This is a genomic window from Staphylococcus pettenkoferi (assembly GCF_002902685.1).
Lineage (GTDB): Bacteria > Bacillota > Bacilli > Staphylococcales > Staphylococcaceae > Staphylococcus > Staphylococcus pettenkoferi.
Map to the genome: position 1 here is coordinate 1 of NZ_PPRN01000023.1, position 52,999 is coordinate 52,999.

Consider the following 52,999-nt stretch of genomic DNA (forward strand, 5'->3'; position numbering starts at 1 on the left):
AGATGTGTATAAGAGACAGAAATTATATGTTATAATGAACTTGTAGGTGAGAATCCTACAGGTATATGAACAGTTTTTGTGTGTGAAGGATATTATTCATGTTTACACACTTTCTAACCCGTCTCTTTATGAGGCGGGATTTTTTATGAGATTTTTGAAATTTGATTGGAGTCTGACATATTTTTAATAAAATGAATTTATAAAAATAATGTAATATAAAAACTTTAATTTCGATGGGAGTGGGATATAATAATATTAAACGATATACTGCACTTTGCCCTTTTATCAAACATGAAACAGACAATCAATGACTAGGGAGGGATGAGAATGAAACATCAAAGCATCTTAAAGAAGCATCACCAACGCTTAACTCGATTAGAAAAAGATACTCGTGAAATTAAATTAGAATTGATTGAAACGCAAGAATCTCAGAAAGCTATAAACGAAGATAATGAAAAATTCACAGTAACCCAGGAAGAAAGAATCGAGAGAATAGAAAAAAGTAATGAGTAATTTCAACAGATTAAAGAAGAGCAACTTGAGGTTCGAAAGGAATTGTTGGAGAGTAATGCTCAATTTAAAGAAGAAATACGAGAGCACTGTCAAAGATTGGAAGCGAATATCGGTAATTTAATAGATCAAAAGATGGAAGTTCATGTCAGTAACTTGAAATATTCTATGTTACGTTGGGGTGTTGGTATTAGTGTAGGTATCCTTGGATTAGCAGGAAGAGTTTTTGGTATATATTAATATAAGGAATGATTTTTGCTAGCGGTCGATACACGGACAACCATTGAACAACGTAAATTTAAAATCGCTAAAATGTTGTCCGGATTTTGGCCAAAAATTTTAAAACGTGTTTTTACGTATTTTCATAGACATAAGAAAAACCCCGTCGTAACAGGGTTTTTGACTTTCGTATAAAATACATTTTAACGTATTTTCACGCCTTAGCGTCCTGGGAGGGATTCGAACCCCCGACCGATGGCTTAGAAGGCCATTGCTCTATCCAGCTGAGCTACCAGGACATAACGTTTTTTAACACAACATTTATTATAACTAACTCGTTACAATAAAGCAATACATCAATCATTGAAATTTATGTAGATTTTTCACTTATGTAAGCGAATTGCATGGATTTACTAGTAATACCCATAAACTCATCGCAGTCTTCTTGTACTTCTAATTTTAATTTCACAATTCTAAATCGTTACTAACTTATTCTATTTGAAATTTTCATTACCCTCCACTTTCTTTCTCACAACTAATATATTATAGTTCAATAATGAGTAGTTTAATGAGAGAAAGGGATTTTATTATGAAACCGACCATGCTTATTGATTTTGACGATACGTTAGTAGACTTTATAGATGCTGAAATTCAAGCTTTTTACACAATAGCTCAAGATTATCTAAATGAAGCTACTGAATCTGATTTACAAACATTTATGCAAGTAAATCAGGCGCATTGGGAAGCTTTCCAACGTGGAGAGCTCAATAAGGAAGAAGTGTTGAACCAGCGTTTCCGAAACTTCTTTGCGAGATACGATATCGAGGTTGATGGTCCGAAAGTTGATCATGAATATCGCACTTCGTTATCGAAAGCGACAGTGAAGTATATGCCACACGTTCTAACTACTTTAGATATTCTTAAAAATCACTACGATCTCTATATTGTGACGAATGGTGTGCGCATCACGCAATTACGTCGTTTGAAACAAACACCTTTCGAAACGATCTTCAAAGGTATCTTTATCTCTGAAGATACAGGTTCTCAAAAACCTATGCCTGAATTCTTCGACTACGTGTTTAACCATATTGGTAACGAGAGAAGACAAGACGCTATCATTGTAGGAGACTCTTTAACTTCTGATATCCAAGGTGGCATCAACGCTGGAATTCGAACTTGTTGGTACAACGGTCGAGATAAGGTCAATGATTCTGGTATTCAACCTGACTACACAATACACAGCTTTGACCAACTTGTTCACTTAATGTAAGTTCTGATTAGAAAATCGATAAAAAAGAGTTGATGAAAGGTGAGTAAGTGCAAGTGTTAAGCAATTGACCTCATTCATCAACTCTGATTGTTATTATTTAGTTGGTGTCCATAATAGTACATCGTTACCTTCTTGGTTATGTTCACCTGTATCTTCGAAGCCATGTTTCAAGAAGAAATCTTTAGATTTATTACGTGCAATCACTTTGATTGGTAAGTTATGTGATTTGGCATAGTCGAGTAGTGCTTGACCATAGCCACGACCTTGAAATGCTTTGAGAACTTCAAGTTTCCATAATACTAAGTAATCATCATATTTAGGGAAATAGACTTCTTCCACTTCACCTTTACGATAAAGTGCCATACGAGCGCCAAGACGATCACCTACGTATATGCCGTAGAATGGAGAGTCTGAACTAGCATCAATCATTTCCCCACGTAGTTCATCAACCATAAATAGATCTTTGTTCCCGAAGTTCCTGAAATCTTCGAAAAGTTCGTCGGTCTTGTAATTAATATCGAGACGCTTTACGTCACTCATATTCTTTCCCCCTTGAATTGATTTAATACCATTATACCGTAAAGTGAATTATGATGACAAAATTTTATAATTTATCATCTTTGGATAACTTATGTGACCTCCACATATAGTACGCTTTACAATAGTAAAATCTTTCTTACTTTCTCCCTTATATCGCAAGCCGTATAATTGTCAAATATTACTATAATCTTTATACTGAAATAGAACAGAATGACTAAGGAGAATAGGTATGGACTGTAAGACGCTTAAACTTAAAGACGACAATCAATTTATCACTAGCATTGCACATAATGATGAACAAGTAACTCAATTTTTTAATTACAATGCTATGGCAGAGGAAAGTTATGCTACTCGACTTCAAAGTCCAAATAATGGTAGGGAAGAGGATTTAGCTGAAATAATTAAGCACTATATGAGCGATTTGTCGCTAACTGAGGCACAACAAGAACATATTTCTCAACTTGCTAGCGGAGCTAAAGTTGTTATTGGAGGCCAACAAGCAGGTTTTTTAGGCGGCGCACTCTATACTTTTCATAAAATATTATCCATCGTCACATTGACGCAATCTCTACGCGAAAAGTATGACCGATCAGTTGTACCTGTGTTCTGGATTGCTGGTGAAGACCATGACTTTGATGAAGTCAACCACACGTATGTCTTTAACCACAGCGATGCCCAATTACATAAGGTGAAATATCATACATTACAGCCGCCTGAAACATGTGTTTCTCACTATCTTCCTGATAAAGGTGAGCTTAAGCAAGCCGTGGACGATTTCTTTAAACAATTGAATGAAACGCAAGCTTCCCGACCACTCAGAGATATGTGCCACAAGATAATTGCTGATTTCGACAGTTGGTCAGATATCTTTAAAGCGCTTGTGCACGAGGTCTTCAAAGAATATGGTTTATTACTTATTGATGCGCATGATTCACAATTACGTCGTCTCGAACAGCCGATGTTTAAATATATCATCGATCAGCATCAGTCCGTCGATGCTGCTTTTAGACAAGGCCAGGCTAAGACGGTTGAAGCGGGTCTTGAGCAGATGATTCAAACAGAGACGAATGTACACCTGTTTCTTGAACACGAACAAACGCGAGAGTTACTCATTTATGAAGATGGTAAGTTTAAGCTGAATAAAAGTCAGGAAACACTATCTAAAGAAGAACTACTTAATATAGTAGAAACTGAACCAGAACGTTTATCGAACAATGTAGTGACACGTCCCGTAATGGAAGAGTGGTTATTTAATACAGTCACTTTCGTCGGCGGTCCAAGTGAAATTAAATACTGGGCTGAGCTCGCGCAAGTCTTTAAGACATTAGACGTAGAAATGCCAATTGTTCTTCCGCGTATGCGTATCAGTTATCTCAATCCGAGAGTGGAGAAATTGTTAAATCGCTACGATATTCCGATCGATGAGGTTATTGAAGAAGGTGCCACACGCCACAAAGATGATTTTGTGAGAGCGCAAGCTTCAGATGCGTTTATTAATAAAGTTGAAGAGATGAAAGTACAACAAGAAGCGCTTTACCAATCACTTCAACAAGAGTTAGATGATAATCACGATAATACAGTTCTACTTGATAAAAATAATGAGATTCACCAATTCCAATATGATTATCTCATCCAACGTTATTTACTTAATATTGAAAGAGAAAATCAAATTAGTATGACACATTTCAGAGAAATTGAATCAACACTCCACGCGATGGGTGGTTTACAAGAAAGAATTTGGAATCCACTCCAAATCATGAATGATTTTGGGATAGATGTGTTCAGTCCCTCCACCTATCCACCACTCCCTTACACATTCGACCATATTATCGTTAAACCTTAGAGTGAGTAAGGATTTACCCGATTTGCTATTACAGCAGATCGGGCTATTTTTATGCCTATTTGAAAGAATTCGGGTAAATTTTATATAAATAGTGGAGGATAGTGGGGAGATGTGGTAAATTATATATATGGAAGGTGAGGTGAGGTAGAATGTTCATGGGTGAATACGAGCATCAGCTTGATACGAAAGGCCGTATGATCGTGCCTTCGAAGTTTCGCTATGATCTCAATGAACGTTTTATCATCACACGAGGCCTTGATAAATGCTTATTCGGCTATACTTTGGAAGAATGGCAGACCATTGAAGAGAAGATGAGAACCTTACCTATGACCAAAAAAGATGCGCGTAAATTTATGCGTATGTTCTTCTCCGGCGCTGTCGAAGTAGAGTTAGATAAGCAAGGGCGTATTAACATTCCACAGAATTTAAGACAATACGCGAATTTATCGAAAGAATGTACAGTAATTGGGGTTTCAAATCGTATAGAGATTTGGGATCGTGAAACTTGGAATAACTTCTACGATGAGTCTGAAGAAAGTTTCGAGGATATTGCTGAAGATTTAATTGATTTTGATTTTTAAAATGGAGGAATTGAAGTGTTTCATCACGTCAGCGTCATGTTGAAAGAGACCATTGATTATTTAAATGTTAAAGCAGATGGTACGTATGTTGACTGTACTTTAGGTGGCGCGGGTCATGCCCTCTATTTGCTGAATCAATTAGGTGATCAAGGCAGATTGATTGCGATTGACCAAGATCAACATGCTTTGGACAACGCGCGAGAAGTTTTAAAAGATCACCTTGATAAAGTTACTTTTATACATAGTAATTTTCGGAATATAACAGAAATTTTAAATGATTTAAATATTGAAAAGGTCGATGGTATCTATTACGATCTTGGCGTTTCTAGTCCTCAATTAGATGTACCAGAACGTGGGTTTAGTTATCATCACGATGCGAAATTAGATATGCGCATGGATCAGACGCAAGACTTAACAGCATATGACGTAGTTAATACATGGTCCTTCCATGATTTAATGCGGATATTTAACCGTTACGGCGAAGAGAAATTTGCGAAACAAATTGCAAGACGCATTGAACAGCATCGAGAGAAAGAACCGATAGAGACGACGTTACAACTCGTCGATATCATTAAGGAAGGTATTCCTGCTAAAGCAAGACGTAAAGGTGGACATCCAGCGAAACGCGTCTTTCAAGCGATCCGTATAGCTGTCAATGATGAATTAGCAGCTTTCGAAGATTCGTTGGAGCAAGCCATAGCTCATACCGAGGTGAATGGCAGAATATCTGTTATTTCTTTCCATTCCCTCGAAGATAGGCTATGTAAACAAATGTTCCAAGAATACGAGAAAGGGCCTGATGTTCCGAGAGGCGTACCCGTCTTACCAGAGGAATACACACCTAAACTTAAACGTGTGAATCGCAAGCCAATTACCGCTACTGAAGAAGATTTAGAAGACAATAATCGTGCGCGTAGTGCGAAATTACGTGTCGCAGAGATACTTAAATAAGGAGTGAATCTTAATTATGGCTGTAGAAAAAATATATGAACCTTACAACGCTGCACCACAACATGCACCCGAAACACAACCTTCGGAACAGCCAAAGCAGTCTGTAAAGAAGAAAGTAGTCGTTAAACTTACTAAGTTCGAAAAAATGTTATACATAGGGTTGATAACCGTAATTGCCTTTATCAGTATATATATGCTATCTTTAAAAATGGATGCGTATGATACACACGGCAAGATTGCAGATTTAGACCATAAAATCGAACAACAAGCAAGTGAAAATAGTTCTATAGAATCTGAAATTAAGAAAAACTCTTCATATGAACGCATTTACGACAAGGCAAAAGAACAAGGAATGAGCCTTAAGAACGACAATGTAAAGGTAGTGCGTAATAATGGCGAAGCGAAAAATTAGACTTAAAAAACCCATTTTTAAACTAAAAAAAAATAAAATAGGGGCAGTCCTACTCACTATCGGATTCGGACTGCTCTTTTTTACGTTAGCGCTAAGATTCACTTATATCATGCTAACCGGTCACTCCTCGGGGCAGGATTTAATCATGAAAGCCAATCAGAAATATCTCGCTCAGAAGACCGAACAACCTGAAAGAGGTAAGATTTACGATCGCAATGGCAAGATATTAGCTGAAGACGTAGAACGGTACAAGATTGTAGCCGTCGTCGATAAGAAAGCAGACGAAGGTAGCGATAAGCCGAAACATGTGGTTGATAAAAAGAAGACCGCTAAGAAACTCGCTACTGTGTTAGATATGAAACCGAAAGAAATTGAAGACAAACTCAATAATAAGAAAGCGTTCCAAGTCGAATTTGGACAAAAAGGAACGAATATCAAATATAAAGAAAAAGAAAAAATTGAAAAAATGAATTTGCCGGGTATTGCACTTTATCCGGAAACAGAACGTTCTTACCCGAATGGTAACTTCGCTTCGCACTTAATTGGTATGGCACAGAAAGATCCTGATACTGGCGACTTGAAAGGTGCGATGGGTGTTGAAAAGATATTCGATAGCTATCTATCAGGTCGTAAAGGATCTCTTTCATATATCAGTGATATTTGGGGTTATATCGCTCCGAATAGTAAAGATGAGAAGATGCCGAAGCGCGGTGATGACGTTCATCTCACACTCGATTCTAATGTGCAAGTTTTTGTTGAACGCGCGCTCGATGAGATGGTCGATCACTTTGCACCTAAAGATCTCTTTGCAGTCGTAATGGATGCAAAGACGGGTGAAATTCTCGGTTACAGTCAACGACCTACTTTTAACCCGGAAACAGGTAAAGACTTCGGCAAGAAATGGGCGAACGACCTTTACCAGAACACCTATGAACCTGGGTCCACGTTCAAGACGTATGGACTTGCTGCGGCGATTCAAGAAGGTAAGTTCAAGCCGAATGAGAAATATAAATCAGGTCATAGAGATATCATGGGTTCTCGCATCTCAGACTGGAACAAAGTTGGTTGGGGTAAAATACCTATGACACTAGGGTTTACATACTCTTCCAACACATTGATGATGCACCTTCAAGATTTAGTTGGCCCGGATAAGATGAAAGATTGGTACAAGAAGTTTGGCTTCGGCGAGACAACGAATGGTCTCTTTGATGGCGAAGCTAAAGGTGGCATTGCTTGGGATAACGAGGCGCAACAGAAGACATCAGCGTTCGGTCAATCCACTACAGTGACACCAGTTCAAATGCTTCAAGCGCAATCGGCATTTTATCACGATGGCAATATGGTGCGTCCGTGGTTTGTGAACAGTATAGAGAATCCAGCCACACACGATACATTTTATAAAGGTAAAAAAGAATACAATGGTAAACCGATTACCAAAGATACAGCGAAGAAAGTCCGTACTGAGCTAGATAAGGTAGTCAACAGCGAGAAAAGTCATGCGCAGAACTATCGTCTGAAAGGCTATAGTATGGAAGGTAAGACAGGTACTGCACAAGTTGCGAGCAAGAATGGCGGATATGAAGAAGGGGACAATCCTTATTTCGTAAGCTTTATCGGTGCAGCGCCGAAGAAAGATCCGCAAATCATCGTCTACGCAGGTATGTCACTCGCTCAAAAGAACGACCAAGAAGCCTATGAAATGGGTGTAAGTCGTGCTTTCAAACCAATCATGGAGAATACGTTGAAATACTTGAACGTCGAGAACAGCAGTGGCAAAGATAAATCCGATGTGAAGTATAGTAAAGTGCCGGATGTAGAGGGCCAAGAATTAGACAAAGCCAAGACAAGTATTGAATCGAAATCGCTCAAAGCAGATGTGATTGGTAGCGGTAAGAAAGTAACGAAACAATCTGTGAAAGCAGATAAGTCATTATTACCACACAGTCGAGTGTTGTTACTCACTGATGGAGACATGACAATGCCTGATATGTCAGGTTGGTCGAAAGAAGATGTGGTCGCTTTCGAACAATTAACAAATATTAAAGTAGATATGAAAGGCAGTGGTTACGTTTCTGACCAATCCGTTAGTCAAGGTACTAAGGTAGGTAAGAAAGATAAAGTCACTGTATCATTATCTGCTGAAGATATTGATGGCACCGAAGATCATAAGAAACAAGATTTAGAGACGTCGAAAGATGATAAGAAAGATAAAGATAGCAAGAATAAGGATGAGGGTTCAAAAAAGAAAGACAAAGATAAGAAAGATCAATCTGATCAGCAAGACAACAAACAATCTGAGAAACAATCAGATGGTTAAGGGCTTGAGAAGATAGAATAGTAAGTGACGAGACGAGAGAGTAGTTGTACCACAGGTTGGAAGAAGAAGTGACTAAAGATCAACTCTCATGAGAGAGGAGCTTAGTCCTCTTCTCCTGTGCTACCTCATTCGTTCACTTACTATTCGATACATAATCCACCAAGTAACGTGTAACATTGACCCGAGAATTGAGGAGGAAACTATGGTTTATTTATTGGCAGTCATTGCATTTTTAATCACATTTATATTGGTGCCACTACTCATTCCAACTTTAAAACGAATGAAATTTGGGCAAAGTATTCGTGAGGAAGGACCTCAAAGTCACATGAAGAAGACCGGTACACCTACGATGGGAGGTTTAACATTTCTCATCAGTATTGTCGTGACAACGATCCTAGGTATCATCTTCACAGACTATACTGCAGAGTTAACTTTAATGCTCTTCGTCACGATCGGCTTTGGTCTTATTGGCTTTATCGATGATTACATTATTGTAATTAAGAAGAATAACCAAGGTTTAACAAGTCTACAGAAGTTTTTAGCACAAATCGCTATCGCAGTGATTTTCTTCTTCTTTAGTTATATTTTTAACTCTGGTGATATGTCAGTGGGTATTCATATCCCATTCACTGAAACTGAAATACCACTGTCATTCTTCTATGTCATCTTCTTAGTCTTCTGGCAAGTTGGCTTTTCAAATGCAGTCAACCTTACAGATGGCTTAGATGGCCTTGCGACTGGTTTATCTATCATCGGTTTCATTATGTATGCGATTATGGCCTTTATTCTAGATCAACCAGCAGTCGGTTTCTTCTGTATCATTATGATTTGCGCGTTAGCCGGTTTCTTACCATTTAACTTGAACCCGGCCAAAGTGTTCATGGGGGATACAGGAAGCTTAGCATTAGGTGGTATATTCGCTACCGTTTCTGTTCTTTTAAATGCTGAAATTTCTCTGCTCTTCGTTGGTTTCGTCTTCGTGATTGAGACGTTATCAGTGATGCTGCAGGTTGCATCTTACAAGTTGACAGGTAAGCGTATTTTTAAAATGTCACCATTACATCACCACTTTGAATTATGTGGCTGGAATGAGAAGAAAGTAACGACAGTATTCTGGACAGTCGGTTTAATTACCGGATTAATTGGTTTATGGATTGGAGTGCACTAATTTAAATGTTGAGTTATACAGGGTTAGAAGATCAAGACGTACTTGTACTTGGATTAGCGAAAAGCGGCTACGAAGCGGCGAAGTTGTTGAACAAACTCGGTGCGAAAGTCGTTGTTAACGATGGTAAAGATTTAAGTCAAGATTCTCATGCCAAAGATTTAGAACATATGGGTATTGAAGTCATTGGCGGACAACATCCATTGTCATTGTTAGATAAGAATCCCATCATCTTTAAGAACCCCGGCATCCCTTATTCTGTACCTATTCTACAAGAAGCACAGAAACGTAATTTGAAAATCTTAACAGAAGTAGAACTCAGTTATCTCGTATCTGAAGCGCCGATTATCGGTGTGACGGGTACAAATGGTAAAACGACAGTGACCTCGCTCATTGGAGATATGTTCCAAAAAAGCCGTGAAGTAGGGCGACTATCAGGGAATATCGGTTATGTAGCTTCTAAGGTAGCACAAGAAGCAGCGCCAGAAGATTACTTGATTACCGAATTATCTTCATTCCAACTCTTAGGAATTGATACGTATCGTCCGCATATCGCCATTATTACTAACATTTATTCAGCGCATCTCGACTATCATGAAACGCTTGAGAATTATCAAAATGCGAAGAAGAATATTTATAAAAACCAAACTGAGGATGACTACCTAATTTGTAATTATCACCAACGTCATCTCATTGAATCTGAATCGCTTAAAGCGCGTACATATTACTTCTCTACTCAACAAGAAGTCGATGGCATTTACATTGAAGATGACTACATCGTCTTCCAAGGATTTAGAATCATCCATGTTGATGATGTCGTCTTACCAGGCGAGCATAACTTAGAGAACGTCTTAGCAGCAGTGCTTGCTGCGTTGCTTGCAGGCGTGCCGGTACGTGCGATTATCGATAGTTTAATTACTTTTTCTGGTATTGAACATCGCTTGCAATACATTGGTGCGAATAAGACGAATAAATATTATAATGACTCTAAAGCAACGAATACATTAGCGACGCAATTTGCCTTGAACTCATTTGAGCAACCAATTATCTGGTTGTGTGGAGGTCTAGATCGAGGTAATGGTTTCGATGAACTCGCACCATATATGACAAACGTTCGCGTGATGATTGCTTTCGGAGAGACGCAAGAGAAATTTGTTAAATTAGGTTCTAGTCAAGGTAAATATGTCATTCGCGCTACAGATGTCGAGGATGCTGTAGATAAAGTGCAAGAGATTATAGAACCTAATGACATCGTGCTGCTCTCACCGGCTTGTGCAAGTTGGGATCAGTACAACACATTTGAAGAACGTGGTCAGAAATTTATTGATCGCTTCCGTGCGCACTTACCACAGTTTTAAAGGATGTGACTTAACATGTCAGAGAATGAGAACGTAAAGCAGTTTGATTCCAAATATCTGAAAGCAAAACGTATCGCAAGGCGACGGAAGCAAAGACGTATTCAATTTATCGTCTTCGGCATCCTGCTCCTCTTCATCATCTTGCTTCTACTTTACATGTTTACACCACTGAGCAAGATTAAAGAGGTGGAAGTTAAAGGGAACGATAACGTGAGTACGAGTGAGATTAAGAAGATAGTCAATGTGACGAACCATTCACGCATGTACACTTTTAGCACGAAGAAAGCTGCTAAGAAATTGGAAGATAAGACGCTCATCAAGCACGCAAATGTGCATAAACAACTGCCGAATAAGTTGATTGTGGATATCTCAGAGTACAACATCGTTGGTTTAGTGAAGAAGAAAGATGAGTATGTGCCAATCCTCGAGGATGGCAAAGAGCTTAAACACCTCTCTGGTTCTGCTAACAATGGTCCCGTATTAACTGGTTTTACTAAAGGGAAGAAGCAAGACATCATAGACGCGTTAAATAAGATGCCAAGCAATGTGCGAGCGGCTATTTCAGAAATTAGCTATGAACCGACTAAAGGAAGTGAGAATCAAATCAAGCTTTATACTTCCGATGATATTCAAGTGTTAGGCAACATTCGCACGATTGCTAAGAAGATGAAGTACTATCCGCAAATGACAGAGGCGCTCGACCGAGATGAAAGTGGAAATCTCAAGCGAAATGGTTATATTGACTTAACAGTCGGTGCCGCATTTGTTCCGTATAGTGAAAATGATGATGACCAATCTGATTCTGAGAAGAATGTCAAAGCTGGATCTGAGCATGAAGATAAAGCAAAAGATGAACTCCAAGAAACATTGAATAAAATTGATAAAAACAAAGATAAAAGTGATGATAAAAATAATTAAAAAATTTAGATGAACAGATGTGTTTATAGTTCACAAGCAATGCTACGTATTGTAAACTGAATGTAGTATGTACTTGAAATGTAATTGTCAGGAGGTGCCTATCTATGGAGGAACATTATTATGTAAGTATAGATATTGGTTCATCGAGTATAAAAACAATAGTAGGCGAAAAATTTCACAACGGAATTAATGTGATAGGTACAGGACAAACCTATACGAGCGGAATTAAAAATGGATTAATTGACGACTTTGATATCGCACAACAAGCGATTAAAGATACGATTAAAAAGGCATCTATTGCTTCAGGTGTAGATATTAAAGAAGTCTTCTTGAAACTACCTATTATCGGTACAGAAGTTTATGACGAAACAAATGAAATTGAATTTTACGAAGACACAGAACTCAACGGTACACACATAGAGGATGCGCTAGAAGGTATTCGCGATAAAAACGATGTTGAAGGTACTGAAGTTATCGATACTTTCCCTATCAAATTCTACGTGGATGGGGACAACGAAGTATCAGATCCGAAAGAACTTGTCGCACGTCATTCTTTACGTGTGGATGCAGGTGTTATCGCAATCGAACGCTCAATCTTAATCAACATGATCAAATGTGTTGAATCATGTGGCGTCGATGTCTTAGACGTTTATTCAGATGCGTATAACTATGGCTCAGTTCTTTCAGCTACTGAACGCGAATTAGGCGCGTGTATCATTGATATTGGCGAAGATTTAACTCAGCTCGCTTTCTATGAACGTGGTGAGCTTGTTGATGCAGACTCTATCGAGATGGGTGGACGCGATATTACGGACGATATCGCTCAAGGTCTTAACACGACACACGATACAGCTGAGAAGATTAAGCATCAATATGGTCATGCTTTCTATGACTCTGCTTCAGATCAAGATGTCTTTAGTGTCAACCAATTAGACAGTGAAGAGACAGCGCAGTATACACAGAAAGATCTCGCGGACATTATCGAAGCCCGTGTCGAAGAAATTTTCTTCAATGTATTTGACGTTCTGCAAGAGCTTGGTTTGACGAAAGTAAATGGCGGCTTTATTGTTACAGGTGGTTCAGCTAATTTACTCGGTGTCAAAGAGTTATTGCAAGATATGGTTAATGAAAAGGTTAGAATTCATACACCTTCACAAATGGGTATCAGAAAGCCAGAATTTTCTTCTGCTATCTCAACAATATCTAGTAGCATTACTTTCGATGAGTTATTAGATTATGTTACAATAAGTAATCATGATAGTGAAGAATTTGAAGAAGAAGAAATCGAACCAGACGAGAAAGACACTTCTTCTAAATCAGGTGGATTTGATTGGTTCAAGAAGAAGACCAACAAATCAGAAACAACACATCACGACGATGTGAAAGATACTGAAGGTGCAAGAGAGCCATATAGTGTTGAACATGGTGAACATGAACAGCAAGAAGCTCAACCTAAAGAAGAAAGTAAATTTAAAAAATTGATGAAATCTCTATTTGAATGATTGGCCATTAATACTAGGAGGAAATGCAATGTTAGAATTTGAACAAGGATTTAATCATTTAGCGACGTTGAAAGTCATCGGTGTAGGGGGCGGCGGTAACAACGCCGTAAACCGTATGATTGATCACGGAATGAATAACGTAGAATTTATTTCTATTAACACTGACGGACAAGCTTTAAACTTATCTAAAGCTGAGTCTAAGATCCAAATTGGTGAGAAATTAACACGTGGTTTAGGTGCAGGTGCTAACCCTGAAATTGGTAAGAAAGCAGCTGAAGAATCACGTGAACAAATCGAAGACGCAATCCAAGGTGCGGACATGGTATTCGTAACTGCTGGTATGGGTGGCGGTACTGGTACAGGTGCTGCGCCAGTCGTAGCGAAGATTGCTAAAGAAATGGGCGCTTTAACAGTAGGTGTCGTTACTCGTCCATTTAGCTTCGAAGGTCGCAAACGTCAAACTCAAGCAGCAGCTGGTGTTGAATCAATGAAAGCTGCAGTAGATACATTAATCGTTATTCCTAACGATCGCTTATTAGATATCGTTGATAAATCTACACCAATGATGGAAGCGTTTAAAGAAGCAGATAACGTATTACGTCAAGGTGTTCAAGGTATCTCTGACTTAATCGCTGTTTCAGGTGAAGTGAACCTTGACTTTGCCGACGTTAAGACAATCATGTCTAACCAAGGTTCTGCATTGATGGGTATCGGTGTTTCTTCTGGAGAAAACCGTGCAGTAGAAGCTGCTAAAAAAGCGATTTCTTCTCCATTACTTGAAACATCTATCGTGGGTGCCCAAGGTGTGTTAATGAACATCACAGGTGGAGAATCACTTTCATTATTCGAAGCTCAAGAAGCAGCAGACATCGTACAAGATGCAGCGGACGAAGATGTTAACATGATCTTCGGTACAGTAATCAATCCTGAGTTACAAGATGAAATCGTAGTAACAGTTATAGCTACTGGTTTCGAAGACAAACCAGCTTCTCAAGGACGTAAAGCGTCTAACACTGGTTTCGGTTCAAGTGCAACGAGCAGCTCAAGTTCACAAGAAACATCATTCTCTACACGTTCAACTGAAAGTGCAGGTGGCGTAGAGAATACGACTGAAAGCAGAAGTCATTCTACTAAAGAAGATGACATTCCAAGCTTTATCAGAAACCGTGAAGAAAGACGTTCAAGAAGATCTAGACGTTAATCATCACATGATAAAGCGCTATAGCTGAGTCTGGGTAACACTCAGTCATCAATTAAATGAATAACAATGTGGCTGGTTGAATTGCTTTACACAAAGTGTGCAAGCGACACCGCAATTCGACCGACCTATAAGAGTGGGACTGTGATTCAAATTTTTAATGAAATTTCGGATGCTGTCTCACTCTTTTTTAGAATATAAGCCACAAAGTATAAAAGAGATCACTAGAACGAGGAAAGTGAGTACGTATGTCAGAGAAGTTTATTAAATTATCGCATAGATTAGAATATCAAGATGCGTCATTATCCAACATCTTTCTAGGTATGACCACGAGAGAGGATGGTTTGAGTCCATATCCAGATCATGCCTTTAATATGGCGCGTTATACAGATGATGCAGCTGATCACGTTACACAACACCAAGCAACGCTCGCATCTATCATTCATATGCCGACCTCTCACTGGGTCTTTCCGATTCAGACGCATGGCAATCGTGTGACTGAGGTGACACAGCGAGATAGAGGAACGAACATCGATACGCTAACCGACGATTTACATGGTATTGATGGGCTTTATACCTATGATACAAACATTATGTTAACGATGTGTTATGCGGATTGCGTACCCATTTATTTTTATAGTGAGCGACATCACTATATTGGTTTAGCGCATGCAGGTTGGCGGGGTACAGTAGGCCAAATCGTCGTTAATATGATTGAGGAAATTGACTTCGATATCAAAGATTTACAAGTGGTTATTGGGCCGGCTACCTCAACCTCGTATGTAATTAATGACGATATTAAATCCCAATTTGAAGATTTAGCGATTGATACCTCTCGTTTTATTGAGACGAGAGGGCCTGACAGACATGGCATTGATTTGAAAGAAGCGAATGCTTTACTTTTAGAAAAAGCGGGATTATCCAGAGATCAAATTACAATCACGCAATATGAAACATCTGAAGACTTAGACTTATTCTTCTCTTATCGAGTGGAAAAAGGACAAACTGGACGGATGTTGGCGTACATCGGTCAACGCGAAACAAAGGAAGGGGAAGTGTGAGATGAGTGTACAAGAGCAATATCAAACGATTCAAAAGGAATTGAAAGCTGCGAGCGAAAAGGGAGGTTGGACGACACAACCTGACGTGATTGCTGTGACGAAATATGTTACAATAGACCGAGCTAAAGAAGCATATCAAGCTGGCGTACGACACTTTGGTGAGAACCGTGTCGAAGGCTTCTTAGAGAAGAAAGAAGCGTTACCAGATGACGTGACGATGCACTTTATCGGTCCTTTGCAATCGCGTAAAGTGAAGGAAGTCATCAATGAAGTTACATACTATCACGCACTTGATCGCTTAAAGATAGCTAAAGAAATTGATAAACGTGTCGATCATACTGTGAAATGCTTCGTACAAGTGAATGTGTCAGGTGAGTCTTCAAAGCATGGTCTTGAACTTAGTGAAGTGAAAGACTTTATCGAAACGCTTGCTGACTATGAACATATTGAAGTCATCGGCTTGATGACGATGGCGCCGTATACAGATGACGAAGCTTATATCAAACAATTATTTGAACAATTAAGAAAGCAACGCGATGAAATACAATCTCTCAATCTAGCGCATGCACCTTGTACCGAACTTTCTATGGGCATGAGCAATGACTATCAAATTGCTGCTGAAGCGGGTGCGTCATATGTGCGAATTGGGACGAAACTTGTAGGAAATGAGGAGTGAAGCTATTGGCTTTAAAGGATTTATTTAATGGATTTTTCACTGTAGAAGAGGAAGATGATGAGTTAGAGGCACCGCCAGAAAGAGAACCTCGTAGAGAACAACCTCAGAACCAAACAGCTGAGACATCACATATTGAGCCCAATGAACGTCAACGTTCTTTACAATCTGTGCCGAAAAAGCAATCTTCTAGATACCAATCATCCCAAGGTGAAAGGAAGTATCATATGAATCAATCACAGAAATCAAATACGCGCAATGTAGTGAATATGAACAACCAAGAACAATATGATTACGTTCAAGAAAGTTCTAAGATGTGTTTATTTGAGCCACGCGTCTTCTCAGATACGCAAGATATTGCTGATGAGTTGAAGAATCGCCGTGCTACATTAGTGAACCTTCAACGTATCGACAAGGTTTCAGCTAAGCGAATCATTGACTTCTTAAGCGGTACAGTCTATGCGATTGGTGGCGACATTCAACGTGTAGGTTCAGATATCTTTTTATGTACGCCTGACAACGTAGAAGTAGCTGGAACGATTACAGATCAAATTGAGAACGCTGATTTTCATGGCGAATAGAGGCTAAATTATGAGTTTAGAAATATTAGGCACGATTTTCAATATAATATTGATTCTCGTTAGAATTTATACTTTTGGAATGCTCTTTTACTTCTTAATGTCTTGGCTACCGGGTGCGCGTGAGAATGGATTAGGCCGATTCTTAGCTAAGATTTACGAGCCATTTTTAGAACCATTCCGACGCATCATTCCACCGATTGGAATTATAGATATTTCATCTATCGTCGCACTCTTTGTGCTGTTCTTGTTTAGAGAAGGTTTAGGAAGTCTCTTTAGCTTGATTATGCATTCATTATAATATGTGCTTTAACGGTAGGTAGAATGAGCTTCGAGCTACGTATATACACGATAAGATAATTAAAAGTCCCGCTCTGACGTTGTGAGGGTTGGGACTTTCTTTGTAGTGGATATAAATTATTTATATAAAAAGGAGCGTGAGCACGATAGATATTTATCAACACTTTCGAAGCGAAGAGCGTGAGATAATCGATCAATTAATCGATAAGTGTAAACAGGCGAATGATCATTACGCTCCGCAACTCACTAACTTTTTAGACCCTAGAGCACAGTATATTGCTGAAGTGGTAACGAATAGTTTCGAAGATTTACACATCCATTTCTTTGGGGGTTATCATGCTGAGCGTCAACGTGCGATTATTGCCCCCTCGTACTATGAACCGGACATAGAAGATTTCGAAGTCGTACTGATTGAGGTTACATATCCGAAGAAGTTTGTGACGATTCAACATCAACATGTACTAGGTACGATTATGTCCATGGGGATTGAACGTGAGCAACTAGGTGATATACTAGTGAATGAGACGATACAGTTCGTTTTGACAAAACAGTTAGAATCTTATATGATGGTGGAATTAACACGTATCAAAGGTGCAACAGTGAAACTTAATTCTATTCCGTTTAAAGATATGATACAATCTAAAGAGGACTGGAAATCATTTCATGCGACTGTCAGTGCATTGCGTTTAGACGTAGTGTTGAAAGAAATGATACGTAAATCGCGTTCCATCGCGAAACAATTGATAGAGAAGAAACGTGTGAAGGTGAACCACGTCATCGTCGACTCAGTCAACTTCCACTTAGACGTCGGTGATTTGTTGTCGATTCAAGGATTTGGTCGCGCACGTGTCACAGACGTCGGAGGCAAGACGAAGAAAGATAAGGTTCACATTCAGTTTGAAACTTTGTTTAAATAGAATCGAAGCGTAGGTAGAGATAGAGGAGGTCATTCAATGCCTTTTACACCTAGTGAAATTAAACATAAATCATTTTCACGTGTGAAAAATGGTTACGAAGCAACTGAAGTAGCAAACTATTTAGAACAATTAAGTAAAGAAATCGAACGATTGAAAGAAGATAAGAAACAACTTGAAAAAGTGATTGAAGATAAAGAAACAAATCTTAAATCATACAAAGATGTGCATCAATCTGTGAGCGACGCTTTAGTTCAAGCACAAAAAGCAGGTGAAGAAACGAAAGCTGCTGCTACGAAAGAGGCTGAAGCGACAAAAGAGACAGCGCAAGCGGAAGCTGACCGTATCGTTAACGATGCAGTGGAGAAAGCACGTCGCTTATCTTTCCAAACAGAAGATATGAAACGTCAATCTAAAATCTTTAGATCCCGTTTCCGCATGTTAGTGGAAGCGCAACTCGATCTTCTCAAGAACGACGATTGGGATTATCTTCTGAATTACGATTTAGATGCACAACAAGTGACTGAAGAGAATGTACAGCACTTAAATAATGAAGATTTAACGCCTGAAGAACAAGCGCTTAAAGAGAAACAAGAAGCAGGCGACAACGAACAAAGTAATGAACAGACAGAGAATACATCTAAAGATGATGACTTAAAGTCTAAATAATATGGTTAGATCGAACAGACGCGTAAGAAACAGTTTGCATATGATTAGCGAGCTAGGGATGGTGAAAGCCTAGTATATGTGTGTTTCTTATATCACTGTTCAACAAGTATAATAATGTAGTTGAGAGAACTCTAAGTTGAGTTAATCAGGGTGGTACCGCGATGATTCGAGTCGTCCCTGTTAATTGAACTTAGAGTTCTTTTTTAATAGTAAGAAGGAGTGAATGAAATGGACTATAAAGAAACCCTATTAATGCCAAAGACAGCTTTCCCAATGCGTGGAGGTTTACCCAACAAAGAACCTAAGATCCAAGAAGAATGGGATGAGAAAGAGATTTATCAAAAATCTTTAGAGAAAAACAAAGGTAATACATCATACATTCTTCACGATGGCCCTCCATATGCGAATGGTGGCTTACATATGGGTCATGCGTTGAATAAGATTCTTAAAGATATCATCACGCGCTATAAGACGATGCAAGGGTACTATACGCCATACGTACCAGGTTGGGATACACACGGTCTTCCAATCGAACAAGCATTGACTAAAAAAGGTGTTAAACGTAAAGAAATGTCAGTTTCTGAATTCAGAGAGAAATGTAAAGAATTTGCGTTAAACCAGATTGAATTACAGAAAAAAGATTTCAAACGTCTTGGTGTAAGTGGTGACTTCGACAATCCTTATATCACTTTAAAACCTGAATATGAAGCAGCGCAATTACGTTTATTCGGAGAAATGGCTGCGAAAGGTTTAATTTACAAAGGATTGAAGCCTGTCTACTGGTCTCCATCAAGTGAATCTTCACTTGCAGAAGCGGAAATCGAATATCACGACAAACGTTCTCCATCTATCTACGTTGCATTCGATGTGAAAGACGGTAAAGATGTCGTAGATGAAGATGCACAATTTATCATCTGGACAACTACACCATGGACACTTCCAGCTAACGTAGCAATCACAGTACACCCTGAATTAACTTACGGTGAATACCTCGTTGATGGTCATAAATACGTCGTAGGTAAAGACTTAGTTGACGATGTAGCTGAGAATTTAGGTTGGAATACGGATGACATCGAATTAGTGAAAGAATTCTCAGGTAAAGATTTAGAATATGTTGAAGCGCAACATCCATTCTTAGAAGATCGTACAGTCTTACTCATTAACGGTGATCACGTTACTACAGATGCAGGTACAGGATGCGTTCACACGGCACCTGGACACGGGGAGGATGACTATATCGTAGGTACGAAATATAATTTACCAGTCATCAGTCCGGTTGACTACAAAGGTGTGTTAACGGAAGAAGCAGGTCCGTTCGCTGGTGAATTCTACGACAAAGCCAATAAACCAATTACTGATTTACTTAAAGAGAACGGCTCATTATTGAAATTAGACTTCATTACACATAGTTACCCACATGATTGGCGTACGAAGAAACCAGTAATCTTTAGAGCGACACCACAATGGTTTGCTTCTATCGATAAAGTTCGTCAAGATATTTTAGATGCGATTGAAGAGACGCATTTTAAAGTTGACTGGGGTAAAACACGTATCTATAACATGATTCGTGACCGTGGCGAATGGGTGATCTCACGTCAACGTGTCTGGGGTGTACCGCTTCCAGTATTCTACGCTGAAAATGGCGACATCGTGATGACTGAAGAAACAGTGAATCATGTGGCAGACCTCGTAGAAGAATACGGTTCAAACGTGTGGTTCGACCGTGAAGCGAAAGATTTATTACCTGAAGGTTTCACACATCCTGGTAGCCCTAACGGTGAATTTACGAAAGAAACAGATATCATGGACGTATGGTTCGACTCTGGTTCATCTCATCGTGGTGTACTTGAACAACGCCCTGAGCTATCTTTCCCAGCTGACCTTTATCTTGAAGGTAGTGACCAATATCGTGGTTGGTTCAACTCATCTATCACAACATCAGTAGCGACGCGTAATCGTTCACCATACAAGATGTTGCTCTCTCACGGCTTCGTTATGGACGGCGAAGGTAAGAAGATGAGTAAATCATTAGGTAACGTTATCGTTCCTGAACAAATCGTGAAGCAGAAAGGTGCAGACATCGCACGTTTATGGGTAAGTAGTGTAGATTATCTTGCCGATGCGCGTATTTCAGACGAAATCATTAAACAAACTGCGGACGTGTATCGTAAAATTCGTAACACATTGCGCTTCATGCTAGGTAACGTCAACGACTTTAATCCTGAAACAGATGCTATTGCTGAAGCTGATTTATTAGAAGTCGATCGTTACATCTTAAATCGCTTCCGCGAATTTACAGCAAGCACAATTAAAAACTACGATAACTTCGATTACTTAAATATCTATCAAGAAGTTCAAAACTTCATCAACGTAGAACTCAGTAACTTCTACTTAGATTATGGTAAAGATATTCTTTACATCGAAGAACGCAGTGCACATAAACGTCGTAGCATGCAAACGGTGCTTTACCAAATCGTTGTTGATATGACGAAATTACTTGCGCCAATTCTTGCTCATACTGCTGACGAAGTTTGGAGTTACATTCCACATGTTCAAGAAGAAAGTGTTCACCTCACTGATATGCCAAAAGTTCAAGATGTTGATACTGAATTAGTTGAGAAATGGAACACATTCATGAAACTTCGCGACGATGTGAACCGTGCATTAGAAATTGCACGTAACGAGAAAGTCATCGGTAAATCATTAGAAGCGAAAGTGACAATTGGAAGTAATAGTGAGTTTAACGCGACAGAGTTCTTACAAGGCTTTGAAGATTTACAACAGCTATTCATCACTTCTCAAGCTGAAGTAGTGGACAATATTGAAGGTGGTGCTTCTTATGCACACGGTGACATAAAAGTTGAACATGCTGACGGTGAGAAATGTCAACGTTGCTGGAACTATAGTGAAGACCTTGGTTCAGTAGGCGAACTCACTGACCTTTGCCCACGTTGTCAAGCTGTCGTGAAGACATTAGTTTAATTTCAATTATAAATTGATTTGACGTTAAGTCAGTTAGGTAACATGACTCAAAGACATCCTTTTGAATGACGTACACGCGCATTCAGAAGGGTGTCTTTTGTTCTGAAATGATAAGATTCATTACTAGGTCTAAACTTTTGTTTACATAAGGATTAAGCTATAATGAAAGTTGTTGTCTATATGGACGAATTAAAACCGAGGAGGTACCTCAATGAAGCGCCAGTACTTTATTGGAACTACGGTAGTAGTCACATTATTGATATTAGCAATAGACCAATTGACGAAATATTTAATTGCAGCAAAGATGACCATAGGCGATTCTTACACGGTGATTCCCCACTTCTTAAATATCACTTCACATCGTAATAACGGGGCGGCGTGGGGCATTCTAAGTGGTAAAATGGGCTTCTTTGTCATCATTACACTTATTATATTAGCGATTCTCATAATTTTTTATATTAAAGAGGCGAAAGGCAATTTATTCATGCAAATCGCTTTAAGTCTTCTGTTCGCTGGAGCGATTGGTAACTTTATTGACCGATTATTACATGGCGAAGTGGTTGACTTTATCGACACAAATATCTTCGGATATGATTTCCCAATTTTTAACGTAGCAGATTCAAGTTTGACGGTAGGGGTTATCTTCATCATCATTGCTTTGTTAAAAGATATGAATAATAAAGAGGAATAGGAGGTAAGATCATGGAACAACATCAATTCAATATTGCAGAAACGAATTTAGCTGGGTCACGCATTGACAAAGTTCTTCCAGAATTTAACAGCGAGTGGTCACGTTCGCAAATGCAAGACTGGATTAAAGAAGGTTTAGTAAAAGTAAATGGTAAAGTGGTCAAAGCGAACTACAAAGTGAAAGCGAACGACGTCATTGAAGTGACTGAGAAAGAAGTTGAAGAAGCGGATATTCAACCCGAAGATTTGAACTTGGACATTTACTATGAGGATGACGATGTCGCGATTGTTTACAAACCTAAAGGTATGGTTGTGCATCCATCACCAGGGCATTACTCTGGAACACTCGTCAACGGCTTGATGTATCAAATGCAGAATTTATCTGGTATCAATGGTGAAGTTCGACCAGGTATTGTACACCGTATCGATAAAGATACGTCAGGACTCTTGATGGTTGCGAAGAATGACGTGGCACACCGTAGCCTTGTTGAACAATTGATGGCGAAGACAGTGACGCGTAAATATTCAGCGCTCGTGCATGGCAATATTCCGCATAATTACGGAACAATCGATGCGCCAATCGGACGTAATAAGAATGATCGACAAGCGATGGCTGTCGTCGATGATGGTAAAGAAGCTGTCACGCATTTCGATGTGAAAGAACATTTTAAAAAATATACATTAGTGGAATGTGAACTTGAAACAGGACGTACGCACCAAATTCGTGTGCACATGAAATATATCGGCTATCCGCTCGTAGGTGACCCGAAGTATGGTCCGAAGAAGACGTTGGATATTGGTGGCCAAGCACTACATGCTGGCGTAATTGGTTTCCAACATCCTAGAACGGGTGAATATATCGAACGCACAGCACCAGTACCTGATGCCTTCGCAAATTTATTAGATGAATTGCGTCATAGTGATAGCTAAGTATAGGTGGAGGCCGTGATAAGGCACTGTCATATGAACTACGGCGTGTATTGAGGATTGAGACGATTCCAGACTTCTATAGCTATGGTGGCAAAGCGATGAGAACCACTGAACATTCACTGTAGAATTAAATTGTGAAACCATTTCAAACTCAACTTGACGCTCGACCGTATTAGATGTAAAATTTAGATAAAGTTAAATCGCATATTTAAAAAACGCAAGTCTTTAACGATGAGTCCAGAGAGGCTCCGAAGACATCGCATATTGAGTCGCATACATGAGATTCATAGTGAAGAACTTCCGCACGCTATCGTGTAGATCATGACTATGAATTACTCAACCTTCACGTACGTTCATTTCAATGAATGTACGACCCTAACGCCAAGTCATAAGTATCGCGAAGGTGTATCCAATCAAGACCGCATGTCTTCATAAAGACATGTGGTCGTTTTTTATGCGCAACGCAATTGATCTTTAAGTGTCACATCAATCTAATTTCAAAGTGTAGGTGGAGATTATGTCTGAACGAATTATCATGGATGATGCAGCCATCCAACGTACAGTAACACGTATCGCTCACGAAATACTTGAATATAATAAAGGAACAGACCGTCTAGTATTGCTTGGTATTAAGACACGAGGCGCATTTTTAGCGAAACGCATTCAAGAGAAGATTGAGTCCATTGAACATCAGTCTGTACCCACTGGCACAATCGATATCACGCAGTTCAGAGATGACAAAGAAGCTTCATCTGTAGAGACAACTCAGCCACCTTTCGATATTGACACAGAAATTACAGATCAAGCTGTGATTATTATTGATGATGTACTTTATACGGGTCGTACAGTGAGAGCGGCATTAGATGCGATATTGGGGCACGCGAGACCGCATAAGATTGGACTTGCGGCACTCGTTGACCGTGGCCATCGCGAATTGCCGATTCGTGCTGACTTCGTAGGTAAAAATATTCCAACAGCACGTGACGAAGCAGTATCCGTTTACTTAGAAGAAGTTGATCACAGCAATGCCGTCGCAATTGAATAATTCAGCTTTTAAATCAGTACGAGAGACTGAAAAAGCATGTACACTGATTCAAGAAGAGTGAGGTCTTTGAATCAGCTGTACCGTCCTTTTATGCATGTATAGAGCAACGTGTATCTTCATGCTTAAAGGATGTTTTGTTTCAGTCTCTTTACACCGAGTAAAGAGACTTTTTTTAAAAGGAGAAAAAGAGATGGAAAATGAACAATTGTTTGAGCGCACGGCGAAACCGGTGCTCGACGTCAGAGACAAACCGAAACCTTCCCAATGGGCATTCTTGAGTACCCAACATTTATTTGCGATGTTTGGCTCAACGGTACTCGTACCATTCTTAACACATATGCCGATATCAGCAGCGCTACTCGCTTCAGGAATCGGAAGTTTATTATACATACTCATCACACGAGCGAAGATCCCAGCGTACTTGGGTTCAAGCTTTGCCTTTATCACGCCCATCATCTCAGGTATTGCCAACCATAGTCTCGGGGATATGTTAGTCGCACTCTTCATGAGTGGTGTGATGTACGTCATTATTGGGCTGATCATCAAACTCAGTGGGATTAACTGGCTCATGCATTTGTTGCCACCTGTTGTAGTTGGTCCAGTCATCATGGTCATCGGTTTGAGCTTAGCACCGACAGCGGTAAACATGGCAATGTTTGAGAACTCTGGAGAGATGAAAGGTTACAACTTGAGTTACTTGCTCGTAGCAATGATTACCTTGCTCGTAACGATTTGTGTACAAGGTTTCTTTAAAGGGTTTCTATCACTGATACCTGTACTTGTAGGGATTATCGTCGGCTACATCGTGTCAGTTTGTATCGGCCTAGTTAACTTCGCATCGATTGCTCATGCGAAATGGCTGCTATTGCCTGATATTTACTTACCGTTTAAAGATTACGTTCCATCATTCCATCTCGGACTCGTCTTAGTGATGGTACCGATTGTCTTCGTTACTGTCAGCGAACACATCGGTCATCAAATGGTGATTAATAAGATTGTAGGACGTAACTTCTTTAAAGACCCTGGACTAGACAAATCCATTATCGGTGACGGTGTATCTACGATGTTTGCGAGTATCATCGGCGGTCCACCAAGCACGACATACGGTGAGAATATCGGTGTACTAGCGATTACGAAAATTTATAGCATTTACGTCATCGGTGGGGCAGCATGTATCGCTATCCTGCTCGGGTTTATCGGTAAGTTCACTGCACTGATTTCATCCATACCTACACCCGTGATGGGCGGCGTTTCCATCTTACTCTTTGGAATCATCGCAGCGAGTGGTTTGAGAATGTTAGTTGAAAGCAACGTCGACTTTGCGCAGAACCGCAACTTAGTCATCGCTTCAGTCATTCTCGTGATTGGTATTGGAAACCTAGTTTTTAATTTAAAAGGATTAGGCATTAACCTACAAATTGAAGGTATGGCCTTAGCTGCTTTAGCAGGCATTATCTTGAACTTAATATTACCGCAACCTAAATCAGCAACTGACAGCAAGGACGCATAACGGAAAGAAGATGGAGGTTAGAATATGAGAAACTTACTATCAATGGAACATTTATCGACGACAGAAATTGACCACTTGATACACAAAGCAAGTGAATTTAAATCTGGCGCTAGGCCTTTCCCGCAATACAAAGATCAGTTTGTAGCAAATCTCTTCTTTGAGAATTCTACACGTACGAAGAGTAGCTTTCTCGTAGCTGAACAGAAGCTGGGATTAAACTTAGTGGACTTTGAAACTTCTACTTCATCCGTTCAGAAGGGCGAGTCCTTATATGATACATGTAAAACGTTAGAGAGCATAGGCGTGAATTTACTCGTTATCCGCCATTCTGAGAATGCTTATTACGATAAACTAGACAATATCAACATACCTATCATTAATGGAGGAGACGGCAGTGGTCAGCATCCTACCCAAAGTTTATTGGACATCATGACGATTCATGAAGAATTTAATCGTTTTGAAGGTTTGAAAGTACTCATCTGTGGAGATATTAAAAACTCTCGCGTTGCTCGAAGTAACTATCACAGTTTGACAGCACTCGGTGCAGAAGTCATGTTCTCAAGCCCACAAGAATGGCAAGACAACTCTATTGGAGCACCATACGTTGATATGGATGAAGTGATCGATCAAGTGGATATCGTCATGTTACTTCGCGTACAGCATGAGCGACATGGGTCCGAAGAGGTTGATCACTTTGAAGCGGGTCATTATCATCATGACTTCGGCCTTACACCAGAACGTTATGAACGTCTTCAGGAACACGCGATTATCATGCATCCTGCTCCAGTGAATCGAGGGGTTGAGATTGCTGACGAACTCGTCGAAGCACCTAAGTCTCGCATCTTTAAACAAATGGAAAACGGCATGTTCCTACGCATGGCTGTGATTGATACAATTTTAGATAATCGAAAGGGGTAAATGACTATGAAATTAATTAAAAATGCACAAATTTTACAAAATGGGGAATTACAACAAGTAGACATCCTAATCGAAGGTGAACGCATCAAGATGATCGATGGCCAAATCGATAACACACTCGACGCAGAAGAAATCGATGCACAGGGTCAATTTGTAGCACCAGGACTCGTTGACGTACACGTTCATTTACGTGAACCAGGCGGCGAACATAAAGAAACAATTGAAACAGGTACGAAAGCAGCAGCACGCGGTGGCTTCACTACCGTATGTCCGATGCCGAATACGAAACCTGTACCTGACTCTGTAGAAAATCTAGAGCATGTGAATAAGATTATTGAAGACAGCGCACAAGTTCGTGTCTTACCATACGCAGCAATCACTGTACGTCAAGCAGGTAAAGAGTATGTAGACTTTGAAGCCCTCGCTCAACATGGTGCATTCGCGTTCACAGACGATGGCGTAGGTGTGCAAGAAGCAAGCATGATGTACGAATCCATGAAAGCGGCAGCGAAACAAGGTAAAGCAGTCGTAGCACACTGTGAGGACAATAGCTTAATTTACGGTGGTGCGATGCATGACGGTAAACGTAGTAAAGAGTTAGGCATCCCAGGTATTCCAAACATTTGTGAAGCAGTTCAAATCGCGCGTGACGTGTTACTCGCTGAAGCAGCAGGTGCACATTATCACGTATGTCACGTTTCAACGAAAGAAAGTGTACGTGCAATTAGAGATGCGAAGAAAGCAGGCATCCACGTGACAGCTGAGGTCACACCACATCACCTATTGCTCACTGAAGATGATGTGCCAGGTGACAATGCGATTTATAAAATGAATCCACCATTACGTAGCAAAGAAGATCGTGACGCCTTAATCGAAGCATTACTTGATGGCACAATCGATTGTATCGCAACAGACCATGCGCCACACGCAGCAGAAGAGAAAGATCAACCAATGACTCGTGCGCCATTTGGTATCGTAGGTAGTGAAACAGCCTTCCCATTACTTTACACACATTTCGTAAAAAATGGGGACTGGACATTACAACAACTTGTTGACTACTTAACGATTAAACCTGCTCAAACATTCGACTTACCTTATGGCAAACTTGAAGAAGGTAGCTTAGCCGATTTAACGATTATCAACTTAGATCAAGAGCGCGAAATTAAAGCTGAAGACTTCCATTCTAAAGCAAGTAACACACCGTTCTTAGGTTACAAAGTATACGGTAACCCAGTGCTTACAATGGTTGAAGGAACAGTGAAATTTAAGGAGGAAATCTAATGATTGAGAAACGTTATCTCGTATTAGAAGACGGATCATATTATGAAGGGTACCCACTCGGTTCAGATAACTTAACAATGGGTGAAATTGTATTTAACACTGCGATGACAGGTTATCAAGAAACAATTTCTGACCCATCTTATACAGGACAAATCATTACTTTTACTTACCCGCTCATCGGTAACTATGGTATCAACCGTGATGATTTCGAAACGCTCGTGCCTAGCTTAAACGGCGTTGTAGTGAAAGAGGCGAGCAAGCATCCTAGTAACTTCCGTTCGCAAAGAACATTCCACGAAGTGCTCGTTGAATACGATATTCCAGGCATTTCTGGCGTCGATACACGTAGTATTACTCGCAAGATTAGACAATATGGTGTCTTGAAAGCTGGATTTACCGATAACAAAGATGAAATTGACTCACTCGTTGAGAAGTTGAAATCAACAGAATTACCACGTACTGAGGTACAAACAGTTTCAACGAAATCTCCTTATGTTTCTACAGGTTTCGATTTAAGTGTCGTTCTTGTAGACTTTGGTAAAAAGCAAAACATCGTACGCGAACTCAACGCGCGTGGCTGCAATGTCACTGTTGTCCCTTATGATACAACAGCTGAAGAGATTAAACGCATGTCTCCGGATGGTGTCATGTTATCTAACGGCCCAGGGGACCCAGAAGAAGTGAAAGTAGCGATTGAGATGATTAAAGGCATCTTAGGCGAAATTCCATTCTTTGGTATTTGTCTTGGACATCAACTCTTCGCCTTATCTCAAGGTGCAACATCATTCAAGATGAAATTCGGACATAGAGGTGCGAACCACCCGGTTAAAGACTTGAAGACAGGTAAAGTCGCATTAACAAGTCAGAACCACGGTTACTCTATAGATAAAGATTCTTTAGAGAATACAGATTTAGAAGTGACACACATCGCGATTAACGACAATACAGTTGAAGGTTTACGTCACAAGACATTACCTGCATTCTCAGTTCAATATCACCCTGAGGCATCACCAGGACCAACAGATTCAAACTACTTATTTGATGAATTTATCGATATGATGAATCAATTTAAAGAAAAGGAGCGTCATACTCATGCCTAAACGTAAAGATATAGAAACAATTCTTGTCGTTGGATCAGGACCGATCATCATCGGTCAAGCAGCAGAATTTGACTACGCAGGAACACAAGCATGTCTTGCCTTGAAAGAAGAAGGCTACCGTGTCATCTTAGTCAACTCTAACCCTGCGACAATTATGACGGATAAAGAAATTGCGGACGAAGTATATATCGAGCCGTTAACACACGATTTTATCGCACGCATCATCCGCAAAGAACAACCAGACGCTTTACTACCAACATTAGGTGGACAAACAGGTCTCAATATGGCAATTCAACTCCACGACAGTGGTGTACTTGAGGCAAATGGTGTGACGTTACTCGGTACACGTTTAGAGTCAATTCAACAAGCAGAAGACAGAGAGCAATTCAGAAGCTTGATGAACGATTTAGATGTACCCGTACCTGAAAGTGACATCGTTAATACCGTAGAACAAGCCTTTACTTTTAAAGAACAAGTGGGTTATCCACTCATCGTACGCCCAGCCTTCACAATGGGTGGAACTGGTGGCGGTATTTGCCATAACGATGAAGAGTTACGTGAAGTGGTTTCTAATGGACTTCACTACAGCCCAGCCACACAATGTTTAATTGAGAAATCAATCGCAGGTTACAAAGAGATCGAATACGAAGTTATGCGCGATAAGAATGACAACGCGATTGTTGTATGTAACATGGAGAATATTGACCCAGTGGGTATCCACACTGGTGACTCAGTCGTAGTGGCACCAAGTCAAACGCTTTCTGACGTTGAATATCAAATGTTACGTGACGTGTCATTGAAAGTCATTCGCGCGTTAGGTATTGAAGGGGGTTGTAACGTTCAGCTCGCTTTAGATCCGGATTCAATGCAATACTACATCATCGAGGTTAACCCTCGTGTATCTCGTTCATCAGCACTTGCATCTAAAGCGACAGGTTATCCAATTGCGAAACTTGCGGCCAAGATCGCTGTAGGACTAACTCTAGATGAAATGTTAAACCCAATCACTGGAACATCTTATGCAGCGTTTGAACCTGCGTTAGACTACGTGATTTCTAAGATTCCTCGTTTCCCATTCGATAAATTTGAAAAAGGTGAACGTGTCCTCGGTACGCAAATGAAAGCGACAGGGGAAGTTATGGCGATCGGTCGTACTTACGAAGAATCATTATTAAAAGCGATCCGTTCGTTAGAATATGGCGTACACCACTTAGGTTTACCAAATGGTGAAAGCTATAGCCTAGATTACATTAAACAACGTATTCAAGATCAAGACGATGAGCGTCTCTTCTTCATTGGAGAAGCGATTCGCCGTGGTACAACATTAGAAGAAATCCATGAAATGACGATGATTGACTACTTCTTCCTAAATAAATTCCAACAAATCATCGACATTGAACATGACTTGAAAGAACATAAAGGCGACGTGGACTACGTTCAATATGCGAAGAACTACGGCTTTAGTGACCGTGTGATTGCCCACCGCTTCGACATGACAGAAGATGAAGTTTATCAACTACGTAAAGATAACGGTATTACACCTGTTTATAAAATGGTTGATACTTGTGCGGCTGAATTTGAATCTACTACACCATACTATTACGGTACTTACGAACAAGAGAACGAATCTATCGTTACGGATAAAGAGAAAATCTTAGTACTTGGTTCTGGTCCGATTCGTATCGGTCAAGGTGTAGAATTCGACTATGCGACAGTACACGCTGTATGGGCAATTCAAAATGCTGGATACGAAGCAATCATTGTAAACAACAACCCTGAAACGGTTTCTACTGACTTTTCAATCTCAGACAAGCTCTACTTCGAACCACTTACTGAAGAAGATGTCATGAACATCATCGATTTAGAGCAACCTAAAGGCGTTGTCGTTCAATTCGGTGGTCAAACAGCAATCAACTTAGCTGACAAACTAGCTAAACACGGTGTCAATATCTTAGGTACAACGCTCGAAGACCTTAACCGTGCAGAAGATAGAAAGGAATTCGAAGCGCTACTTCACACAATCGACGTACCGCAACCTAAAGGTAAGACGGCGACTTCTCCAGAAGGTGCCTTAGAGAACGCGCGTGAAATCGGCTATCCAGTTGTCGTTCGCCCATCCTATGTACTCGGTGGACGTGCGATGGAAATCGTTAATAGTGATGACGAATTGAAGAACTACATGAACCAAGCGGTTAAAGCAAGTCCAGATCATCCAGTGTTAATCGACCGTTATCTTACAGGTAAAGAAATTGAGGTCGATGCAATTTCAGACGGTGAGACAGTGATTATCCCAGGTATCATGGAACACATCGAACGTGCAGGTGTTCACTCTGGTGACTCTATCGCAGTTTATCCACCTCAAACTTTAACGCAAGAAGAAGTGGATACGCTTGAAGATTACACAATGCGTTTAGCGAAAGGCCTTAATATCGTGGGTCTGATTAATATTCAATTCGTTATCGCACATGATGGCGTCTATGTGCTAGAGGTTAACCCTCGTTCAAGCCGTACAGTGCCGTTCTTGAGTAAAATTACTGGCATTCAAATGGCACAACTTGCAATGCGTGGTGTAATGGGCGAGAACCTGCAAGAATTAGGTTACAAACCAGGTATTCAACCACACAGTGAAGGTGTCTTCGTTAAAGCACCAGTCTTCAGTTTTAATAAACTGAAAAACGTTGATATTACGCTTGGACCTGAAATGAAATCTACAGGTGAGGTCATGGGTAAAGACTTAACGATGGAAAAAGCATTGTTTAAAGCGCTCACAGCTAGTGGTGTGGAAGTGAAAGACCACGGTACAGTTCTCATGACGGTTAGCGATAAAGATAAAGAAGAAATTGTCGATATCGCGCGTCGCTTAAACGAAGTAGGTTACAGAATTCTTGCGACTGAAGGTACAGCACACAAACTTAACGAGAACAATGTGCCCGCACAAGTCGTAGGTAAAATTGGTCGTGAAGACGATATCTTAACTCAAATTCAGAACAATAAAGTTCAAATTGTAATCAATACGATGACAAAAGGTAAAGAAGTTGAAAGAGACGGTTTCCAAATCCGCAGAACTTCTGTAGAAAATGGTGTGCCATGTCTCACTTCTCTTGATACTGCAAACGCCTTAACGAATGTCATTGAAAGCATGACATTTACAATGAGAACAATGTAATCTTATGGAAGAAGTAAAAGGTCTATGATTTTTGACTATTGAGTAATGGGAGGTCGATGGGGTTAACATCAACCTCTCTATACTCATTTTACTCATCACGAACTGAAAGCGATGTATGAGTTTAAGAATGATAAGCTCAATGTGATTGTGATATTATCTTAAACTTTTCTAAACAATACACACTATTAAGTGAAAAACTGAGGTGGATTAATCAGTGGAAACTTTGCCAATTATCGCTTTAGATTTCGAATCTAAAGAGAAAGTAGACCAATTCTTGGATTTATTCGATGAGCCACTTTACGTCAAAGTCGGCATGGAATTGTTCTATCAAACAGGCCCAGAACTCATATCAGACATCAAAGCGCGTGGTCACCGCATTTTCCTAGATTTAAAGCTTCACGACATACCTAATACAGTAGGTAAAGCGATGGAAGGACTAGCGAAATTAGAGGTCGACATGGTCAATGTGCATGCAGCGGGGGGCACAGTAATGATGCACCGTGCATTAGAAGGCTTAAGAAAGCATAACCCCGATACGAAACTCATCGCTGTGACACAGTTGACTTCAACGACGGAAGAGATGTTACATGACGAGCAGAACATTCAAACATCAATTGAAGATGCCGTCTTAAACTATGCGCAACTTGCACAACAAGCACAGTTAGATGGCGTCGTATGCTCACCGTTAGAAGCGGAATTATTAACACAGCATTTAGGTTCAGATTTCTTAAAAGTCACACCAGGTATACGTCCGAAAGATGCGCAAACAAATGATCAGAAGCGCATCACTACGCCTGAAGAAGCAAAGACAAATGGCTCTACACATATTGTAGTAGGCCGTCCTATTACACAAAGTGACAATCCGGTAGAAAGCTATCACAAAATCAAAGAAAGTTGGTGCAACTAACATGGCAAGATCGATTGCAGAATCTTTATTAGATATCGAAGCGGTATCACTCTCACCAAACGATCGCTTCACTTGGAGTTCAGGTATCAAATCACCCATCTATTGCGATAATCGCGTGACGCTTGGCTATCCTAAAGTCCGCCGTCAAATTCGCGATGGTTTAGCAGCATTAATTCGTGAACACTTTGGTGACGTTGAAATCGTGTCTGGTACAGCGACTGCAGGTATTCCACACGCAGCATACATTTCAGAAGAGCTAGATTTACCGATGAACTATGTTCGCTCTAAGAGTAAAAGTCATGGGAAACAGAATCAAATCGAAGGTGCGAATAGCCAAGGTAAGAAAGTTGTTGTCGTTGAAGATTTAATTTCTACAGGTGGTTCTTCAATCACCGCTGTAGATGCATTGAAAGAAAGTGGTGCAGAAGTACTTGGTGTGGTAGCCATCTTTACTTATGGCTTGAAGAAAGCGACAGAAACATTTGAAACAGCTAACGTACCTTTCTATACGTTAAGTGATTATAATGAACTCATTGAAGTAGCAGAAGAAAGAGGCGTTATTACGAAAGAAGATATCGATACACTTGTTGAGTGGCGCGATAATTTATAAATTGATAGTAAAAAATAATCCTGTGTTGACGTACTTGATGCGACGCAACACAGGATTATTTGTATTTCAGTTATATTAACGAATAAACATTTTAATCAGTAACCAACCTACCAATAATACGACAAAGAAGACGAGTAATGGAATAAGCACGTATGTCATAAATTACCTCCACGTATTTTTAATCTATTTTAACAAAATAATGTGACTTAGGAAATGTCGGAGTTGTAGTAGTAGGCCAGGAAGACTAAGGTGCTACGCTCGCCTACGCGTGGATCATGCGCCAAGCTCGTGATATGTTACAATGAGTAAAGATGATTTAACCGAGAGTAATGGAACGGTTGAAAAGAGGAGGATAACGGATGAGTATACCTAAAGTGACTACGTTTATGATGTTTAATGGTCAAGCTGAAGAAGCGATACGTACATACGTAGAAGCTTTCGATGATGCAGAAATTCTCGCAATGCGTCGTTATAGTGAAGAAGATGACGCGCCGACAGATTATTTACAACATGCGATCTTTCGATTGAAAGACCAAGTATTGATGGCGATTGACAATGTGAATGGCATGGATATTGAAATGAATCCAGCGATGTCACTATATGTCACTGTTGATACGGCGATGGAAATGGAACGTTTATTTAGTAAGTTGAAGAATCAAGGTGCCATCTTAATGCCGAAGACAGAAATGCCACCGTTCAGAGAGTTTGCATGGGTGCAAGATCGTTTCGGTGTGAACTGGCAATTAGCTTTACCTGAGAAACAATAGCTTTCGACGAGAATGAGGTACATTAAAAAGACCCAGCCGATAAAGTAGGATACGACGTCCTTACTTTGTTCGGCTGGGGTATTTACGTTTATAAAAGGATATTGCTATTGCATTACTTACTAACGCTTAATCCTGCGTGTGAAAAGATGCGTTTAGAAGATGTGCTCGGGATGATGATTATTTCTCATCTATTTTCATCGCTTTAATGTGATCATAATCAGGCGTTGCAAACAACGTTTTCTGATTGTCGTAAGTTACAAATCCTGGCTTCGCTCCTGAAGGTTTATGCACATTTTTAATTTGCGTGTAGTCTACAGGAATTTGAGCAGAATTTCCTGCTTTAGAGAAGTAACCTGCCAACATCGCAGCTTCTTTCAACGTTTCCTCACTCGGATCGTCATTCAATATCACGACGTGTGAACCTGGAATATCTTTAGTATGGAACCACCAATGCTGTTTAGCAGCTTTCTTGTTCGTTAAATAATCGTTCTGTTTGTTATTTTTACCGACAAGCATCGTATCTCCATCCGTAGAACGATAGTGTTGCAACTGAATTTGAGGTTTTTTCTTCTTCTTACTTTGTTTACGCGCTTTCATGTAACCTTGTTCGGCTAACTCGTCGCGAATTTCATCAATATCATCAACCGTAATATGTACGAGTTGTTGCTCGATATTCTCGAAGTATTGAATGTTGTCTTTCGTTAACTTGATTTGGCGCTCGACTTCATATTCTCGACGTTTCAAACGATTGTATTGTTTGTAGTAATATTGCGCGTTCTCAGACGGCGATTTCGTCGGATTAAGGGGGATATCCACTTCTTCATTCGTATAGTAGTTTAACGCCGTCACATGGTCGTCGCCTTGATGGATGCGATAAATATTTGCCGTAATGAGTTCCCCGTAAAGTTGTTCGCGATCTTTATCTTTCGCACTTTCAGATTCTTGCATGAGTTTACCTAATTTATGTTGATTCTTCTGCACTTGTTGTTGCACGAAACGTACGAGGTCATTCGCGCGTTGTTTCACACGTTCTCTTTCACCACGTGCTTCATAATAGCGATCAAGTAGTTGATGTAAGGAGTCATAGATGACCGCATCGTCGTCAAACTGTTCCAGTTTCATAAAGTAGAAATCTTCTTTTCCCGTTTCATGATTTTTATGGAAAATGGGAGTTTCTGGCCCCTCTGTTTCAGCGAGTACTTCAGCAAAAGCTTCAGGTAAGGTTTCAGTTGTCATAAATTGCTTGCGATTGACGATTTCATTCGTGATGAGCGGGCTAAATCCTTCAAAGGTATGAAGTAACTGTCGAGCAATTTTACCACTATTAAAATCAATATATTGATTTACTTGATCAGCGGAAATCTCGTAAGGGTTCAACTTGTCCTGCGTCGGCGGCGTTTCATACTTAAAGCCAGGCATGACAGTACGATACTGGTTGGTATTTGGCGTGAGATGTTTAAAACCTTCGATAATCTTACGGTCATCATCGACAATAATAAGGTTACTGTGTTTACCCATAATTTCTAGTATGACAGTGCGGTAAATCGTATCGCCTATTTCATCTTTACTTTCAATATCTATTTCAACACGGCGGTCATTACCGATTTGACGAATGGCTTGCACAAATCCACCTTCTAAGTGCTTACGAAAGACGCGCGCAAACATAGGTGGGTCAAAGGGATTGTCGTATTTCTTCTCAGTGATATGCATGCGAGAGAAGCTAGGGTGGATTGACAATAAGAGTTGATGATTCTTACGTTGTTGGCGAATCACCATGATGATCGTGTCATTCTCAGGTTGATTGATTTTATGAATGCGACCACCGATTAGAAATTGTAAGTCTGCTACCATTTTCTTGGTAAATAAACCATCATATGCCATGTGTATCATCCACTTTCTATAATTTTAGTGAACTCATTGTAACATGAGATGTGAGGTGGGCATAGGAGAAGATTTGTCTACGGACGCTATACAATTAAATAGGGAGTATGGTATCATATTGTAATAATAGAAGAATAGCTAGAAAGGTCGTAAATCATGGATAATGAGAAAGGTTTGCTAATTGTGCTTTCTGGTCCCTCGGGTGTAGGAAAAGGGACGGTGCGAAAGAAAATATTTGATGACCCATCGACATCTTATAAATATTCAATTTCAATGACGACACGTGATATGCGTGAGGGAGAAGAAGATGGGGTGGATTACTTTTTCAAGGCGAAGAAAGAGTTTGAAGACCTCATCAAGCAAGACCAGTTTATTGAGTATGCAGAATATGTAGGAAATTATTACGGGACACCTGTGCAATACGTTAAAGATACTATGGAACAAGGTTATGATGTCTTTCTAGAAATAGAAGTTGAAGGTGCAAAACAGGTTCGTAAGAAATTTCCAGACGCACTATTTATCTTCTTAGCACCACCAAGTTTAGATCATTTACGTGAGCGTTTGGTCGGACGTGGTACGGAAAGTGATGAGAAGATTCAAAGTCGTGTAAACGAAGCACGTAACGAAGTGGAAATGATGAATCTTTACGATTATGTCGTAGTTAATGATGAGGTTGAGTTAGCGAAACAACGCATTCAATCCATTGTTGACGCAGAGCATTTAAAGAGAGAGCGTATCGAAGCAAAATATAGAAAGATGATATTGGAGGCTAAAAAATAATGTTATACCCTGCATTAAATGATTTAACTAACCAAGTTCGTTCTAAATACTTAATCGCAACAACAGCTGCGAAACGTGCAAGAGAGTTAGAAGACAAACCTGAAAGTACTTTATTAGATAATTACAAATCTGTTAAAACAGTAGGTAAAGCGCTTGAAGAAATTGCAGATGGTAACGTTTACCCTAACGGTACAATTGATCGTGACGAATAAAGCGTAAGCTCATACTTCTGAGTATAAATATATGAGAGATGTACCATGACAACATTAATTTGTGTCATTTCATAGCGTATGCGAAATCTGCAACATTGGGCAGAATAGAATGAGAGCTTTTCATTTGTGCTCAAGTCAATGTTGTAGGTTTTTCGTTTTTTAAAAGGAGAATAAGAGGGCTGAAGTAAGCCATCTTAACTTTTGTATGAAAGTGTTACGACGAGTGAGATGATAACCACAGTCTGTCATGTAATGAGCAGTACGGTAGTGTAGTTCGTGTCCAAGTGGAAAGGACAAGCTATACTTCCGTGCTTTTTATTTTACCTACAAAATGGTGTATAATGAGAGTTAAAATGACGCAGATAAACGTCGACTCATAAAGCCTCAATATTGGCATATGATGAGCTGAATTACATGCTCAAAGCGGACGTTTAAATGTCGTACGAAGAAACGTTACGATGGAATAATTCGATGGAGGACAATAGTGATGAAGAATATATTGTTGGCTGTGACAGGAGGTATTGCAGCATATAAAGCAATCGATTTAACGAGTAAGTTAACTCAAGCTAATTACAACGTGCGGGTGATGCTTACGGATAATGCGCAAGAATTTGTACAACCTCTCGCGTTTCAAGCAATCAGTCGTAATGTCGTGTATACGAATACCTTTAAAGAAGAGAATCCTGAACAGATTCAGCATGTCGCTTTAGGTGATTGGGCGGATGCCATCGTCATTGCGCCTGCTACAGCAAATATCATTGCGAAGTTGAGTGTGGGGATTGCAGACGATATGGTCACTTCCACGTTGCTCGCTACTGAAACGCCTAAGTTTGTAGCACCTGCGATGAATGTGCATATGTATGAGAACGCTAGAACGCAACATAACATTTCCATCTTGAAAGGGGATGGCTACACGTTTATCGAGCCAGGCGATGGTTATCTTGCTTGTGGGTATGTCGCTAAAGGTCGTATGGAAGAACCGCTTCAGATCGTGGCACGCTTAAATGAGCATTTCAATTCATCTTCTCAGGAAACGGTATCTGAAACAACATCGAAGTCTCCAAGCACCTTTGTAGGCCAACATGCGCTGGTGACTGCTGGACCTACAATCGAAGAGCTTGATCCGGTGCGTTATTTGTCTAACCGTTCTTCAGGTAAAATTGGTTACGCACTCGCTGAAACGTTAAGAGATAAAGGCGCACAGGTGACGTTAGTTTCTGGTCCTACTTCATTGCCAGACCCAGAAGGTGTCGAAGTCGTTCGTGTTGAAAGCGCGGAAGACATGTTTGAAGCGGTAAAGAAACGTTATGATAACGTGGATATCGTCTTCAAAGCAGCGGCAGTTTCAGATTACACACCGACAGAAATGTTGCCGCATAAATTGAAGAAACAAGAAGGCGAACTCAGTGTGACATTTAAACGTACGCCAGACATTTTAAAATACTTAGGCGAACATAAAACACACCAATATTTAGTTGGATTTGCGGCCGAAACGCGTGATATTGAGCGCTATGCGCAAGACAAATTAGAACGTAAGAATGCCGATGTCATCATTGCGAACAACGTGGGCGACCGTTCAATCGGGTTCAGTTCAGATAAAAATGACTATACGATGTACTTTAAAGATCAATCTTCAGTCGCTTTAGGTAAAAAGCCTAAGGTCGAGTTAGCGCAGCTCATTGTAGACGAATTAGAAACTAGGTGGAAATAAATGATTGCCAAAGTCATAGTAGATGTTCAATCTAAAAGCGTCGATTATAACTTTGATTATCTCGTTCCAGAACGATTAGAGTCTGTCATTCAAGTAGGCATGCGCGTCATTGTGCCATTTGGGCCGAGAACGATACAAGGCTATGTGATGGCATTAACTGACCATCCAGATGAGAACTTAGACCTCTCTAAATTAAAGGAACTCAAGGAAATTCAAGATATTCGACCAGAATTAACACCAGAATTGATTCAATTAAGCGAGTGGTACGGCAAATACTTTGTAACGAAACGGATCTCAATGCTTGAAGTGATGCTACCAGCAGCGTTGAAAGCGAAGTATACGAAAGTCTTCCATCTGAAAGATCTTAACGCTATACCTGATTCGCTTGTTAAGCACTTTGACAGCGCGGGTAACTACGAATATAAAGCTGCCCAAAAGAATGGCGATTTGAAAGCACTCTCAGACCTTTTACGAGAAGGTGCAGTGGAAGAACAAACACTTTTATCCCAAAGTGTGGGTAAGAAGACGCAACGTGCAGTACGTATTGCTGACGAATCAGCGATAGATAGCGTGTTAGCGGAATTAGAGTCGAAAGAGAAACAGTATGATTTATATGCGTATTTGAGCGATGAACGTCACCGTGACGTCTCTTTAAAAGAGTTACAAGAGATGGATTTCTCAATTTCATCCATCAATACTTTGACACGTAAGGGCATGATTGAAAAGTATGATGCGGTGATTGAACGGGATCCGTTTGCAACGCGTGTCTTTGAACAAGAGAAGAATCAGACACTCACTCAAGATCAACAATGCGCTTACGATGCGATTTGTGAAAGTATTGAAGAGCGACAACAACGCACGTTCTTACTTCATGGTGTCACAGGTTCAGGTAAGACAGAAGTTTATTTGCAGACGATTGAACGTGTCTTGAACCACGATCGACAAGCGATGATGCTTGTGCCGGAGATTGCATTAACACCGCAAATGGTCTTGCGTTTTAAGAAACGTTTCGGGGATGAAGTAGCAGTGCTTCACTCAGGCTTATCGAAAGGTGAACGGTATGATGAATGGCAGAAGATTCGAGATGGTCGTGCGCGTGTCAGTGTGGGTGCACGCTCTAGTGTCTTCGCGCCATTTAAAGAGCTCGGGATGATTATCATTGATGAGGAGCATGAATCCTCATACAAACAAGAAGATTATCCGAGATATCATGCGCGTGATATCGCAGAGTGGCGTAGTCAATATCATCAGTGTCCACTCGTTCTCGGCAGTGCGACGCCGTGTCTAGAGTCTTATGCCCGTGCGGATAAAGGTGTATATCAGTTGTTGAGCTTACCGAATCGCGTGAACGATCAAGCGATGCCGCATATTGATATCGTCGACATGCGTGAAGAATTGAGTTCAGGCAACCGTTCGATGTTCTCGAATCAGCTCAGAGAGGCCATTGAGACGCGTTTAGCGAACAAAGAACAAATTGTCTTGTTCTTAAACCGCCGTGGCTATGCTTCGTTTATGCTTTGTCGTGATTGTGGTCATGTGCCACAATGTCCGAACTGTGATATTTCTTTAACCTATCATAAGTCGACGGATCAATTGAAATGCCACTATTGTGGTTATCAAGAAACACCACCAGCTCTGTGTCCGAACTGTGAAAGTGAGCATATTCGTCAAGTCGGCACAGGGACCCAACGTGTAGAAGAACTACTGCAACGTGAATTTGAAGGAGCTAACATTATTCGTATGGATGTGGATACAACGTCGCGGAAAGGTGCTCATGAGAAATTATTAAACGACTTTGGCGAAGGAAAGGGCGATATTCTTCTCGGAACGCAAATGATTGCGAAAGGCTTAGACTTTCCTAATATTACCCTTGTAGGCGTGCTCAATGCCGACACGATGTTGAATTTACCTGATTTCCGCTCGAGTGAACGAACATACCAATTGTTAACGCAAGTGGCAGGCCGCGCCGGGCGTCATGAAAAAGAGGGACAAGTCATTATTCAAACATATAATCCAGAGCATTATGCGATTAAAGACGTGCAGCAGAATGATTATTTGGCATTTTACCGTCAAGAGATGGAATATCGTAAACTTGGCAAGTATCCGCCGTATTTCTTCTTAATTAACTTTACGATTTCTCATCAAGAAATGAAAAAGGTGTTAGAGGCGTCTAAGCACATTCACCAAATCTTGTTACAACATCTGTCTGATAAGGCATTGGTGCTAGGTCCATCACCTGCTGCGCTAACGCGGATTAACAACGAATATCGTTTCCAAATTCTGATCAAATATAAGAGTGAACCGGATTTATATCAAGCGTTACAGTATCTAGATGATTATTATCATGAACAATATATGAAAGAGAAACTCGCATTGAAGATTGATATTGCGCCACAAATGATGATGTAGCGATTGAGGCGAGACAATTAGAAGTTAAATAAGACACCTACAAAGGGCAGGCGTCCTGCTCACTTTGTAGGTGTCTTTCCTTAATTATTGTATTCTGTCGCTATGAATGCGATTCAATAGATATTGATAGTAGCTGACTCTGACTTCAGAATCTTCAGCGTAGAAGAATTGTTGACCTGGGTAAGTATTCACTTCAAATAAACCGATCTCTCCCTGTGAGTTCACACCCAAATCTATACCTAGTGCATCGAGTTCATAATCATAGAAGCGTTCAAAGCGTTTCGGAAAGCTAACACAAAGTTGTTCAAGTCGACGTTTAATTTCTTTCCAATTATCTCCAAAGTTTGCTTTGAGAAACGGTACTATAGGTGAGATACCACCGCCTTGGCTGATATTAGAAGTGATATGATGACCTAGTCCAATACGCGGATAAATCTTAACTTTTTGCCATTGGCCACTCTCGTTTTTACGCACATGTAGGCGAATATCGAATGGGTGGCCTTCTTTCGTTTTAGATTCGAAAAATGGCTGGCAAATATAGTTAGGTTTTAAAAATTTATCGTTAATAAGTGGCAATAAGTCCTCTTCGTTTAATGTTCTGGAAGTCATATCATCGGATAAAGTGATTTTATCGTCACATCGTTCAATGACATGAATATTTCTTCCTTGATTGCTAAACACAGGTTTTAGCAAGATTTTCTGATAGCGTGTTAAAAACTCTAAAATATCCTCTGGCTTTTTAACTAAACGATAAGGAATAAGTACATCTTTAAAGTTATTGCTTTGGGATAGCATTTTAAAGACTTTATTCTTACCACCAAGTGTGTGCGTCGTCATCACCGATACAGTTTGCAGTGAATCATAAATACTTTTATTTACTGATTTCATGGGTTCGTTGTCCACGACATCTGGGTACCCGATGATACCGCGTCTCCATTGACCATTTTCGAGAAAGAGACCATTAATTTGTTGATGCTCAGTATCTACATCCTCTGGGGTGAAATAGAAAAAGACTATGTCGTTAAAGTGACACATATAGGCTATAGTACGTGCTAATATTCCAGGTTGTTTGATTGAACGTAACATTCCAACTGTTTTCAATTGAGTAACTCCTTTGCAATATCATAGAAGCAAGGTTCAAGTGAGGGATATTGCTCTATGTTTGTTTCTTAGGTTTGTAATAAAAAGATATGGATTGTGAAACAAGAGGTGATTTATTTAACTTTACTTGTTCGACATTTAATATTATACAACAAAACTTTGAAAAAGCGCGTGCTTAATTGTCATTTCACTAAATGGATTGTCTCTTAATTATAAGTAGAAATATTTGGGCTTAAGATATTAATACAACTCGCTTATTCACAAGTTACTATTATTAAATGATTTTATTATATGGCTAGATTTTGATTTTATCCTTTTACTAAAACTCACAAAGCGTTTTCATACTATCGCAATTTGTTACTTTTTAAGTTATAATAACTTAATGAATTTTTATAAGGAGACGTCTATATGTCGATTAAGAAACTCGTACCATCTGCCCATCCCATATTGAATCATCCCACCTCATCAGTAACGCGATTCGACAACCAGTTAGAAACGCTATTAACTGATTTAGAAGATACACTTTACGCTGAAGAAGCTGTAGCAATATGTGCGCCGCAAATTGGCATCGATCAACAAGTGGCAATTATTGATATGGATCCTGACGGGTTACTCCAATTAATTAATCCTCAAATTATCTCTCAATCTGATGAAACAACGACGGAGTTAGAAGGTTCTATAAGTTTAGAGGATGTCTATGGTACCGTTACGAGAAGTCACATGATAGTGGTTCAGGCACAAGACCGTCATGGGCGAGAGGTAGAGTTGACGGCATATGATGATATTGCACGCATGATCTTGCATATGTATGACCATTTTCAAGGTGTATGGTTTACAGATAAACTAGAGCAACGTATTTCTGAAGATGAATTGGAGGCGTATTTAGACGATGAGTAAGATAATCTTTATGGGAACCCCAGACTTTTCAACTAAAGTATTAGAAATGTTAATTGCGGAACATGACGTCATCGCAGTGGTGACACAACCAGATCGTCCAGTAGGTAGAAAGCGCAAGATGACACCGCCACCGGTAAAACGTGTCGCGCAAGAGGCAGGCATTCAAGTCTATCAGCCTGAAAAGCTTGCTGACTCAGAAGAACTTGATCACTTCCTTCAACTTGATGCAGACCTCATAGTCACAGCAGCGTTCGGTCAATTATTACCTGGATCACTATTAGAAGCGCCACGTTTAGGAGCAATTAACGTACATGCCTCACTCTTGCCGAAATACCGAGGAGGCGCGCCGATCCATCAAGCCATTATTGATGGGGAAAGTGAAACGGGCGTAACGATTATGTATATGGTGAAAAAGTTAGATGCTGGTAATATCATTTCTCAAAAAGCCATTGAGATTGAAGATCAAGATAATGTCGGCTCACTCCACGATAAATTGAGCTTCTTAGGTGCAGAGTTGTTGCATGACACGTTACCAGACATTATTAATGAAACGAATGAGAGCATTCCGCAAGATGATTCAAAAGCATCTTTCGCTTCTAACATTTCACGCGAAGATGAACGAGTGAATTGGGAAGCGTCTGCACGCGATATATTCAACCACATCCGTGGTCTTTCACCATGGCCTGTTGCTTATACAACGATGGACGAGACGAATATGAAATTGTTTGCTGCACGCATTGAAGCAGATAAAGACGGACAGCCAGGTGAAATTATTGAAACGACGAAGAAAGCCATTATAGTTGGTACAGGTTCTAGTGATGCAATTGCGTTGACTGAGATTCAACTCGCTGGCAAGAAACGTATGCCTGTTGCAAACTATCTCAGTGGTGTACAAGAATCTCTCGTAGGCAAGGTGCTGGTATGACGGCTGAGACACATGCAAGAACGCTAGCCTTTGAAACGTTAGAGATGGTGATTAAAGATCGTGCCTATAGCAATATCGCTCTCAATCAAACGCTTCAGCGTAAGGATTTGTCTCAAGCTGACAAAGGACTGATTACAGAAATCGTCTATGGCACTTTGAAACGTCAATATACTTTAGATTATTTGCTCAAGCCTTTTATCCAAACGAAACTGAAACGCTGGGTACGCATATTGTTGTGGATGAGTATATATCAGTATCGATACCTTGATCGTATCCCGACACATGCCGTGATTAATGAAGCGGTGATGATTGCAAAGCAACGTGGCGGTCCGCACCAAGGTAAGATTGTCAATGGGATCTTGCGCCAAATCACACGTTCAGAACTACCTGATCCAATGGAAATTCAGGATCCAAAACGCCGTCTAAGCATAAGCTATAGTTTGCCGATGTGGGTGATTGAACACTGGATCACGCATTACGGTTTTGAAGAGACCGAGCGTATTGCACAGTCCATGTTAGAGCATGTCGCGCAAACCGTACGAGTAAATACGTCGAAGATTTCAACCTCAGAAGCTGTCCAACGTTTAGAAGAGGAAGGGTTTACAGTCGAAGAGGATGCAGAGCTTGATGTGTGTTTACATGTGAGCGGCGGAGTGATTGCGAACTCAGATAGTTTCCGTGAGGGCTTGATTTCTATTCAAGATAAAAGTTCAATGTTCGTCGCACAATATCTCGACCCGCAAATTGGTGATCATATCCTTGATGCGTGTAGTGCCCCAGGAGGTAAAGCGTGTCATATAGGCGAATTATTACGTGGCACAGGTCAGGTTACTGCGACTGACATTCATCAACATAAGATTGCGTTAATTCAAGAGAATATTCATAAATTAGGATTACCACATGTGAAAGCGATGCAACATGATGCGACCACGCCATATCAAGAGATGTATGATAGAATTTTAGTAGATGCACCGTGTAGTGGACTCGGGGTATTGCGCCATAAACCTGAGATTAAATACACGCAATCCTGGGACGACATACACCAACTTGTTGATTTACAGTTGGAGATATTAGAGAATGTGAAACATCAGTTGAAACCAGGAGGAACCCTTGTTTACTCTACATGTACGATTGAACAACTTGAAAATGAGAACGTCATATATACATTTTTAAAGCAAAATAGTGAATTTGAATTTGAACCTATTGAACATCCGATCACACATGAACAAGTCAAGACACTTCAAATATTGCCACAAGACTTTGATTCAGATGGTTTCTTTATAACTCGAATAAAAAGAAAGGATAAATAATACTATGATTACTGAAAAAAAGAAGAAAAAGAACAAATTTCTTCCAGATTTCGATAAGCAATCGATCTATTCGTTAAGATTTGATGAATTGCAAGATTGGTTAGTAGAACATGGTCAACAAAAGTTCCGTGCACAACAAATCTATCAATGGCTCTACGAAAAGCGTGTTGACAGCTTTGATGAGATGTCTAACTTATCTAAGCCATTACGTGAACTGCTCGAGGAACACTTTGCCATTACGACGTTATCTACAGTTGTAAAGCAAGAAAGTAGAGATGGAACGATCAAATTTCTCTTCCAACTTCAAGACGGCTATACAATTGAAACTGTACTCATGCGTCATGATTACGGTAATTCGGTTTGTGTGACGACACAAGTAGGTTGTCGTATCGGTTGTACTTTCTGTGCTTCTTCTATTGGTGGACTCAACCGTAACCTTGAAGCGGGTGAAATTGTGGCCCAAGTTTTAACGGTACAGAAAGCCTTAGATGCGACTGATGAGCGCGTGTCTCAAATCGTCATCATGGGTATTGGCGAACCATTTGAGAACTATGATGAAATGATGGATTTCTTACGTATTGTGAATCATGATCGTAGTTTAAATATTGGTGCGCGTCATATCACTGTATCCACTTCAGGAATTATTCCACGTATTTATGACTTCGCGGAAGAAGATATTCAAATCAACTTTGCAGTCAGTCTGCACGGTGCAAATAACGAAATCCGCTCTCGTTTAATGCCGATTAACCGAGCGTACGACGTGGATAAACTGATGGATGCGATTGATTACTATCAAGAACAAACGAATCGACGTGTCACTTTTGAATACGGCTTGTTTGGCGGCGTTAACGATCAACTTGAACATGCGCGCGAACTCGCTGCTTTAATCAAACATCTCAACTGTCACGTTAACTTAATTCCAGTCAACCATGTTCCAGAACGTAACTACGTAAGAACGCCGAAAGAAGACATTTTTAAATTTGAAAAAGAATTGAAACGTTTAGGCATCAATGCGACGATTCGTCGTGAGCAAGGATCAGATATTGATGCAGCCTGTGGCCAGTTAAGAGCGAAAGAACGTCAAGTAGAAACGAGGTAGGTAACATGCTTAATGCTGAACTATTCACTGATGCAGGACCATATCGTGAGAAGAACGAAGACGCTGGCGGAGTCTTCTACAATAAGACAGAACAACAGTTGTTGGTGATTTGTGATGGCATGGGTGGCCATCAAGCAGGTGAGGTCGCAAGTCAATATGTCACAGAAGCCTTACAATCACGTTTCGAAGCAGAGAATTTCATCGAGCCTGAACGTGCAGAACGCTGGTTAAACACGACCTTAAAGAGTGTAAACCGAGATTTATATGACTATGCAGAAAGTCATGCGTCATATCATGGCATGGGCACGACATGTGTCTGTGCGATGGTCTTTGACAATCACGTCGTCGTGGCGAATATTGGGGACTCACGTGCGTATTTAGTTAATTCACGTGAGGTTAACCAACTTACGAGTGATCACTCGTTCGTCAACCATCTTGTTATGATAGGTCAAATTACAGAAGAAGAGGCATTCAACCATCCACAGCGGAATATCATTACTAAAGTGATGGGTACAGATCGTCGTGTAGCACCTGATTTGTTTGTTAAAAGGACGAATTTCTACGACTATCTTTTATTATGTACAGATGGTTTAACGGATTACGTTCGTGATCACGAAATTCAAGCTCAGTTAGCTGAAGAGGGAGATATAGAGTCACAAGGTCACGCTCTCCTTCGTCTATCAGAAGATAAAGCGTCGAAAGATAATGTGAGTGTCGTCCTCGCTGAAATCGAGGGTGATAAAGTATGATCGGTCAAGTGATTAGTGACCGTTATCGCGTAATACGTAAACTTGGTGAGGGCGGTATGAGTACGGTCTATTTGGCTGAAGATACGATTCTTCAGCGCCAAGTTGCGGTTAAAGCGATAACTGTACCTTCAGGAGAAAAGGATGCGACACTTCAACGTTTTAACAGAGAGGTACATAATTTAACGCAACTTTCTCATGAAAATATCGTTAATGTCTATGATGTTACCGAAGATGGTGACGACCATTTTTTTATCGTTATGGAATACATCAACGGCCCAACGCTGAATGAGTATATTAAGCAACATCAACCTTTAGATATTAATACTGTGATTAACTTTACAGAACAGATTATCAATGGGATCGAACATGCGCATGAGCATCGTATCGTCAATCGTGATGTGAAGCCACAGAACGTGCTCGTCTGTGAGGACCATACGTTAAAGGTATTAGACTTCGGAATTGCGAAAGCGCTTAGTGAAACGACGATGACACACACGAATAGTGTACTCGGGACTGTACAGTATCTTTCACCTGAACAAGCACGTGGAGAGAATACAGATAAGACGACAGATGTCTACTCGATAGGTATCGTACTCTACGAACTCTTAATGGGGGAACCGCCGTTCAAAGGCGAAACGGCGATTAGTGTCGCGATTCAACATATTCAATCCGCTATTCCCAACATTTCAGAAACGCGTGAGGATGTATCCCAAGCATTGAGCAATGTGGTATTGAAAGCGACTGAGAAAGATCGTCACGATCGTTATCAAGATGTTGCGGATATGCGTTTAGATTTACAGACAGCACTAGATTCAAATCATCAAGATGATGAGGTTTATCACACTGACAATACACAAACTAAGACAGTGCCGTTAAATACAGGTTATGTCAATGAAACGCTGAGTCAACAAACGACGCAAATTCCTCATACATCTCAATCGCGACAAAATAGTGACACGATTAATCATCAACAATTTCAACGTGACGAAGGGCAGTTTCATGCTGTACCGACTAAGAAACGTTCGAAGAAGAAGAAGTTTTTCTTAGGCTTTATCTTTTTACTACTCGTAGCAGCATTGGTATCATTCGCAGGCTGGGGCATGTTTGGCAAGAAATACTCCGAAGCACCTGATGTGAGTGGTCACACGATGTCAGAAGCGAAACAACTTTTAAAAAAACATAAGCTGAAAGTCGGAAAGGTCGATCATGCTTATAGCGATAAGTATGATGAAGATAAAGTGATCAGTACTTCGCCTAAAATTGGTAGTCGAGTGAAACAAGGTTCGAAAGTCAATTTAACAGTGTCGAAAGGGCCTGAGATGGCGGAGATGCCAAACTTGTACAATATGAGTAAGGATTCTGCTGAAGAGACGTTGAATAAATTGGGTATTACGCATATCGACTTTGATACAGCGTATACGAAATCCAATGTGCCTAAAGGTCATATTGAGTCACAAAGTGTTGAACCAGGTAAAAAGGTGAAAATTCATGACACAGAGATTAAATTGACAGAATCTCTGGGCTACAAGCAAGTTAAAGTCGACGATTATGAAGGTAAAAGTGTTGCAGAAGCGACTGAAGCACTTGAAGAAAAAGGCTTTAATGTCGCAGTGAGCAAACGCTACAGTAAAAAGGTTGAGAAAGACCACGTTATCAGCCAAAGCCCTAAAAATAAAAAAGTGAATGAAGGTTCAACTGTCACGCTCGTGGCGTCTTTAGGTGAGCAACCGAAGTCTAAAGATGAAGATGATGAGGATCAAGACGATTCAGACGATGCGGATAAAGACAAAGATAAAAGTGACAGCGATGACACACGTGATAAACATGATAAAGCGTCATCCTCTGATTCTGACTCGCATCATGGCAAAACCAAAGATTATGAAGCGAAAGAAGAGGTACCTTACTCTGGAAAAAAGGGCAAAAGCCAAAAGGTTCAAATCTTTCGACGAGATCAGAATAGTGGAGGCACTACACCTTATCAAACGTATTCGATAACGAGTGATCGAGAGGTCGTCATTCCGCTCGAAATTCAGCAAGGGCGAGACGCAGGCTATACGATTCGAGTTGATGGGCGTATCGTTGCAGATAAAGATATTGCCTATGATGATATTGATTAAAAGTGAATAGTTCATTTAAGCATCAAGAATTTGTTTACATGAAGTTGCATATCGAGTGCACTTCATTGATTAAGTTGAAGTATATTTGATGCATTTTTGGCTTATGCATTGCTAAATAGGAGTGGAACTAAGAATATCTATTCGATGTCAGTTCCACTCTTATTTTAATAGCTTAAGTGATGGGGTGGGCGAGATGAATAGTCAATCAAGTCTGAACGAATGGTTATAAAGTTTATCCCACCTTTGATATAATGAGATAAAGTATGAGAAGCGGGGTGTCACAGTGAAGACGGGACGCATAGTGAAATTAATAAGTGGCGTGTACCAAGTCGATGTTGATGGTGCACTCTATAATACTAAGCCGAGAGGATTATTTAGAAAGAAGAAATTCTCTCCTATCGTTGGGGATGTGGTTGATTTCGAAGTAGAGAATGAGTCTGAAGGCTACATCTATCATGTTCATGAACGGGCAAACCAACTGAAACGTCCACCAGTGAGTAACATCGATCACTTGGTCATCGTGATGAGTGCCAAAGCACCAGACTTCTCTTCACAACTGCTAGATCGCTTTCTCGTCATCGCGCATTCATATGCGCTTGCTCCGAGTATAGTGGTAACGAAAAAAGATCTGCTTTCTGACGATGAAGCCCGAGAAGTAAAAGAACGCTTGGAAGTTTATCGCGACTTAGATTATAACGTAGAAGTCGTGGGTCGCGACGACACGGTTGATCAGTTATTTACCAATTGGTCTGATGGTTTAGTCGTGTTAAGTGGTCAATCTGGCGTCGGTAAATCTACGCTGTTAAATAAATTCCATCCAGAGTTATCATTAGAAACGCAAGATATCTCAAAAGCGTTAAATCGCGGACGCCATACGACGCGTCACATTGAATTATTTCAATTTGAAAAGGGTTATGTGGCCGATACCCCTGGCTTCAGTGCCCTAGATTTTGACCACATTGATAAGTCAGAACTGAAAGATTATTTCGTAGAGATTAAAGATTACGGTACAGCTTGCAAGTTTCGTGATTGTATGCACATGAAAGAGCCAAAATGTCACGTAAAGTCCCAAGTAGAGACGGGGGCTATTCGTGACTTTAGGTATCAACATTACGTACAACTTTACGAAGAACTTGCGAATAGAAAGGAAAGATACTGAATGGCTCAATTATTCCCCTCATTGTTAGCAGCTGACTTTCTACACTTAGATCAGGAATTACGTGCATTGGAAGACGCTGGCGTGGACGGTGTGCACTTTGATGTGATGGACGGGCAATTTGTTCCGAATATCTCAGTTGGCCTCCCTGTCTTGAATGCCGTACGTCGCGGTACAACGCTACCGATTGATGTTCACTTAATGATTGAAGATCCAGGTGTTTATGTTCAGCACTTTATTGACTATGGTGCAGATATGATTTCAGTTCATGTCGAAGCAACGTCTCATATCCATAGCGTGATTCAGAAGATTAAAGATGGTGGCGCGAAAGCGGGTGTCGTTATCAATCCAGGAACCCCTGTGAGTACGATTGAACCGATATTAGCGTTTGTGGATTATGTACTCGTGATGACAGTCAATCCTGGCTTCGGAGGACAAGTCTTTATTGAACGTTGTTTAGATAAAGTACGTACGCTCGCGCAGTTGAAAGCAACGCAACAATTGGACTTCGATATCGAGGTAGATGGTGGTATTAATGCAGACACGGTTGCTCAAGCATTAGATGCCGGTGCAACGATGCTCGTCACAGGCTCTTATTTCTTCCACCAACCTGATTATCGTCAAGCAACACAGCAGTTGAAAGGTTGATTGAATGCGTATTAATTTATTATGTAGTCGTAGAAATTTACCGGAGAACCTTTTTCAAGAACAAGGTACAGAACGCTGGGCTGGCATCGATAGAGGTGCCTTAATCTTACTTGAAGAGGGTATCAAACCTTGTATGGCAATTGGCGACTTTGATTCGGTCAGTGCACAGGAACGAGACTATTTGGAATCTCATCTCGCCCTCAACCCGCACAAGTCTGAGAAAGATGATACGGATTTAGCATTAGGTGTAATGCAGGCAGTTGAAGAGGGTTACACTGAAATTATTATTTATGGTGCGACAGGCGGCAGATTAGATCACTTTATGGGTGTTTTGCAAATTCTGGAAAAGCCTGAGTACGAAGCTAAAAATATTGCGATTAAAGTGAAAGACGCAACGAACGTGATTACTTATTTAGGTTACGGTGAGCATAAAGTTAAAAGAGACAAAGCGTATCAATACATCTCATTTATACCTGTAATGTATCCCACTGTGATTTCATTAGAACACTTTAAATACGCATTGGATCATCAGCAGTTGAATATTGGGAGTACACTTACGGTATCGAATGAGTTATTAGAACCTGAAGGTCAGGTGACATTACATTACGGTGGCGTTTTAATGATTCGAAGTCGAGATGCGAAGTAAAGGATAAGTAGAAAAAAGATGTGAAACATTGTTAAATATGTGTAACAGATGAGCATATGCTTAAAGCGATTTGAAGTCGAATGAGAAGTATTCTATTGAGATAAAGAAAAAACTTGACTTCCCACATAGAAGTCAAGTTTTCTTGTGCATTATATTTATTAAACTCTAGTAACTTTACCAGATTTTAAAGCACGAGCTGAAACCCAAACTTTTTTAGGTTTACCGTCAACTAAAATTCTAACTTTTTGTAAGTTAGCGTTCCATCTACGTTTAGTAGAGTTTAAAGCGTGTGAACGTTTGTTACCAGTTGAAGCTTTACGGCCTGTTACGTAACATTGTTTAGCCATGCGTGTACCTCCTTTAATAAATATAAATACACTAAACTACTATATACCATTTGAATTTACCATAATTTTCAAGCTGAGGCAATCAAATTACACATTTAAGTAACAAATTTTATTTCGACGGATATA

Annotated in this window: 47 protein-coding genes and 1 tRNA gene; 43 read left to right on the forward strand and 5 right to left on the reverse strand. The window is 40.2% G+C overall.

Going from position 1 to position 52,999, the window contains the following annotated elements; translation table 11 throughout:
• Positions 1-327 precede the first annotated feature (327 nt).
• Complete coding sequence (locus tag CD126_RS04995) at positions 328-513, forward strand: hypothetical protein (protein WP_049407005.1); 186 nt, start codon at positions 328-330, stop codon at positions 511-513.
• Positions 514-954: 441 nt separating this feature from the next.
• Here the strand turns inward: CD126_RS04995 and CD126_RS05005 are convergent.
• Positions 955-1,028: transfer RNA gene (locus tag CD126_RS05005), tRNA-Arg, on the reverse strand.
• Between the two features lie 269 nt (positions 1,029-1,297).
• On the opposite strand from CD126_RS05005, the gene CD126_RS05010 reads away from it, so the two are divergent.
• On the forward strand, positions 1,298-1,999 hold the full coding sequence (locus tag CD126_RS05010; RefSeq protein ID WP_232620118.1) for a YjjG family noncanonical pyrimidine nucleotidase: 702 nt from the start codon (positions 1,298-1,300) through the stop codon (positions 1,997-1,999).
• 93 nt (positions 2,000-2,092) lie between these two features.
• Here the strand turns inward: CD126_RS05010 and CD126_RS05015 are convergent, their stop codons facing one another.
• The gene (locus CD126_RS05015; protein WP_049407011.1) at positions 2,093-2,539 is read right to left on the reverse strand and encodes an N-acetyltransferase; all 447 of its coding nucleotides are present in this window, start codon (positions 2,537-2,539) and stop codon (positions 2,093-2,095) included.
• A 229-nt stretch (positions 2,540-2,768) separates the two neighbouring features.
• On the opposite strand from CD126_RS05015, the gene bshC reads away from it, so the two are divergent.
• The 28 genes from bshC to CD126_RS05155 all read left to right on the forward strand — a co-directional run bounded on the left by bshC (position 2,769) and on the right by CD126_RS05155 (position 34,885).
• Positions 2,769-4,382, forward strand: a complete 1,614-nt coding sequence (gene bshC, locus CD126_RS05020; RefSeq protein ID WP_049407013.1) for a bacillithiol biosynthesis cysteine-adding enzyme BshC — start codon at positions 2,769-2,771, stop codon at positions 4,380-4,382.
• A gap of 149 nt (positions 4,383-4,531) precedes the next feature.
• A complete protein-coding gene (gene mraZ / locus CD126_RS05025; protein ID WP_002472823.1) occupies positions 4,532-4,963 on the forward strand; it encodes a division/cell wall cluster transcriptional repressor MraZ in 432 nt (143 codons plus the stop codon).
• 15 nt (positions 4,964-4,978) lie between these two features.
• Positions 4,979-5,914: a 16S rRNA (cytosine(1402)-N(4))-methyltransferase RsmH gene (gene rsmH, locus CD126_RS05030; RefSeq protein WP_049407015.1), complete on the forward strand. Its 936-nt coding sequence runs from the start codon at positions 4,979-4,981 to the stop codon at positions 5,912-5,914.
• Positions 5,915-5,930: 16 nt separating this feature from the next.
• Positions 5,931-6,326 (forward strand): cell division protein FtsL, encoded by a 396-nt coding sequence (gene ftsL / locus CD126_RS05035; protein WP_002472889.1) that lies wholly within the window; start codon positions 5,931-5,933, stop codon positions 6,324-6,326.
• Positions 6,307-8,643, forward strand: coding sequence for a penicillin-binding protein (locus CD126_RS05040; RefSeq protein WP_103370126.1), 2,337 nt, complete (start codon positions 6,307-6,309; stop codon positions 8,641-8,643). The genes ftsL and CD126_RS05040 overlap by 20 nt, the downstream gene beginning before the upstream one ends.
• A 202-nt stretch (positions 8,644-8,845) precedes the next feature.
• On the forward strand, positions 8,846-9,811 hold the full coding sequence (mraY, locus tag CD126_RS05045; protein ID WP_103370127.1) for a phospho-N-acetylmuramoyl-pentapeptide-transferase: 966 nt from the start codon (positions 8,846-8,848) through the stop codon (positions 9,809-9,811).
• Between the two features lie 5 nt (positions 9,812-9,816).
• Positions 9,817-11,166 carry a UDP-N-acetylmuramoyl-L-alanine--D-glutamate ligase gene (murD, locus tag CD126_RS05050; RefSeq protein ID WP_002472833.1) on the forward strand — a complete coding sequence of 450 codons (1,350 nt, stop codon included), beginning with the start codon at positions 9,817-9,819 and terminating at the stop codon, positions 11,164-11,166.
• A gap of 15 nt (positions 11,167-11,181) precedes the next feature.
• Positions 11,182-12,084 (forward strand): cell division protein FtsQ/DivIB, encoded by a 903-nt coding sequence (locus CD126_RS05055; protein WP_053092835.1) that lies wholly within the window; start codon positions 11,182-11,184, stop codon positions 12,082-12,084.
• A gap of 104 nt (positions 12,085-12,188) precedes the next feature.
• Entirely contained in the window at positions 12,189-13,586 is a 1,398-nt protein-coding gene (gene ftsA / locus CD126_RS05060; protein ID WP_049407024.1) for a cell division protein FtsA, read from the forward strand.
• Positions 13,587-13,614: 28 nt separating this feature from the next.
• Complete coding sequence (gene ftsZ, locus CD126_RS05065; RefSeq protein ID WP_002472854.1) at positions 13,615-14,787, forward strand: cell division protein FtsZ; 1,173 nt, start codon at positions 13,615-13,617, stop codon at positions 14,785-14,787.
• A gap of 245 nt (positions 14,788-15,032) precedes the next feature.
• Positions 15,033-15,845 (forward strand): peptidoglycan editing factor PgeF, encoded by an 813-nt coding sequence (gene pgeF / locus CD126_RS05070; protein ID WP_103370128.1) that lies wholly within the window; start codon positions 15,033-15,035, stop codon positions 15,843-15,845.
• Position 15,846: 1 nt separating this feature from the next.
• Complete coding sequence (locus CD126_RS05075; RefSeq protein WP_103370129.1) at positions 15,847-16,521, forward strand: YggS family pyridoxal phosphate-dependent enzyme; 675 nt, start codon at positions 15,847-15,849, stop codon at positions 16,519-16,521.
• Positions 16,522-16,526: 5 nt separating this feature from the next.
• Positions 16,527-17,099, forward strand: a complete 573-nt coding sequence (locus CD126_RS05080; protein WP_049407038.1) for a cell division protein SepF — start codon at positions 16,527-16,529, stop codon at positions 17,097-17,099.
• A gap of 10 nt (positions 17,100-17,109) precedes the next feature.
• Positions 17,110-17,397, forward strand: a complete 288-nt coding sequence (locus CD126_RS05085) for a YggT family protein (protein WP_049407040.1) — start codon at positions 17,110-17,112, stop codon at positions 17,395-17,397.
• Between the two features lie 136 nt (positions 17,398-17,533).
• Complete coding sequence (locus CD126_RS05090) at positions 17,534-18,313, forward strand: YlmH family RNA-binding protein (RefSeq protein WP_103370130.1); 780 nt, start codon at positions 17,534-17,536, stop codon at positions 18,311-18,313.
• 36 nt (positions 18,314-18,349) lie between these two features.
• Positions 18,350-18,979 carry a DivIVA domain-containing protein gene (locus tag CD126_RS05095; RefSeq protein WP_103370131.1) on the forward strand — a complete coding sequence of 210 codons (630 nt, stop codon included), beginning with the start codon at positions 18,350-18,352 and terminating at the stop codon, positions 18,977-18,979.
• A 228-nt stretch (positions 18,980-19,207) separates the two neighbouring features.
• A complete protein-coding gene (ileS, locus tag CD126_RS05100; protein WP_049407048.1) occupies positions 19,208-21,961 on the forward strand; it encodes an isoleucine--tRNA ligase in 2,754 nt (917 codons plus the stop codon).
• A 211-nt stretch (positions 21,962-22,172) separates the two neighbouring features.
• Positions 22,173-22,652: a signal peptidase II gene (gene lspA / locus CD126_RS05105; protein ID WP_049407050.1), complete on the forward strand. Its 480-nt coding sequence runs from the start codon at positions 22,173-22,175 to the stop codon at positions 22,650-22,652.
• Between the two features lie 11 nt (positions 22,653-22,663).
• The gene (locus CD126_RS05110; protein WP_103370132.1) at positions 22,664-23,581 is read left to right on the forward strand and encodes an RluA family pseudouridine synthase; all 918 of its coding nucleotides are present in this window, start codon (positions 22,664-22,666) and stop codon (positions 23,579-23,581) included.
• Between the two features lie 517 nt (positions 23,582-24,098).
• On the forward strand, positions 24,099-24,626 hold the full coding sequence (gene pyrR, locus CD126_RS05115) for a bifunctional pyr operon transcriptional regulator/uracil phosphoribosyltransferase PyrR (protein WP_002472870.1): 528 nt from the start codon (positions 24,099-24,101) through the stop codon (positions 24,624-24,626).
• A gap of 190 nt (positions 24,627-24,816) precedes the next feature.
• The gene (locus tag CD126_RS05120) at positions 24,817-26,136 is read left to right on the forward strand and encodes a uracil-xanthine permease family protein (protein ID WP_049407053.1); all 1,320 of its coding nucleotides are present in this window, start codon (positions 24,817-24,819) and stop codon (positions 26,134-26,136) included.
• A 24-nt stretch (positions 26,137-26,160) separates the two neighbouring features.
• Complete coding sequence (locus CD126_RS05125) at positions 26,161-27,054, forward strand: aspartate carbamoyltransferase catalytic subunit (RefSeq protein ID WP_049407054.1); 894 nt, start codon at positions 26,161-26,163, stop codon at positions 27,052-27,054.
• A gap of 6 nt (positions 27,055-27,060) precedes the next feature.
• The gene (locus CD126_RS05130) at positions 27,061-28,335 is read left to right on the forward strand and encodes a dihydroorotase (protein WP_103370133.1); all 1,275 of its coding nucleotides are present in this window, start codon (positions 27,061-27,063) and stop codon (positions 28,333-28,335) included.
• Positions 28,335-29,435: a carbamoyl phosphate synthase small subunit gene (locus CD126_RS05135; RefSeq protein WP_049407059.1), complete on the forward strand. Its 1,101-nt coding sequence runs from the start codon at positions 28,335-28,337 to the stop codon at positions 29,433-29,435. The genes CD126_RS05130 and CD126_RS05135 overlap by 1 nt, the downstream gene beginning before the upstream one ends.
• A complete protein-coding gene (gene carB, locus CD126_RS05140) occupies positions 29,428-32,601 on the forward strand; it encodes a carbamoyl-phosphate synthase large subunit (protein ID WP_049407062.1) in 3,174 nt (1,057 codons plus the stop codon). The genes CD126_RS05135 and carB overlap by 8 nt, the downstream gene beginning before the upstream one ends.
• A 214-nt stretch (positions 32,602-32,815) precedes the next feature.
• The gene (gene pyrF, locus CD126_RS05145) at positions 32,816-33,508 is read left to right on the forward strand and encodes an orotidine-5'-phosphate decarboxylase (protein WP_049407063.1); all 693 of its coding nucleotides are present in this window, start codon (positions 32,816-32,818) and stop codon (positions 33,506-33,508) included.
• A gap of 1 nt (position 33,509) precedes the next feature.
• Positions 33,510-34,118 (forward strand): orotate phosphoribosyltransferase, encoded by a 609-nt coding sequence (gene pyrE / locus CD126_RS05150; RefSeq protein ID WP_049407065.1) that lies wholly within the window; start codon positions 33,510-33,512, stop codon positions 34,116-34,118.
• 359 nt (positions 34,119-34,477) lie between these two features.
• Positions 34,478-34,885, forward strand: coding sequence for a VOC family protein (locus CD126_RS05155; RefSeq protein WP_002472826.1), 408 nt, complete (start codon positions 34,478-34,480; stop codon positions 34,883-34,885).
• Between the two features lie 177 nt (positions 34,886-35,062).
• Here CD126_RS05155 and CD126_RS05160 read toward each other — a convergent pair whose 3' ends face one another.
• A complete protein-coding gene (locus tag CD126_RS05160) occupies positions 35,063-36,766 on the reverse strand; it encodes an Rqc2 family fibronectin-binding protein (protein WP_049407066.1) in 1,704 nt (567 codons plus the stop codon).
• 156 nt (positions 36,767-36,922) lie between these two features.
• On the opposite strand from CD126_RS05160, the gene gmk reads away from it, so the two are divergent.
• The 4 genes from gmk (at position 36,923) to priA (ending at position 41,878) form a co-directional block, all read left to right on the forward strand.
• The gene (gmk, locus tag CD126_RS05165) at positions 36,923-37,546 is read left to right on the forward strand and encodes a guanylate kinase (protein ID WP_103370134.1); all 624 of its coding nucleotides are present in this window, start codon (positions 36,923-36,925) and stop codon (positions 37,544-37,546) included.
• Positions 37,546-37,758, forward strand: coding sequence for a DNA-directed RNA polymerase subunit omega (gene rpoZ / locus CD126_RS05170; RefSeq protein WP_002472875.1), 213 nt, complete (start codon positions 37,546-37,548; stop codon positions 37,756-37,758). Before gmk ends, rpoZ begins: the two co-directional genes overlap by 1 nt.
• A gap of 487 nt (positions 37,759-38,245) precedes the next feature.
• Positions 38,246-39,469, forward strand: coding sequence for a bifunctional phosphopantothenoylcysteine decarboxylase/phosphopantothenate--cysteine ligase CoaBC (gene coaBC / locus CD126_RS05175; protein WP_049407069.1), 1,224 nt, complete (start codon positions 38,246-38,248; stop codon positions 39,467-39,469).
• Entirely contained in the window at positions 39,470-41,878 is a 2,409-nt protein-coding gene (priA, locus tag CD126_RS05180) for a primosomal protein N' (RefSeq protein ID WP_103370135.1), read from the forward strand.
• An 84-nt stretch (positions 41,879-41,962) separates the two neighbouring features.
• Here the strand turns inward: priA and CD126_RS05185 are convergent, their stop codons facing one another.
• Complete coding sequence (locus CD126_RS05185) at positions 41,963-42,979, reverse strand: YheC/YheD family protein (protein WP_049407075.1); 1,017 nt, start codon at positions 42,977-42,979, stop codon at positions 41,963-41,965.
• A gap of 408 nt (positions 42,980-43,387) precedes the next feature.
• Here CD126_RS05185 and CD126_RS05190 point away from each other — a divergent pair, with 408 nt between their 5' ends.
• The 9 genes from CD126_RS05190 to CD126_RS05230 all read left to right on the forward strand — a co-directional run bounded on the left by CD126_RS05190 (position 43,388) and on the right by CD126_RS05230 (position 52,526).
• Positions 43,388-43,876, forward strand: a complete 489-nt coding sequence (locus tag CD126_RS05190; RefSeq protein WP_049407077.1) for a peptide deformylase — start codon at positions 43,388-43,390, stop codon at positions 43,874-43,876.
• Positions 43,869-44,801, forward strand: coding sequence for a methionyl-tRNA formyltransferase (gene fmt / locus CD126_RS05195; protein ID WP_103370136.1), 933 nt, complete (start codon positions 43,869-43,871; stop codon positions 44,799-44,801). The genes CD126_RS05190 and fmt overlap by 8 nt, the downstream gene beginning before the upstream one ends.
• Positions 44,798-46,111 (forward strand): 16S rRNA (cytosine(967)-C(5))-methyltransferase RsmB, encoded by a 1,314-nt coding sequence (gene rsmB / locus CD126_RS05200; protein WP_049407092.1) that lies wholly within the window; start codon positions 44,798-44,800, stop codon positions 46,109-46,111. The genes fmt and rsmB overlap by 4 nt, the downstream gene beginning before the upstream one ends.
• Positions 46,112-46,115: 4 nt before the next feature.
• Complete coding sequence (gene rlmN, locus CD126_RS05205) at positions 46,116-47,210, forward strand: dual-specificity RNA methyltransferase RlmN (protein ID WP_049407096.1); 1,095 nt, start codon at positions 46,116-46,118, stop codon at positions 47,208-47,210.
• 5 nt (positions 47,211-47,215) lie between these two features.
• Positions 47,216-47,959 (forward strand): Stp1/IreP family PP2C-type Ser/Thr phosphatase, encoded by a 744-nt coding sequence (locus CD126_RS05210; RefSeq protein WP_049407099.1) that lies wholly within the window; start codon positions 47,216-47,218, stop codon positions 47,957-47,959.
• Positions 47,956-50,076 (forward strand): Stk1 family PASTA domain-containing Ser/Thr kinase, encoded by a 2,121-nt coding sequence (gene pknB, locus CD126_RS05215; protein WP_103370137.1) that lies wholly within the window; start codon positions 47,956-47,958, stop codon positions 50,074-50,076. Before CD126_RS05210 ends, pknB begins: the two co-directional genes overlap by 4 nt.
• A 283-nt stretch (positions 50,077-50,359) precedes the next feature.
• Positions 50,360-51,235 carry a ribosome small subunit-dependent GTPase A gene (gene rsgA / locus CD126_RS05220; protein ID WP_103370138.1) on the forward strand — a complete coding sequence of 292 codons (876 nt, stop codon included), beginning with the start codon at positions 50,360-50,362 and terminating at the stop codon, positions 51,233-51,235.
• Positions 51,236-51,880, forward strand: coding sequence for a ribulose-phosphate 3-epimerase (gene rpe, locus CD126_RS05225; RefSeq protein WP_049410712.1), 645 nt, complete (start codon positions 51,236-51,238; stop codon positions 51,878-51,880).
• A 4-nt stretch (positions 51,881-51,884) separates the two neighbouring features.
• Entirely contained in the window at positions 51,885-52,526 is a 642-nt protein-coding gene (locus CD126_RS05230) for a thiamine diphosphokinase (RefSeq protein WP_049407108.1), read from the forward strand.
• Between the two features lie 158 nt (positions 52,527-52,684).
• Here the strand turns inward: CD126_RS05230 and rpmB are convergent, their stop codons facing one another.
• Positions 52,685-52,873, reverse strand: coding sequence for a 50S ribosomal protein L28 (gene rpmB, locus CD126_RS05235; RefSeq protein WP_002472115.1), 189 nt, complete (start codon positions 52,871-52,873; stop codon positions 52,685-52,687).
• Between the last annotated feature and the right edge of the window lie 126 nt (positions 52,874-52,999).

Bases quoted from the DNA above. Each gene is read 5' to 3' on its own strand.
- CD126_RS04995 (WP_049407005.1), top strand. From the start codon at position 328: ATGAAACATCAAAGCATCTTAAAGAAGCATCACCAACGCTTAACTCGA.
- CD126_RS05010 (WP_232620118.1), top strand. From the start codon at position 1,298: ATGAGAGAAAGGGATTTTATTATGAAACCGACCATGCTTATTGATTTT.
- CD126_RS05015 (WP_049407011.1), bottom strand. From the start codon at position 2,539: ATGAGTGACGTAAAGCGTCTCGATATTAATTACAAGACCGACGAACTT.
- bshC (WP_049407013.1), top strand. From the start codon at position 2,769: ATGGACTGTAAGACGCTTAAACTTAAAGACGACAATCAATTTATCACT.
- mraZ (WP_002472823.1), top strand. From the start codon at position 4,532: ATGTTCATGGGTGAATACGAGCATCAGCTTGATACGAAAGGCCGTATG.
- ftsL (WP_002472889.1), top strand. From the start codon at position 5,931: ATGGCTGTAGAAAAAATATATGAACCTTACAACGCTGCACCACAACAT.
- CD126_RS05040 (WP_103370126.1), top strand. From the start codon at position 6,307: ATGGCGAAGCGAAAAATTAGACTTAAAAAACCCATTTTTAAACTAAAA.
- mraY (WP_103370127.1), top strand. From the start codon at position 8,846: ATGGTTTATTTATTGGCAGTCATTGCATTTTTAATCACATTTATATTG.
- murD (WP_002472833.1), top strand. From the start codon at position 9,817: ATGTTGAGTTATACAGGGTTAGAAGATCAAGACGTACTTGTACTTGGA.
- CD126_RS05055 (WP_053092835.1), top strand. From the start codon at position 11,182: ATGTCAGAGAATGAGAACGTAAAGCAGTTTGATTCCAAATATCTGAAA.
- ftsA (WP_049407024.1), top strand. From the start codon at position 12,189: ATGGAGGAACATTATTATGTAAGTATAGATATTGGTTCATCGAGTATA.
- ftsZ (WP_002472854.1), top strand. From the start codon at position 13,615: ATGTTAGAATTTGAACAAGGATTTAATCATTTAGCGACGTTGAAAGTC.
- pgeF (WP_103370128.1), top strand. From the start codon at position 15,033: ATGTCAGAGAAGTTTATTAAATTATCGCATAGATTAGAATATCAAGAT.
- CD126_RS05075 (WP_103370129.1), top strand. From the start codon at position 15,847: ATGAGTGTACAAGAGCAATATCAAACGATTCAAAAGGAATTGAAAGCT.
- CD126_RS05085 (WP_049407040.1), top strand. From the start codon at position 17,110: ATGAGTTTAGAAATATTAGGCACGATTTTCAATATAATATTGATTCTC.
- CD126_RS05095 (WP_103370131.1), top strand. From the start codon at position 18,350: ATGCCTTTTACACCTAGTGAAATTAAACATAAATCATTTTCACGTGTG.
- ileS (WP_049407048.1), top strand. From the start codon at position 19,208: ATGGACTATAAAGAAACCCTATTAATGCCAAAGACAGCTTTCCCAATG.
- lspA (WP_049407050.1), top strand. From the start codon at position 22,173: ATGAAGCGCCAGTACTTTATTGGAACTACGGTAGTAGTCACATTATTG.
- CD126_RS05110 (WP_103370132.1), top strand. From the start codon at position 22,664: ATGGAACAACATCAATTCAATATTGCAGAAACGAATTTAGCTGGGTCA.
- pyrR (WP_002472870.1), top strand. From the start codon at position 24,099: ATGTCTGAACGAATTATCATGGATGATGCAGCCATCCAACGTACAGTA.
- CD126_RS05120 (WP_049407053.1), top strand. From the start codon at position 24,817: ATGGAAAATGAACAATTGTTTGAGCGCACGGCGAAACCGGTGCTCGAC.
- CD126_RS05125 (WP_049407054.1), top strand. From the start codon at position 26,161: ATGAGAAACTTACTATCAATGGAACATTTATCGACGACAGAAATTGAC.
- CD126_RS05130 (WP_103370133.1), top strand. From the start codon at position 27,061: ATGAAATTAATTAAAAATGCACAAATTTTACAAAATGGGGAATTACAA.
- CD126_RS05135 (WP_049407059.1), top strand. From the start codon at position 28,335: ATGATTGAGAAACGTTATCTCGTATTAGAAGACGGATCATATTATGAA.
- carB (WP_049407062.1), top strand. From the start codon at position 29,428: ATGCCTAAACGTAAAGATATAGAAACAATTCTTGTCGTTGGATCAGGA.
- pyrE (WP_049407065.1), top strand. From the start codon at position 33,510: ATGGCAAGATCGATTGCAGAATCTTTATTAGATATCGAAGCGGTATCA.
- CD126_RS05155 (WP_002472826.1), top strand. From the start codon at position 34,478: ATGAGTATACCTAAAGTGACTACGTTTATGATGTTTAATGGTCAAGCT.
- CD126_RS05160 (WP_049407066.1), bottom strand. From the start codon at position 36,766: ATGGCATATGATGGTTTATTTACCAAGAAAATGGTAGCAGACTTACAA.
- gmk (WP_103370134.1), top strand. From the start codon at position 36,923: ATGGATAATGAGAAAGGTTTGCTAATTGTGCTTTCTGGTCCCTCGGGT.
- rpoZ (WP_002472875.1), top strand. From the start codon at position 37,546: ATGTTATACCCTGCATTAAATGATTTAACTAACCAAGTTCGTTCTAAA.
- coaBC (WP_049407069.1), top strand. From the start codon at position 38,246: ATGAAGAATATATTGTTGGCTGTGACAGGAGGTATTGCAGCATATAAA.
- priA (WP_103370135.1), top strand. From the start codon at position 39,470: ATGATTGCCAAAGTCATAGTAGATGTTCAATCTAAAAGCGTCGATTAT.
- CD126_RS05190 (WP_049407077.1), top strand. From the start codon at position 43,388: ATGTCGATTAAGAAACTCGTACCATCTGCCCATCCCATATTGAATCAT.
- fmt (WP_103370136.1), top strand. From the start codon at position 43,869: ATGAGTAAGATAATCTTTATGGGAACCCCAGACTTTTCAACTAAAGTA.
- rsmB (WP_049407092.1), top strand. From the start codon at position 44,798: ATGACGGCTGAGACACATGCAAGAACGCTAGCCTTTGAAACGTTAGAG.
- rlmN (WP_049407096.1), top strand. From the start codon at position 46,116: ATGATTACTGAAAAAAAGAAGAAAAAGAACAAATTTCTTCCAGATTTC.
- CD126_RS05210 (WP_049407099.1), top strand. From the start codon at position 47,216: ATGCTTAATGCTGAACTATTCACTGATGCAGGACCATATCGTGAGAAG.
- pknB (WP_103370137.1), top strand. From the start codon at position 47,956: ATGATCGGTCAAGTGATTAGTGACCGTTATCGCGTAATACGTAAACTT.
- rpe (WP_049410712.1), top strand. From the start codon at position 51,236: ATGGCTCAATTATTCCCCTCATTGTTAGCAGCTGACTTTCTACACTTA.
- CD126_RS05230 (WP_049407108.1), top strand. From the start codon at position 51,885: ATGCGTATTAATTTATTATGTAGTCGTAGAAATTTACCGGAGAACCTT.
- rpmB (WP_002472115.1), bottom strand. From the start codon at position 52,873: ATGGCTAAACAATGTTACGTAACAGGCCGTAAAGCTTCAACTGGTAAC.